Below are 43,801 nucleotides of genomic sequence, written 5' to 3'. Positions count from 1 at the left end.
CTTATCTTCTCGCTTCCTTCAGACCCTGCCGTTGGCCAGCAACGCCCTTGCGAGTCGGATTATCTTCCCCTCAGTCGGGGCGATTCAGGTTTCTTTCAACCTGACGGGTTTGCCAGCTTCGCTGGGCAAACAAAAAACGGGCCATTTGGCCCGTTTTGCTTGTAAGGACAGTGTCGTTATCAGCTAACACTACTTATACTGGCTTTTGATTTCATCGAGCGCCCCGCTTGCAATCGCTTTATCTACCCCAGCTTGCAATTTCTCTACATAGCTATCAGGGGTGCTTTTGCTCAGGCTATAATACAATTGCGCTTCACTCAGCACATACACCACTTCAAACTGACTTGTGTCCACATTGTTTTGACTCATGATGAAGGAGCTGACGTTTTCTTCATACGCCCACATATCTACGCGGCCCGCTGCGAGCTGTTTAGCCAGCAAGTCTGCTTTAGGTGAGAGACGCAATGCGTTATCGCTAACGCCTAGGCTGCGCAACAAATGCTCACCGACATCGTCACGTACCACCCCAACTTTGTAGTTGGCAAAGTCGCTGCCGCTGTTAATGGTGATCCCTTTACTTTTCGGTGCCCACACGACAATTTTGGTATCTGTGATGGGACCTACCCACTTAAACTTATCTTCGCGCTCTTCCGTTCGGGTGGTTGAAAACAGTACCGTGTTTGGCTCAGACAATGCGGTAGCATAGCCGCGCGCCCAAGGTTGGATCTTAACTTGATCACGAGTAATCGGCTCACCCGCTGCTTCGGTAGCCGCTTCGAGGAAATCCACGGCAATCCCTTTCAACTGCCCGTTCTCTTCATAGTTAAAAGGGGGGTAAACCTCTGTGATATAATTTAAGTCGCTTAGGTTGGCAGCAACTGTCGTAGTTGAAAACACCAGTAAACTGGCGGCGATGAGTGACTTCATTGGACTACCTCTTTGTTGTTCATTCCATAAAAACAGACGCCCAGCCAATATTATTATTCGGGTAACCCGTACTTATATGTGACGCCATTTCTTGGTTGCCACAACATGGTGTTCATGCGGTTGTGGTTTAACCACATACAAGCACCGTGCTAACCGTTATCACTGGTGAGTATAGTCAGCGAAAAATCACCCTGCGTAATTTTAAACACGGCTGTGAGCTATTCCCCAAGTTTGTTTTCTGACAATTCAACACCTTGATGCATATAGCGATATCTCATGCTTGCGCGTTAGTACGAATGTTTACACTCAGCACACGCAAAAACATGATGGTTGACGCCCACATCTACGCAAAAAAGTTGAATTGGGTCACCATTAATGACTAAACTTTACCCCTTGTTTCATATAATTGCTCAATTAGGCCGCATTAATAATGCGTACTTTAACGATTAAGGTTATCGAGTGAGCAATAAAGTCAGTCATATTCCAGCCTGGACAATGCCGAGTCTGATAATCCATGAATAATCAAAAGCGACCTCTTTACATTCCCTATGCGGGGCCTGCGTTACTCGAAACTCCGCTTCTCAACAAAGGCAGTGCGTTTAGCGTCGAAGAACGTAAGTTTTTTAACCTCGAGGGCTTGCTACCCGATGCCATTGAAACCATTGAAGAGCAGACCGAGCGCGCCTACCAGCAGTACCAACGCTTTGAAAACGATATCGATAAGCACATTTACTTGCGCAATATTCAAGATACCAACGAGACATTATTTTATCGCTTAGTGTCGAACCACATCACCGAAATGATGCCAATCATTTATACGCCAACGGTCGGTGCTGCCTGTGAGAACTTCTCTAATATTTATCGTCGAGGCCGTGGGCTTTTTATCTCTTATCCAAACCGCGATCGGATTGATGATGTTTTAAACAACGCATCACGCCACAACGTGAAAGTGATTGTCGTTACCGACGGTGAGCGAATTCTTGGTCTTGGCGACCAAGGCATCGGCGGCATGGGCATTCCAATCGGAAAGCTGTCTTTGTACACCGCGTGTGGGGGCATTAGCCCAGCGTATACGCTTCCAATCGTGCTCGATGTAGGCACCAACAATCCACAACGTCTGTCAGATCCTATGTACATGGGGTGGCGCCATACTCGGATCAGCGGTCAAGATTACGACGACTTTATTGAAGAATTCATCCAAGCGGTGCAGCGTCGCTGGCCGGATGCACTCATTCAGTTTGAAGACTTCGCACAGAAAAATGCGATGCCTATTCTTGAGCGATACAAAGACAAAGTGTGCTGTTTTAACGACGATATCCAAGGGACGGCCGCCGTCACCGTGGGTTCGTTAATTGCTGCCTGTAAAGCCGCTGGCACTAAGCTCTCCGAGCAGCGTATCACCTTCCTTGGAGCAGGTTCTGCCGGCTGTGGCATTGCTGAAGCCATCATTGCCCAAATGGTGTCGGAAGGGATTTCCGATCAAGAAGCGCGTGCGCGTGTCTTTATGGTTGATCGCTGGGGCTTACTCATTGATGCCATGCCAAACCTACTCGACTTCCAGCAAAAACTGGTTCAAAAGAGCAGCGCATTAAAAGATTGGCAATTAGAAGACAATAATATCTCACTATTGGATGTGGTACGTAATGCCCAGCCAACCGTGCTCATTGGTGTCTCTGGGGCGCCGGGCCTCTTTACCGAAGAGGTTATTAAGGCCATGCATGATAATTGTAAACGGCCGATTATCTTCCCCCTATCAAACCCAACCAGCCGGGTTGAAGCCACTCCCTTTGACATTCTTCGCTGGACAGACGGGCAAGCACTGGTTGCGACAGGTAGTCCGTTTGAACCCGTGCGCCTAGACAATGGTAAAACCTTCCCAATCGCGCAATGTAACAACAGCTATATCTTCCCGGGTATCGGCCTTGGTGTCCTTGCAGTGGACGCCACTCGCGTGACCGATGGCATGTTAATGGCTTCTTCACGTGCACTTGCTGAATGTTCGCCATTAGCGAAGCGCGGCACCGGAGCCTTACTTCCTTCACTGGAAGATATCACTTATGTGTCAAAGCAAATTGCTTTTGCGGTTGCGAAACAGGCCATTGAAGAAGGCGTTGCCGCCGAGCTGTCTGATGAGGCATTGAAAAAACGCATTGATGATAGCTTCTGGGAACCCAGATACCGTGAGTATAAACGCACGTCGTTTTAACCAGCGGTTGACACAAAAAGCTCCTTTCGAGGAGCTTTTTTTGCTAGGATTCCATTCACTTGAGGCGCCAACCTTGACGCCTTATCCGCATGGCATTTCTGAAAGGGACAGTAAGTAGTATGGCGATCCGGCGCCTCGCACGATTGGTGTTTATCGCAGTGATTTTCGCACTGGTTACTATGGTAGCTAGTGACTTAGCGATCACACTCAATGCGCGTGACCGCGTTTACACCGACGTTGACGACCTGCCCAAACGTCAAGTGGCATTAGTGCTTGGTACCAGCAAGTATATTGGTAAAACCCCGAATCCTTACTATACCCACCGCATCGAGGCCGCAGAGGCACTGTATAAAGCGAACAAGGTGAGTCATTTACTCTTAAGCGGCGATAATGCGCACCGCTCCTATAATGAACCTTGGACCATGAAGCGCGACCTACTGAAAGCCGGGATCGCAGACAACGCCATTCACCTCGATTATGCTGGTTTTCGTACACTCGACTCCGTGGTTCGAGCCAAAACGGTGTTTAGCTTGGCCCGCTTTACCGTCGTCAGCCAGCAGTTTCACTGTGAGCGAGCCTTATTTCTTGCTGACGTGAACAATATTGATGCGATTTGCTATGCCGTAGCAAGCCCACAAGGCTGGGCTGGCATAAAGATCCGTTTGCGTGAAGTGCTCGCACGCACTAAAGCCGTGTTAGATAGCTTTATCCTTAATGTGAAACCCAAGTTTACCGGTCCGAAAGAGCCAATTGATGGTGTCACCGCTACCGAATCGTAAATGGGTACAAATCCACCCTTTCTTTCTCTTTCCTCTCACAAATTTCACATCTTTTTAATCAAGCGTTCAAAAAGTAGCGTGCAATCGATTAACACCCTCTTCAATAAGGCGTATATTAGCGCCGTCTGACACAGCAGGTTCTGTGCAGTGTTTAAAACATAATAATACGTGCCGCATTGCACGATGACGTTATAACAAAAAGGAAGCCCTATGGATGTGCAATCTTTGACCTCCCAATCCTCCGGGTTGGATAGAAAAGCGTGGATCCTATTTGCCGATATCGCACTCTTTTTCGCGCTGTACTACAGCCTACCCTTTGACCCTCAAGTGACCACAGGTCTTAGCCTTCTCGTCTTTATCGCGGTGCTCTGGCTAACTGAAGCTATCCATGTCAGCATCACTGCCATTCTCGTTCCCATTCTGGCGGTCGTCTTAGGGGTATTTGAAACCCCAGCAGCGATGGCGAATTTTGCTAACCCTATCATTTTCCTATTCTTGGGTGGCTTTGCCCTTGCCGCGGCATTGCAATCACAAGGGCTGGATCAAGCCATCGCCAATAAGGTACTGACGGTCGCGAAAGGAAAAATGTCCGTTGCCGTGATGATGCTGTTTGGGGTCACCGCGGCCTTGTCAATGTGGATAAGCAACACCGCTACCACGGCGATGATGCTGCCGCTTGTACTCGGCATTTTACGTAAAGTCAGTAACCAAAAAGATCATGGAACCTACGTGTTTGTGTTACTGGGGATTGCTTATTGCGCGAGTATCGGCGGGATTGCGACCATCGTCGGCAGCCCACCCAATGCGATTGCCGCAGCAGAAGCGGGACTGAATTTTGTTGGTTGGATGAAAATCGGATTGCCTATCACCTTGGTATTGCTGCCGATCGCCGTCTTGGTGCTCTATGTGTTGACCAAGCCTAATTTAAGCCATGCATTTGAGACAGAGAAGCGTCACTTCGAATGGACGCTGCCTCGCTTAGTCACCATGGGGATTTTTGCACTCACCGTCGCGGCATGGATCTTTAGCAAACCACTGAACAGCCTACTAGGCGGCCTCAGTAAGTTTGACTCCATCGTCGCGTTGTCTGCCATTGTGCTGCTGGGTGCTACCCGTGTCGTGAAATGGAAAGAGATCGAAAAGACTGCTGATTGGGGCGTTTTGCTCCTTTTCGGCGGCGGGATTTGTCTAAGCAACGTACTCAAAGCCACAGGGACAAGCCTATTTTTGGCTAACCACCTAAGCAGCGCCCTTACCGGCTCTGGCATCTTCTTCACCATGTTAGGTGTCGTCGCCTTTGTGATTTTCCTGACGGAATTTGCCAGCAATACCGCCAGTGCTGCCTTACTCGTCCCTGTGTTTGCCACTATTGCAGAAGCGTTAGGTGTTTCCCCTGTGGCGCTATCTGCACTGATTGCGATTGCGGCATCCTGTGCCTTTATGCTGCCGGTCGCGACACCGCCAAACGCCATTGTTTTTGGTTCCGGTCATATCGAACAGCGTGACATGATGCGTATTGGTTTGTACCTAAACATTATTTGTATCATGGTTTTAGCCGTCTTTACTTGGTTATTCTGGTAACCCTGTTCAATCACACTACCTAGCATATGCGCTAGGTAGTGTTTTTCTCCTCTACTCTCACCCCGAAATTGTTTCAATAGAGTTTCAGGTTTACACTATTGCGACGCTTCATTAACCGTAACTAACTATGGCATTTGCAGAAATTACAGGCTGGGGAAAGTGTCTTCCTCCGGCCGTGCTGACCAATGATGACCTCAGCACAATTATTGAAACAAACGATGAGTGGATCCGCTCCCGCACCGGTATTGAGTCACGCCGAGTCAGTCATGTTGAAACTTCAGATCTTGCCACCGTGGCCGCTCAACGTGCGCTGGCCGCTGCCGGGATTGAGGCAGCGCAGCTTGATCTACTGATTGTTGCAACCTGCTCACCGGATACCTTAATTCCTAACATTGCCTCCAAAGTCCAAGGTAATCTTGGTGCAGTGCGGGCGGCGGCATTTGATATGAATGCGGCCTGCACCGGCTTTCTCTATGGCCTAGAAACCGCAACCAAGATGCTTCAAGCCGGCCATTATCAGCATGCGCTGATCATCGGGGCTGAACACTTAACGTGGTACCTCGACTGGAGCAAACGTGATACTGCGGTGTTGTTCGGTGATGGCGCTGGCGCGGTGGTTATTAGTCAAACCGATCAAGAAGTAGGCCTTCTCGACGCCCAGCTCGGATGCGACTCAGCAGGACGCGATGTGTTGGCAATTCCTGCTTTTGGCACCGCGATGGACAGATTTGATCCGCAAAATGGTCACTTCGCGTTTGACTTTATCGGCCGCGACATTTTTAAACGGGCTGTAAAAGGAATGGGGGCTGCCGCGAACCAAGTGTTATCGCGTAATCAGCTCAGCGCTGAACAAATTGACGTGGTGGTTCCTCACCAAGCCAATAAACGCATTATTGAAGCACTTTGTGACCACGCAGGCATTGGCCTAGATAAAGCATTTGTGAATATTCAGCACTATGGCAACACCTCGGCAGCAACCATTCCTATCGCACTCTGCGAAGCGGTGGAACAAGGTGTAGTGAAACCCCATAGCCAATTACTGACCGCCGCGTTTGGTGCTGGTTTAACTTGGGGAGCGGGATTGATTCGTTGGGGTGAACGCACCACGCCACTGCAACAATCGGATGCGGAATTACCCGCCACAGATAAAACCGCGCTCGAGCTACTTGCCTACGCGGTTGATCAATGTCAGAACCGCCAAGCCTAGCCCCAACGCTTGGTGCATCCGCACTCGCTAAAAAAAGCCGACAATCAAGTCGGCTTTTTGCTGCGTATTTTATCAGGCGTTGCTTAGTGAGCGAGATGCAAAAACGCCGCACCGCGTACGCCACCAGAATCACCGTGCTGTGCTTTCATCAGCATCGGTGGTTTTGCCGCGGACAAAAGGTGATGAGGAAGACGCTTGGGCAATTCGTGATAAATTTCATCAAAGTTAGACAAACCACCGCCTAGTACCACCATATCGGGATCAAACGCGGTTAACAGCCCACCAAAGCACATCGCCAACACATCAAAAAAGCGGTCAACAAACGCAACGGCATTCGTTTCGCCTAACCGGTATTGCTCGATAATCTCCACTGCAGATAGCGGCGCGTAATAATGAGCATAAAGTTGTTCAAACCCGCGTCCTGACAAGTAGTTATCGAGACAACCTTGATTACCACACCCACAGGCGAACATGGGTGGTTTATCTCCCAAGCGTAGCCAGGCATCAATAGGCATGCGCATATGACCCACTTCACCGGCCATTTGGTTTTTACCGTTGACCACCTTACCGTTAATCACCAAGCCACCACCAAACCCGGTACCCAGAATCAAACCAAGCACGGTTTTCGCTTCTTTGGCTTGCTCATCCCACGCTTCCGATAGCGCGAAGCAATTGGCGTCATTACTCACCCGCACCTCGCGACCGACGCGCGCTTCTAAATCCGCTCGCAAGTACATACCGTTTGCTGCTGGCACATTCACGGTTAACACCGTGCCGTCTGCCGCTTCTGATCCGGGAATGCCAATACCCACTGTCCCCTTTTCGCCGAACGTCGCGTCGTACTTTTCGACCAGCATGGCAAGGGTATCAATCAGGGCTGCGTAATCCTTAGTCGGTGTCGCATAGCGCTCAGTTGCTACACGATTGAGTTGTTTATCGAAGGCGCCAAATTCAATTTTGGTTCCGCCCACATCAAAGCCGTAATACATGGCCCAGCCACCTTTGTGTGTCGTTATTTATACAAATTATTATTCAGCAAACGGTCATAAATGTCCGTGAGCCGCAACATATTTCGTTACTTTAGAACAAGATATTTTATCCCGCGTAAGATGTTTGGTCACGCATCGTCATAAACTGGGTTAACGCATCTCCCTCAGGTAAGGTTTTTTGTCGCTTCCCAGCAATATAACGTTCGCGAAAGACATCAAACCACTGGCTTAAATGCACCGCGGCTCGGTGGTCACCCGCGTTTTCGAGCACGTGCACTGCCACTTCTGCGGTCGCTAATTGGTTCTCTCCGTGTGCGTCACGGACTTGATAGCGTGATAATGCCTCAGGTTGAATACTCAAAACCGGAAAACGATCAAGCCAAGGGCTTTTTCTAAAGATTTTCTTCGCTTCTCGCCATGTGCCATCAATGATCACAAATAACGGACGTTTACCGCTAGGATGAGGCTTTGGGGAAGAAACAACGCGAGACGGCTCAGCATATTGGGCAGGAAACACAATATAAGGCTGGTAAGCGGGATTGGCTAATCGCGTCAGCATCTCAGGATCTGGCTCAGTACGCGACCAAATATACGCCGAGGTATCAGGGATACAGTCAGCAATGAGTCGCCCCGTGTTACTCGGCTTGAGAACTTCATCATCATACATGATCAACATAAACGCGGCGTTAGTCTCACACTGGCGACGGTATTCACACACACAATAGTGGCGAACTAGCATGCATTGGGTACAACGTTGAACACCTGCACCTCGGGCAAGATAAGGTCGTGTGGCGCGAGCAAGACGCCTCTCGTATAAGCGGTGAATGGCATGGGAAGGGGTTGCGTCAGACATAAGGCAAGCAGGCAATAACGGTAAAGGCACCTATTATACGCAAAGTAAAATGAGATGCAGTGCGGAAAGAGGTTGTGCTGACAGGAAAAGAGCCCAGTCAACACTGAGCTCTGTGGCATGTAGTGATCTTTTTTTTAGCGCAGTTCAACCATAGCGCCATCAAACAAATTTTTGACGAGTGCAATGTACTCTTCCAAAAAGCCCACTTGTTCTGCCGTAACAGGTTGCTCCCAGCGTCCCGCGAGTACTTCTTCCATGTCTTCTACCACACGGTCAGCTTCTTTCAGGATGGTAAAGCGCAACGCTGACGAAAGGCCAGGATTCTGCTCGCATATAGTCATAATATTGGATGCGACCAAATCATGGACGATATCGGCAATCGTATCATCGCCAATGGCTTCGCCCGGTTGCTCAAACACAGAGAGATTAAACGCAAAATGCTCGATCAGTGCTTGATACCCGTCTGAGTCTACTACCATGATTACTTGTCCTTAGACTGTTCTAATGTCGCTATTGTATCGCGATCGTCAAGTGTATGCGCCTTTTGCGCACGAAATTAGAAAGCTAGTCACGCTTCTTCGTACACCGCTTAACGCTATGTATACTATAAGATAGCATTGTGTATAGCACGCCATGCGACCACGTCGAACCGACACGTCGTCAAATTCGTGAGCTAGGCAAGCATACAACCACAATCCGTGTTGAGGCACAAGCTCATACAAAGGACTGAACGCCAGTGCAACTATCAGCAGTATAGCTGGGGGTTGGCAAAGATGCAGAGGCCTCAATGGCAACAAGCCGGGATGATCCCGTCGCTATTCACGCACAAGGATGTAGGAAACACGCATGACAGCTAACCGTGCCCGCCCATTTAGTAAAAGTATTGTCAGCAAAATCGGGCTGATCATGACCTTTATCACCCTGATGGTGCTCGGCCTCTCTGTATCCAGTTACGTGATGCAAGAGCGCGTTAATCGGGATGTTGAGCAAGCCACGAACCAAGAAATCCCCAGTGCCATTATTACCATGACCTTGCTGCGGGCGGCGGGTGAAATGAATGCCAGCATGCTCAAATATGTCATGGGGCGTCATGAATCATTGGCCGTGTTTCTTGAAAACCAACAAGAATTCGAGAACCAACTAGACAAGCTGGCACGGATCAAACCAAGTGGCCACCAGCGGCTTGCGGAAATTCGTCATCTGTATGAAAGATTTCAACGTAAAGCTCATCAGAAAGTACTAACCGAGTTTGACCCCGTTGCTGAGCAATGGGCTCGCAAGCAAGTATTACGTTTATCGATTGATGTGGTCCGCCCGATCGATAGCCTCGTCGCCGAATTAAAAGCCGCTCAAGAGCTGACGCAACCCGACAACGTCGCGATTTTACAATACCTTGATGAGCTCGTGGATGAAAACGGCGACATGCTCACCGAGCTCAACCAATACCTCGATGGCCAAGAAACCAGTCGTCGCGACTTCACTGACGACATGGCAACATTCGAGCGCTACCTATCACTGGCGAAGTTCGAGCTCAATGATCCCTTGTCTCTGAACAAACTGGAATTAATTTCTCAGCACTTTACCAGCCTGAAGCGCAGTGGCATTGCCATTTTCAATAACTATCAACCTCGCGCCAAAATAGAAGCTATGAAGGCGGTGCGAACGCTCAGTGATCAGGAATATCAAGCGCTAGAAAATGCGCTTTCTGGCTTTGCACGCGAAACGGGTATGGTTGTCAGCAGCTCAATGGTTGATTTGCAAGATATTCTTCATTCCAATCAGCTTAATCTTGGTTATTTGCTGCTATTTATTTTGTTTGTGAGCGGTGCCATGTATGTGTATATCTACCGCACATTCACACAACCTATCGTCAACCTGGCCGATACCATGCAAAGCTTGGTGAAAGGCGATATGACGCCCCCGCTCAGTGACTACCAAGAACGCACCGATGAGGTTGGTAAAATCGCGCATGGTTTAGTGATATTCCGTGCGCATATCATCTCTCGCAACCAAGCACGAGAACAGCTGATGCGAGAAAAAGAGCGCGCAGAAAGTGCCTCGCGCGCGAAGGCTCAATTTCTCGCCACCATGAGCCATGAAATTCGTACGCCAATGAATGGCGTCATCGGTATGATTGATATGTTACGCCGTTCACCGCTCTCACCGTCGCAACACAGTCTGATTGCAACAGTGCGAGAATCGGCATTATCGCTGTTGTCGATTATTAACGATATTCTTGATTTTTCTCGCACGGAGGCGGGCAAGCTCCAGTTTGAGCGCGTCACCTTTTCGCTCTCGGAGACGGTCGAACAAGTCATGGACACGGTGAGCCACCATGCCAACAAGCGAAACGTGACGCTGTCACTATTTATCGATCCGCGCCTTCCTGATCAGCTGATTGGGGACCCCAACCGCCTTAAACAAGTTCTGTATAACTTGGTTGGTAATGCGGTGAAGTTTTCCGGCGGAAAGTCGACCCTGACAGGGAAAGTCGATGTCTGGATCATGCCTCAGCCTGCCTCTTCACCGGATAAAACCAAGCTCGATATCGAAATCACCGACAATGGAATTGGTATTAGCCAAGAGAAACTCGAAACCATTTTTCAGCCATTCAATCAGGCTGAATCATCCACCACCCGCGAGTACGGGGGTTCCGGTCTCGGACTGGCGATTTGCAAGAATATTGTTGACCTGCTCGGCGGCGTGATCCGCGTGCACAGTGAGGAAGGGAAAGGCACACAGTTTCGTGTCGAGCTGGAGTACACGATCAATCCCCTGTCAGAAAAAACTAAACCCGCCATTGCCACAGAATCGAGCGCGCCACTGTGGGTTTTTATTGATTTACCCGCCGGAGCGTTGCGCACCGCCATTACCGCTTATTTAAAACACTTAGATATCAAACACCGAGTGACACACAATAAAACGCTCACACCGCTTGATGCGCATCCCAGCTCAACTCAAACGGATAACACCCACTTCGTTATCATCACCCAAGACCCAGAAACGGTATTAAATGATAGCCAACTTCACCAATATACTTTCGCCCATGTGATTGCACTGCGACATACCCTCTCCTTGGCTCGTCACCAAGATAAGCGTGTAGTGGAACTGTTCGCCTCACCATTGACCTATCGTCGACTGGTGCACGGTCTTCGTGTCTGCTTAGGGCTAGAAAGCCCCGATGTCAGTATGCTCGGTGAATATAGTGACGAACTATCACTGTCAGCCCCACTCAAAACCGGACGGGGTCGAATTTTAGTCGTCGAAGATAACCCCACTAACCAGCAAGTGCTGATCCAGCAGCTTAGTTATCTCGGATTCGATGTACTGATGGCAGAAGATGGTGAACATGCCCTGAGTGTTTACCAACAGCATGAGGTGGATTTGGTGCTCACCGATTGCCACATGCCCAAAATGGATGGTTACGATCTCACCGCGGCACTAAGAAAACGACAGCAAGGCGGTCAACGCATTCCAATCATAGCCATTACCGCCAACGCCCTAAGCGGTGAAGACACCCGCTGTTTTCAAGCAGGGATGGACGATTACATCACCAAACCCATTGAGCTCGACGCGCTCAACGAGACCTTACAAAAGTGGTTGAACGACGACAATGCGCTTGCCGCTTTCACCTCAGGCGTCCCTGTCTTAGACGATATGCACACCATGCCCGAGGCAGAACAAACAGCCGAGCATCTCGTCCTAGACGCCAGCGTGATCACGCGACTGTATGCTGGGCAACAGGATGCTTACCAAGACATCATCGCCGTTTTTAAAACACGCAGCCTGCCCTGCCTACATGAGCTTGTACAACACACACCACCGTTTCACGACTGGGCAGCATTAAAAGACGCCGCGCACAAACAAAAATCCGCGGCAGGCAGTATCGGGGCGCAAGAAACGTATCACTATTGCATAGCGGCAGAAAAAGCGGCGGCCGCACACGATAGCGCTGGATTGGATACAGCGCTTCGCCAACTCAATCAAGCACTACCTCGCCTCGAGGCAGCCATTGCGCAAATTCTGGACGGGTCGAAATAGCGGTATCAGCGGCGGATGACGAGGGATAACGTGATCCCATATCCGGATATCGGTAAAAGCGGTGTACAAATTGCGCAATCCAGTGCCACACTGAGTAAGAGACAGTTAAACAACTACGGTAGTGAATAATGAGAAAAACCAAGGTCGTCACCTCCGAGGACATATTACTTAAGCTTTGTCAGTCAGCCACCGCTGTGTTGACCAAGGCCACCAATTCGCCGGTTCATCACGCCGCGATGGTACAAAAAATTGCCAAAACCAGTTTAAAGCCTGATTTAGGCTGCTTTGTTTTATTTGATGGCGGCTTCTCTGGCCTTGTCGTCATCAACTTCTCCTCTGCTGCGGCAATGGAGATCTACAACAACTATATGCAGCACATGGGGATCCCCGCCGAAGAGCTTGCAAGTTTGCACACATCCGATGAAGTCGGTGACGTACTTGGCGAGTTGATGAACCAAATCATTGGTGACTTCACAGGGAAAATTAAACGCTCGATTCAAACCTCTATCACTCAGAATCAGCCGAAGATGATGGCGGTGAACAAAAACCTCACGGTATCCGTGGATAGCAACATTGATAAGCCACAAGCGCGCCGTGTGAGCTTTACCACCGAAAACAACCACATTTTCTACCTAGAGCTGGCGATGGAGCGGACTGAATTCATCCAGTTACAAGACTTTGAAGAAGGTGAAGAGGTCAATCCAGACGCGATTCTCGAAGAAGAAACCGTCCGTCAGCTGGAGAAGAAACCCACCGAGAAAAAAGGGACGGGTGGCGGTAATAACGACCTACTCGACGAACTAGGGATCTAATCGCTCCCCTTTGAACCTTGGCCCCCCAACCATTAACGTCGCCATAGTTAGTGGTTGGGAAGACTCACTCTCGCCTTGTAAGGCCTGCAACTAATTTTACTTAATAAAATAAATGCGCCTCTTATTGCGCAACCTCAATGTATTAACTTTCTTTTTGCATCCTATCGCAATCTTCGTTTGATTAACGTCACACAGAAAGAATGAATCTCAATCAAAATCTCGCCATTTTTTAATCGTTTACCTCATTAAATACGTCAGTTATTTTTAGTAGGTGAATAATTCTGCATCGTATAGACTGCGCCACAAAATCATAAGGCTGGCAAAAGATCAGTCAAAACCCTACTGGGCACCCTGCCCACTCCATTATCATTCGTGAAAAAAGGTCGATTCATGAGTCCTGAACACTACCTACTCGATTGGCAAACTAGCCAAAACCACTCTGAAACCATGTATCCGCTGCTCAGCCAGCTTTATCGCCAAAAAGGGGTCGAAATCCAACTGTTTGGCCGTCAACTGATCAACGCCAGTACCATTGATATTATCAAAGCGCACCGAGTCGCCCGCCGTTACACCGGAGGCACCTTAGCACCCAGTCAAACCTTGCCTTTAATTGAAGTGATGGCGGAAATGGATCTCGCGCCAAGTAAAATCGATGTCGGCCAACTGGCTTGGACGTACTGGCAATCTAATGACAACCAAGACGGCATCGCTGATTTTCTGCACAGTCAATTAGGCCATTTAGTGGGAACGGGCAACAGTGTTGAGCCTAAAGATGTCGTTTTATATGGCTTTGGCCGCATTGGGCGTTTGTTAGCACGACTGTTAGTGGAGAAAAGCGGTCCCGGCTATCCATTACGTTTACGCGCTATTGTTGTGCGTGGTGGACGCGAAGGCGATCTAGAAAAACGTGCCAGTTTATTACGTCGTGACTCGGTTCATGGCCCATTCAACGGCAGTATCACCGTTGACGAAGACCGCAGTGCGTTAATCGCAAATGGCAACTTTATTCAGGTGATCTACGCCAACAGCCCAGCGGATGTGGATTATACCCAGTACGGCATTCATAATGCATTAGTGGTCGACAACACGGGAATGTGGCGCGACGAAGAAGGGTTGAGCCAACACCTGAAAAGCAAGGGCGCCCAAAAGGTCTTGCTCACCGCACCGGGCAAAGGCGATATCAAAAACGTGGTATTCGGCGTCAACGATAACGTTATCCACGACGATGATAAGATTATCTCAGCGGCCAGCTGTACTACCAATGCGATCACGCCAGTGCTTAAAGCCATGCACGACAAATTTGGCATTGATGGTGGCCATATCGAGACGGTGCACTCATTCACCAACGACCAAAACCTGATTGATAACTATCACAAAGGGGATCGCCGTGGTCGCTCAGCATCCTTGAATATGGTGCTCACCTCGACCGGTGCCGCCAGTGCGGTCGCGAAAGCGTTGCCTGCGTTAAAAGGTAAGCTCACGGGGAATTCTGTACGCGTTCCTACTCCAAACGTTTCGATGGCAATTGCCAATTTGAATTTGGATAACGCAACAAGCAAAGATGAGATCAATGCTTACCTTCAAGATGTTGCCTTGTATTCGCCGCTATCCGGCCAAATCGACTTTACCCAATCTACTGAGCTGGTTTCTAGCGATCTGATCGGTTCTCGCTTTGCGGGTGTGGTTGATAGCCAAGCAACTATCGCGGATGGAAACCGTTGCGTCCTGTATATCTGGTACGACAATGAATTTGGCTATAGCTGCCAAGTGGTTCATTGCATGGAGAAAATGATGGGCGTTCGCTATCCATTGGTCCCTGAACCCGCAAGCCTGTAATCAGGTGTAGAGCATAAAAAAAGGCCCGAATGGGCCTTTTTTGCTAAGCAGAGAGCAAACTATGACTGCTTTGCAGCCGTCAGCGGCGATGGCTGACTGACAGGTTTGATCAACGCGTAAACAATCCCTGTGACTAACGTACCCGCGGCGATGGCAGCCAAGTACATAAACACGGGGGTGATTGCATTGGGAATAAGCAGTACAAATAATCCACCATGAGGCGCCATTAATTTTGCGCCAATCAGCATCGAAATTGCACCAGTCAACGCGCCCCCAGCAATACACGCCGGAATAACTCGCATTGGGTCTTTAGCCGCAAAAGGGATCGCCCCCTCAGAGATAAAGCACAGCCCCAGCACAAACGAGGCTTTACCCGCTTCTTGCTCAGCATCGTTAAACTTACGTTTCGCCAGAAATGTTGCCAGTCCCATACCCAGCGCCGGCACCATACCTGCGGCCATGATCGCTGCCATTGGCATATAGGTACCACTGTCGATCAAACCCACACCAAAGGTGTATGCGGCTTTGTTCACAGGACCACCCAAGTCGAAGCACATCATCGCACCCAGCAATACACCCAAGATCACTGCGTTGGTTGAGTTCATTCCTTGCAAGAAGGTGGTTAAGCTATCCATCGCCACCGAAATAGGGCCACCCACCACATAGATCATGACCAAGCCCGTGAATAAGCTTGCCACCAATGGGATCACTAAAATGGGCTTGAGGGCTTCCATGGTTGCAGGCAGTTGCACTTTATCAGCAACAAACTTGGCACTGTAACCGGCGATAAAGCCCGCCAGAATCCCGCCAAGAAACCCTGCGCCTGTTGAGGCTGCGAGCATACCGCCAATAAGGCCGGGAGCAAGACCGGGACGATCCGCGATAGAAAAAGCAATAAAACCGGCGAGGACAGGCACCATCAGGGCAAACGCACTGCCACCGCCAATTTGCATTAATGCGGCAGCCAATGTGCCTTCTTCTTTAAATGCTTCAATGCCGAACACAAATGACAGTGCAATGGCCAAACCGCCCGCGACCACGAGTGGCAACATGTGCGACACCCCAGTCATCAAGTGTTTATACACCCCCGTCCGCTCACCTTGGCTAGCAGTCGCTTGTCCGTTGGTGTGCTTTTTAGCGGCGTGGTAGACCTCAGCATTGGCGACCGCATCATCAAGGCTTTGAGCGGCTTTTTTCAACGCGACGCCTGTGCTGGTTCGATATAATCGCTTCCCATCAAAGCGACTTAAATCAACCTCAATGTCTGCGGCAATAAACACCACATCCGCATCAGCGATTTCTTGGTCAGTCAGCGCATTTTTTGCCCCCACCGAGCCCCGTGTTTCAATTTTAACGCTGTAGCCTTTTGCTTTGGCGGCCTCTTCAATCGCCTCTGCCGCCATAAATGTATGGGCAACCCCGGTCGGACATGCGGTGATGCCGACAATACGCATGGATTGATTCGCCTCAGGCTCCTCTGACGCTTGATAAACCTCAGCGTGAGATGACACCGCATCGAGAACCGCTTGCGCATTGTCCATCACATCACTTAATGATGCCTGATAAACCGGCTTACCGTTAAAACGTGCCGTCTGCGCCGGTGAACCGACGAGCAAAATACGCTCCGCGTCAGCGATCGCTTCAGACGAGACCGGTGTTGGCGCCTTAATGCTCGATTGACATTCGATGGTTGCTTGCCAGCCTCGCTCACCGACTGCTTTTTCAAGCAATCCTGCTGCGATAACTGTGTTAGCGACGCCACTTGGGCACGCCGTCACAATGACCAGTTTCATACCTTTTACCCCACTCTTGGATTGTTTATTCGGCGTGTGCGGACATAGTGACCGGTGACACGCTAATTTTTTCTATCATTTGATAAACACGGTCGAGATCAGAGACACCGACACCCACTTGGGTGACCGCCAGCGCAGATAGCGCGACCGCTCGACGAAGTACCGTCGCTTTTTCTTCACCGGCTTGGCATCCCCATACCAAACCGGCAACCAGTGAATCTCCCGCGCCAACGGTACTGACGACCTCTTGCGCAGGTGCAACGGCCTGCAGCCAACCTTGATGGTTGCGCCACAGCACACCATCTACGCCACGAGAAATCACCACATTGGCAATCCCTTGTTGGAATAGTTGTTCACCACGCGCTAACAAGGTATCGAGTTCATTACTGATTGGCGCGTTCAAGCACTGAGCAAGCTCAGCTTCATTGGGTTTCACAAGCCAAGGCTTGGCGGACACCGCAGCACGCAGCGCATGTTGGCTGGTATCTACAACCACCTGCTTACCGGCCTCGGTGAGAGCCTGAACCCAGTCACTGAGCTGATCAGCATTGACGCCTGGCGGTAAGCTACCGGCCAGTACAATCCAGTCATGCCCATCAGCTAATTCCAATAAGGTATGCGTAAGCGCCTCAATATCGCGCCCTTCCACTGCCATTCCCGGAAAGTTGAGATCCGTGACACGACCGTCTTTTTCTACCAGTTTGACATTTGTTCGACTCACGCCCGGTACGCGTAAAAAGCGATCGCAAATGCCATGCTCAACAAATAAGTGCGCAAAGGGGTCTTGATTTTCCTCACCCAAAAAGCCAGATACCGTCACTTGGGCGCCCAAATCAGCCAACACCCGCGCCACATTCACGCCTTTTCCTGCAGGATGTAGGTTGTACTTTTGCACTAAGTTGACATCGCCAGCTTGCAAGATACCAAGCGCTCCCGTCATATCGAGAGCAGGATTAAAGGTCACGGTTAAGATTGTACTCATGCGTGTTCTCCTAAGCCTTGACGAATAGCTTCACCCAAGGCGGCTATCGCCTCCTGCGCATCACTCCCTTGGGCGGTAAACTGAAGCTGATGGCCATGCTTTACTCCCAGGGCAATGACTTTCATCAAGCTCTTCGCGTTGACGGCAGCCGATTGGGTGGACGCATTGGCCACTTGAATATCCGCGCTGAATTTTTTAGCGGTGTTCACCAACATGGCACCAGGTCGCGCATGTAGGCCATGTGCATTGGTAATGGTAAATAGCCCAGATTCACCCTCAATCTTCGCCGCGGGTGCTGGTGGCTGCACAGTCTCTACGTCAGCGGCATCCGGATGCATAACCGCCGACACAAGCGCGTCAGGTGATTGGTTGATAAGGCTGTTCAATTTACCCTCTGCTTTGAGTTGGGTCAGCTTGGCGAGCAGGGCCATATGCGCGTCATTCTTCGCCGCAAAACACCACAAAGCATGGGCGACATGCTCACCCATATTCAATGGCTCAGAAGGCATGACTAACGACACCCCAGTGTGAGACACGCCATTTGCAATGCCCAACACCCAATGCCCCTCGCCCAAATGAACAGGCGTTGCGGCAATCAGATGACTAACGCCTGAGGTATCTAGGCATCCGCTATTTTTCAAAAGTCCCGCGCCAGCTGCTTGCAGTGTGGTGATATCTCGCGCTGGGAAACCACTTAAAATCATATCTGGGGTAAACGTAAAACCCTGATTATTGTCCTTCGTGCCACCATTGAGGAGTGCCAATATAGCGTCTGCGCTCTCAATACGTTTCAACTGCGCTTCAATACCGTCTTGTGATAACACGTGGGTCAATTGGCGTAGGATTGTCAGGTGCTCATCTGACTTCGCCGCAATACCGATGGCAAGATAAGCGGTTTCACCGTCTCCCCAGTCCACGCCCTGTGGGAAGTGACACATTTGCACGCCCGTTTGTTTCACTTGATCACGGGTGTCTGTAGTGCCATGCGGGATCGCAATACCATTGCCTAAATAGGTGCTCGTTTGCGCTTCTCGCGCCAACATACCCGCTTGATAACCGGGCGCGACCAATCCTTTGTCAATCAGTCGCGTGGCCATAGCTTTGATCGCCTCTTCTTTCGAGGCGGCAGACTGCTGTAAATAGATATCTTGTGCTGTTAGTGCGAGCATGAGGTTAATCCTCTTCGTTTGTGCGCCTTGCGCACGCAATATATTGGGCTCATTACAATCACCGCATCGCAGCAACTGCATGGTAAATCGTAGAAGGTGAGCCAGACGGATGCCTGCATCATCGACCCACATTCTGTTCAATCCTTGAAGACGCGAGATGGTTCGTATCACTCAACTCACGCCAAGCTGAATCGTTTCAGCTTTTGGTTGCAGTCAGACCTCAAGCGTGTTGCCTTCGGGTCTATTTATCGCAACGTTGAATCCGGTCTAACGCTTTGCCGTCCTGTGTTTGGCAAATATGTGATAAAAGTAGTGTCATACAGAACAGCTGAAACCTTTCAGCTTTAAGGCTGAATCGTTTTAGCATATAATGCAAACATAATCTCGATCGGATGTGTGCAAACTTTGATCACATTCACAAAGCCATCAATAACGATTGGCCTGATACTGGATCCTTTCTATGAAGCTCGATGAGATAGCACGCCTTGCCGGCGTGTCACGCACCACGGCCAGCTACGTGATTAACGGAAAAGCCGATCGTTATCGGATCAGCGCTAAGACCCGGGAACGGGTGATGGCGGTTGTTGACCAACATAACTATCAACCCAACCGTGCCGCAACCGCCCTACGAGCAGGAACAACACGCACCCTCGGATTGGTGGTTCCTGATCTTGCCAACAGCAGTTATGCCCTCTTGGCCAAATTGCTAGAGCGCAAAGCCCATGACCAAGGCTACCAAGTGATTATCACCGGCTCGGATGATGATCCTCAGCGCGAGCAAACCGTTGCCACTACATTGATTTCTCGAAAGATTGATGCGTTGATCGTCGCTTCGTGTTTGCCAGCGGACAATGCTTTCTATCCTGATGTGCAGCGAAAAGGCACACCTGTGGTGGCTATCGACCGACAACTAGATGCGACCCAGTTCGCCAATGTACTGAGTGATGATGCCAAAGGTGCGTATCAATTAACCGAGACACTTATTGCGCCTAGCGATGTGTATCAGGCGGGATTGATTGGTGCCGTCCCCTCTTTAGCCATCTCGCAAGAGCGTGAAAAAGGCTTTCGTAACGCATTGAAGGTCGGCAATGTGGACGGACAAGTGCGCTATGGCAACGCCTTTAGCCGCAGCGAAGGTCAACGGTTAATGACTGAATGGATAGACGCTGGCGATTTACCCGATGCCGTGCTTACTACCTCATTTACCCTATGTGAGGGTGTATTGGATGCAATCCGGCAAACAGGCATTGCGCCCACCGCCTTATACTTTGCCACATTCGGGGACAGTCGCATCTTGGACTTTTTACCCTTTGGGGTGCAGTCGCTTCCACAACAGTTTGATGCGATTAGCGATGCCGCGTTAAACCTCGCTATTTCAGCTGCTGAAGGCGACAACCAACCCGGCGTGATCACCGTCGATCGTCAACCGATTTGGCGCCCGCATCAAACCCAAGCTTGGATCGGTTTAAACTAATCATGCTCAGTAACCCGTGGCTTCCATAAAGCCACGGCCGCTCACGCTCCCTTCGACACGTACGGGTCCTTCCCAGTATGGGATGCTTAGCGCCATCCAACTATCTGGGTTTAGAGGCTGCGTGGTCACGTTGATCCCTTCATCGGGAATACGTATTTGCCAACCGACGGGCAGTGTTCGTTTATCGGAAAGTGTGGCGTGATTGACCGGCACCATGCGTATTGCATGTTTATCAAGTGATCGCACCTTGCCATCGGCCGAGGTCAAAGAGCCGAATACAAAGGGCTTTGGACCGCGGATCTGAGTCACCATCAGCGCGCGCCCATCGTCGAGATTCAAACCAAACCAATCCCATCCGGATTGGTCGTCGGCCATGGCACCGCTCGACCATTCTTTATCAAACCACCCTTTCCCTGTCACAGAAAAAGACTTGCCGTCGAGCGTCAAGGTGCCTGTAATGCGTAATTGGGGCACCGAGAAATAATAAGAGGCCGACGGTGCACTTTCATGACGAATGCTATACCCCTGCTCGCCCTGCTTCACTCTCAGACCACTGTCTTCAACCTGCAGAGCAAAGCCCACCTCGGTATTCTGTGCCTCAAATTGTGCTTCAACTGTTGCCGGAAAAGGATCGGCCTGACCTTGCCATTGCCAATCATCCAGCCACGCCTGAAATGGTGACAACGTCACGCCGGCTTGACCAATGCCACCGCGGGCAAACCGTTCCGCTTCCCACTGCTGGTCAGCGCGTGTTATCGCGACATGTGCCATATAGAGTTGTGGGCTTGACCAGCCAAGCGCCTGCTCGGCTCGAATCGCGCGGCGAAACAGAGTCCATTGCACGCCGTAGGTTTGGCCTTGGCTATCTTCCAGTGTGGCGGTTAAATACCACCACTCCGTGGCAAAGCCCGGATGGGCAGCCATATCTTTCGGGTATTCGGGATGATAGTCGGGGGTCACGGCTTGAAAACCAGACTGCTGGGCAAACACATCAAAGCCTGTCGATGCGCTGCTTTGGGGCGCAGGCTGGCGTCCCCACCAAATCAGACTTCCCAACGCGATGGCTACAATCATCACCAGCATGGAGCCAAACAGTTTGCGACTTAGTTTCATTTCACTCACTCCTTAACTCCTGCCGCTACTGCGCGTCACGCAAAGAGACGGCCGCAGTACGCTTCATCATGCGATAGACGGGCCAAGCACCAGCCACCATTAATGCAAGCATTGATAGCCCGATAGTGGTGGCATAGGTGAACGGGAAAAAGCTCATGGTCATCGTCCAACCAAAGGAAGCTTTGAGCACCACATGGATTAGCATCCCCGCCAGCAGTAGCCCTAACGGAATTGCGATCACAGCGCTGGCAACCCCGAGGATCACCAACTGCCCGCCTCCGAGCGCAATCAACTCGCGCCCCGACAAACCTAAACAACGCAACAAACTGTACTGACGCTGGCGAGACAATTCGGTGGCCAACGTAGAGAAAAACAGACCACTGATGGCAACAATCAGCATCAATACACACAGACTTTCGGTCACCGTAAACGTACGGTCGAAAATGCGCATCGCGTACTGCATGATATCGGCTTGGTTTTGAACTTGGCCGTTACTGAGTGAGAATGTCCGACGAATCTGGGCAATAAACAGGTCGCTTTCAACGCCTTGATCGAGGACAACCGCCATCGATGGCCTGCCAGCAGTTAACCAGCCTCCCACGTCACCGCGCGCAGAAACCACTAACTGACCGTAGGGGTTCCCGTAATCATAATAGACACCCGCAACTTGCCATCGCTCTCCCATCGGGGCGGGTAAGTTCACCATTTCACCCGCTTCCACACCGAATTTTGCAGCCAGCGACTCACTGAGTAATACGGCTCGTTGCTGATGGAGCTGCGACCAGTAATCCGGTTGGGCGTTCTTGATTGCCAATGCTTGTTTCTCGAGAGGGCGATTTCCAACCGAAAGGACTTCTAGTCGGCCTTGCGGCGCATCAAGCTCACGACGGTACGTTGTCCAAAACTGAGAGACATTGTCTTGCTTAACCAGCCAAGATTCCATGCGGGGCAATAGCTCATTACTAGGACGAACATACACATCCGCCGCGAGTCGCTGCTGTAGCCATGTTTCGGTGCTGGCTCGAAAGCTGCCCACCATGGTTTCCATGCCAATATGTGCCGACACCGCCAACATAAAGGCCATTGCCGCCACACCGCGATAGCTTAAACTGGCCGCCGCATCAGTAAAAAACCAACGCCAACGTGCGCCTTGGTGCCATTGCGCCAATAGATGAAATAAGCCGCCACACAAATAGGGTAAGACCAACGCGGCACTTAGCATCGTTAGCGCAATTAACGTGAAGCCTTGCCACTGGCTGCTAGGCCAATACGACGCGCCCCACGCAGCTACCGCAAGCAACAACGCCAATACCGCTTGTACCGAAAACTCACGGTGTGTTCCGCGTAATAAGGTCATCCGCTGCGATAAGCGACCCGAAGGCGTTTTTATTAAGCGGATGAGTGGCCAAGCCGACGCCATTGCAGCACCTAGCAAGGCTAACAGTACACTGTATAATCCCCACTGCCATTGCCAGTGCATGATCAAGTCAACTTCAGCACCATATAGGTCAGACAATGTCGTGGCGACCGCTGGAAGCAGTTGTTTAGCCAGCAATAACCCGAGCACATTCCCGCTGACCACACCCAGTATGACCCAGCCGACTAACTCAATTGCCATCACCAGTGACAACTGTCGACCGTCTACGCCTAATTGCCGTAAGCCGCCGACCAGTGGCTGACGCTGCGTCATTGAAAGAGAAATGGCTTGATAGAAAATAAACAACCCCACCACGAACGCGAGCAATCCCATCGCCAATAAATTGAGGTGAAATGCGTTGGTAAGTGGTCCTAACTGGGTGGTTTGGGTTTTCGCAAGTGTTAAAGCGGGGGGTAATAATTGGCGGATCTGCTCGCGCTCGGCCTGACTCAGTGCGCCACATAAGACTTCACTAATGCCGGCATGAGGAGACAAGGCACGCAATAGCGCCATATCCGCCACTAAGTAGGTGCCCATACTGAGCGCATCGTTATCGACAATACGCAACGGGCCAATCGCCGGATAATCTAGCAAGGGGATCATTTGTCCCGATTGCCACCCCTTGTGCGACGCCATCGCTTCCCCGACGTAAACGGGATAAGGTGGAGACATCGCATCGACGGGAGAAATGCCCTCACCGCCATCACCTTCGCTGAGCATGGGTAACATCGCGATCGTATCGACGCCCATCAGGTTGAGATTATCAAGTGACGGCGTCACAACTTGTAAACGCTCTATCGGCACACATTGGGTAAATCCCGCCCGACGTAAATCGATATAAAACGCTTGCGGTACGCGCTGCGTGCGTTGGGTATGATGGATGCTAAACGGATAGGGATTACTAAATAGCTTGGCCCCTTCTCGGTAGCTTTTTTGCGCGTGTTGGTTGATCGATAATACGCCCACCAACAAGGCGATACCTAAGGTAAGCCCCAGCCAAACGAGTAATATTTGAAAAGGATGGCGGCGATAATGCCCCCATAACGCATTAGCGACGGGCCCGAACACTGAGCACGCCCCCTTGCAGCATGACGCTACCTTGTAAGTAATTGGCAACAGTTTCACTGTGCGTAACCACCAACAGGCCCGCTTCTTGTTGGCGCGTTAATGTGGTAAGTAGCCGCATGACGGCATCCGCATTACGCTCATCGAGGCTTCCCGTTGGTTCATCAGCCAATAACAGCTTGGGTTCCATATATAGCGCGCGCGCAATCGCGGTGCGCTGTTGTTGCCCCCCCGAGGCTTCTTCGGGGTAACGATTCAACAACGGCATCAAATCAAGTTGGGAGACAATCTGACGCCACAGCGCTGCATCGTCTTTCAAGCCTTTAAGTTGACGGCAAAAACGGATGTTATCGGCAATGGTCAGGGTTGGAAGTAGGTTAAATTGCTGAAAAATAAGGCCGATATTCTGACGGCGAAATTGGGTACGCGCGCGCTCATTCATTTTATGAAGTGGTTTATCATCAAACCAGATTTCACCACTGTCGGCTTTGTCCAAGCCGGCAATCAGGTTAAGTAGCGTGCTTTTGCCCGACCCACTTTCCCCCATCAAGGCCAATTGATGGGTGGGAGAAATAGACAAAGCGGCACCTTGCAGCACGGGATGAAAATCACTTCCATCCTGATAGCCCTTACACAGCGCCTTAATTGCTAACATGCCAATCCGTACCCTTTAACGTCTAAATAGCAGCGATAAACGAGAAGTAAGTCACACTGTCTGAACGAATTCGCAATGTACCCCAATTAACACGCTGAGAAAAGGGCTAAAAACTGTGGGCAGCTTCCCATTATTATTTGATAACAAAATCAATTGCTGTCGCTAACCAAATGGTTCAGCCACACACCGGATTTAACACGGATGAGCGAGCCGACCCACTTTACCACCTCTTCGGTCGCCAATAAGGCGTAAACCCAATAGACCGGCCACTCAAACACGACTGCGGCTGCCAGCACCACAGGAATACCGATCAACCACTGGGCAACAAAATCTTGCCCTAAGCAGTAACGCACGTCACCACCCGCACGCAACACCCCGACGATCATTGCCATCGGAATGGTTTTTACCACGATAAGCGCGCACATTGCCCAATAAAAGTATGCGGTAATTTGCGCCGTTTCTCCGGTCAAGGCAGGGAAAAACCCTAGCACCCAAGGTTGAATAACTAACATCACCAGCGCAATGAATACGCCAGCAATAAAATTAAACACGCCCACTTGCCAAGCTTGTTGGTACGCAGTCTCGGTTTGCTTGGCGCCGAGATTATTCCCCACCAACACGGCGGCGGCATTGGCCGTGCCGATCAAAAACGACAAAGATAAGGATTCAACCGGCGTGATGACCGCGATGGCGGCAAGTCCGGCCTCATTCACATGTCCAATAATCGCGTGATAAACGAACAACCCGGACGACCACATTAAAAAGTTAAAGGCGGTGGGCAAGGACAATGCCAAGAAGCGCTTGACGGCTTTCAGTGTGAGGGACGAGACCCATTCCGCGCGCGAAAAGGCAACAAGATGTTGGCGCTGGTATAAGTACAGGTATAAAGCCAGCATTTCTACAATACCACTCAATGCGGTCGCGACTGCGGCACCTTTGGAGCCCATCTGAGGCGCCCCCCAGTGGCCAAAAATAAACACCCAGTTCAAGAGGATGTTAACGCTAATCCCCACGCCACTGAAAAACGTGCTGATCCCAGGCTTGTGCATGGCGCGCAAGCCAGCAGCTAACCCTGACACACTCGCTAGGCAAAAGAACGACAGTCCCGCGATTTGCAGATAATCTTTTCCTAACGCAATGACAGTAGGGTTGTCGCTGGCAACACTAATAATCGAATCTGCGTAGAGCCAAAAAATGAGTGCACTGAGTGCAGCAGTGGCATTGGTCAAGGTCACTGTGAGTGCAATTTTCTCGCGAAAGCCCTGCATATTGCCCGCACCCCAATACTGGGCAACCAGCATGGATCCGCCTGTCATCGCGCCAAAAATCAACAACGTTGAGACAAACATCGCTTTACCAGCGATACCAATCGCCGCAACATCAGCTTCACTCAACTGCCCCACCATCAAAATATCCACCAAGCTGCGGCTGGAAAACATCATGGTTTGCAGCGCAATGGGAATCGCAATTAACAGTAAACGCTTGAGAAAAACAGCATCAAAGAAAGGACGGGACAATGCAGACACAGGCGACTCCACGCAACAACGAGAATGGCCTTAGTGTACTTGCCTTTATATGAAGAAAAAACCGCCAACGGGCGGTTTGTATCGATTATTTTTAGGTTGTCTGTGCGGGCATCACCATCAAACTATCTGCTTGGTTTTGCGGCCAAATTAGATACTCTGCATGGTATTTAACAATTGACTTATAGGCAGTCACTTTCGTCGGAGCTAATCCTGCTTGATGCGCCCAATCAATAAAGATGTTTTCTGGACCTCGTACGTACACACTCAACGGCTTCACCAATACGCCCTCTGAGTCAAAAGCCGCTTGAGTCGCATCGGGACACACTGCCAATGAATGTTGCCCCTCCGAGATCACTCTCACTTTGCGGTCAATGGTAGCGTCAGTATGCACCATCCACTGCGCCGCTTTTGCCGCATCGATTAGCTGGCATAGCTGGGTATGCATCACGTTGTTAGCCGGCGCATTCACCGGGAACCAAGCTTGGTAAACCGATTGAATTTGACGAAATTCCGCTTCTAACGCCGCTTTGGTGCCCGCACTACGGGCACGCTGCACCCAACGTTGTAAATCGGCTTTCACACTATGATGAAAGCGCTGTTTTTTGGCCGCTTGTGCCACCCAACGTCCTAAAAACGCTTCTCGAGCAGCGGGAGCATCAACGAGTTTTCGCGCCGCAATAGCGGCTTCAATGTCTGCAAACGCGGTATTCACTACCGCCTGGATATGGGTCACGTAACTCATGGTTCTTTTCGCGCGAGTAACCAATAGAAAGCGGCAGAGAGTATCGCACAAATCGCGATAGCGCCAATCATCCCCCACGGCGTGCCATCAGAGACGACCGCTACCCCAGCCCCGACTAACGAGCCAATACCAAAGCGCATCGTCCCTGCCAACGACGATGCCGTACCGGCCATTTGGGGATAACAAGACAGTAAACAAGCCATGCTGTTACTGCCGATGGTCGAGATCACACCGACGTAGGTCATCACTGGGATCACGGTTCCCCAAAGACCAAGGTCTAACCACTGACAGACTGCGATCGCGATACCGGCAACCAGCTGAATCGCCAAGCCGAAACGCAACATCCAGTGAGAGCCCATTTTGCGCACCAGCCGACCATTCAAAAAGGTCATGATGATCAAGCAAACAATGTTAAGGCCAAACAGATAACCAAATGCCTTGGCACTGACGCCGTAATAGTCGATATAGACAAACGAGCCGGCGGTAAGAAACGAGAACATGCCAGCAAAAGAGAAGCCAGAGCAAAAGATCATACCGACCGCAAACGGCGTTTTCAGCATACGCGCATAGTTACGCAGCGAAGCACCGATACGCAGCGGCGGACGATGATTTTGGGGCAAGGTCTCGGGAATTTTCACCACAATACAGACCATCACAAAACACGCCCAGCCGGCCAATACCCAAAAAATCGCACGCCAATCGAACCACGTCAGCAAATAGCCGCCAATCATGGGAGCAGCAAGCGGTGCAATGGTCATCACCAAGGTGATAAATGACATGGTGCGTGCAAACTCTTCACGCTCGAACATATCACGCACCAAGGCTTGAATGATCACGGCGGCCGCGGCTCCAGCAAAGCCTTGGGTAGAGCGAGCCAGCATCAATACGTTGATGTCTTCGGCGAGCGCACTGACGACAGCGCAGATAAAAAACAGCATCACCCCGCCAAGCATTACCGGCTTGCGTCCATAGCTGTCGGAGATTGGTCCGTGAAAGAGCTGACCAATCGCAAATCCGGCCGTATATGCCACTAGGGTCGACTTCACTGCACTATTGGGTGCCCCCAAATCGCCAGCAATGGCTGGCATAGCAGGCAAGTACATATCGATGGCAAGTGGTGTCAGCGCCGCGATCGCGCCCAAAATGATAATCAAAAGCCAACTGAGTTGTGTCGGTGACGCCGTGACAGCCGATGATTGCGACATAACACTCCTTAACGTGAAAGACAGAGCAATAGGAAATAACGTGAAGTAGATCGAATTGTAACAGTTTATTGTTTCTGTGCGGGAAAGAATGTCTTTCTTTTTGTTGTTATTGCATAGCGCAATAAGCAACGGTATCCAGCGTATAATCTGGGCGCGAGCTATGTATCTCGCAACAAAAAACCGATTATTGACGGGAATATAAAGGAGTCTGGCTGACAGACTCCTGAAAAAGACACCCCATTTTTCATCACTGTGCGGATAGCGGAATGCCTAAGGCGTGCTTTTATTTGATAAACATGGCCACTTCATCAGCGGTCAATGGACGATATTCGCCCGGCTCAAGGGATTCGTCCAAGCATAACGGCCCAACAGACTCACGGTGCAATGCCTCAACACGGTTACCCACCGCAGCAAACATGCGCTTCACCTGATGGTACTTCCCTTCTTGAATAGTCAGCAGCACCTCGCACTCATCCACTTTTTCGAGCGTCGCTGGTAAGGTCTCTTCTTTTTCACCGCGTAACATAACCCCCTGCTCAAACTGAGCGGCGACATCATCGGTAAGTGGATCCGCTAGCCATACTCGATAGGTTTTATCGCATTTATGCTTGGGTGAAGTGATACGGTGTGACCACTGCCCATCGTCGGTTAACAACAACAAGCCTGTTGTGTCAGCGTCTAATCGGCCAGCGATATGCAGTTTTTCCGCATTCACTTCTTCTAAAAGCACAAATACCGTGGGGTTGAATGCATCTTCATGGGAACACACCACACCCGCGGGTTTGTGCATCATAAAGTAACGCGGCCCGGACAGCATCAGTCGCTGGCCTTCAAACTCAACCTCAGCATCGTCGGTGATTTTAACCGCGCCAGATTTGATTACCTCACCGTTGACGGTAATCACTTCACTTTTCAGAACGCGTGCGGCTTGCTTTCGCGTCACCCCTAAGGTCTCACATAAAAACTTATCTAATCGCATGTGACTGCTCGTTACACCTGTATTTGCGGCGATTATACGTCACATAGGCAGTAAGACACAGATCAAGTTTCAATGGATTGACCTGCATACTGAACGGCCGTGACATAAACTTGTCTCATGCTATCGCCAATCCACAAATTAGATGCAAGGCCTCACGCAGGCTTTTTATCGAGACGACGAGTCCGTCACATCGTGCCAATGCAACACGTTGTGGCGATTGAGCCTATTCAATGACTGGGTATGATACTGGCGTCTCTCGACTAATCAGTGATAAATAAGGTAACACTATGATTGTTTCTCTTCGCCAGCCGGACGCTAATGCTTTTGAAACGCTAATCGCCATGTCGCGGGCACAGCACGAGCATGAAGCGCTTCCCTTCGATCGCGAGCCTGTAGAAACGGCGTTTAAAACGCTACTCTCACAGCCAGAGCGTGGGGCTGTATTTCTGATTGATGTTGAGCATAATGGCGAGTGCGAGACCATTGGCTACTTGGTCTTGGTGTACAGCTTTAGCGTTGAAAATGGTGGCAGCGTGGGCGTGATTGATCAGTTTTTTATCGCACAAAACTGGCGGCGCCAAGGTGTCGGTTCCCAAGTGATCCCCTTAGTTGAAGCAACCGCCAAGCAGCATGACTGTGTCGCGGTGATCCTCGAGGTCAACATTGGTAATAAAGGTGCCCGCTTGTTTTATGAGCAATTTGATTACCAACCTCGCCGTCAGCACTGCATAATGTCAAAGCGCCTGTAAAGTCCTGTACCTCGCTCCATAAGTCAGTAAAATTAAACGGCCTCAAAAGGGCCGTTTTTTGTGGAAAAAATTCATCGTCAATCACCGCGAACCTCCAACACCTTTGGTGGTTTCCCCCACACAGAGAGTAACGTTGATTACTGATTATTATGTATACCCTTCGTCCGTATCAGTCTGACGCCGTCAAAGGTGTGCTTCATTATTTTCGTCGTCACAGCACGCCTGCCGTCGCCGTACTCCCCACCGGTGCTGGCAAAAGCTTGGTGATCGCAGAGCTTGCTCGCATCGCGAAAGGGCGCGTTCTCGTACTCGCCCATGTGAAAGAGCTCGTGGAACAAAATCATGCTAAGTATGAAGGATATGGGCTAACCGGAGGCATCTTCTCCGCAGGGCTGGGACGCAAAGAATCACACGAAAAAGTGGTGTTTGCCTCGGTACAATCGGTGGTACGCAACTTGGAAGCATTCGCGGATCAGTTTTCGCTGCTAGTTATCGACGAGTGCCACCGCGTGCCTGACAATCAAGATAGCAGTTATCGCCGTGTGATTAGCCATTTACAAAACGTGAATGCCGGATTAAAAGTGTTGGGACTCACCGCAACCCCCTATCGACTGGGCCAAGGCTGGATTTATCAGTATCACACCAGTGGAAAAGTCCGCACCACCGAAGCGCGCTTTTTTCGTGACTGTGTCTTCGAGCTGCCGATTAGCCATTTGCTCGATGAAGGATTTTTAACCCCCGCTCATGTGCTGGATGCACCCCTTCTCAGTTACGACTTTTCGCAAGTCTCTCGCACCGCCAACGGTTACTATCGTGAAGCCGATTTAGAGAAGGTCGTGGCCAATGCACCACGCGCGACGCCGCAAATCATTGAGCAAGTAATGTCCTATGCCAAGCAGCGTCAGGGCGTCATGATTTTTGCCGCAACCGTCAGCCACGCGAAGGAAGTGCTCGCCCTACTGCCGCCACACGAATCCGCCTTGATTATTGGTGATACACCCGGCCCTGAACGCGATGCGCTGATCCAAGCCTTTAAGCAAAAACAGCTCAAATTCTTGGTCAATGTCTCTGTTCTAACCACGGGGTTTGATGCCCCTCACGTCGATTTGATTGCCATTTTACGTCCAACCGAATCAGTGAGTTTGTATCAACAAATTGCTGGCCGTGGCTTGCGCCTTTCGCCCGGGAAAAAAGACTGTTTAATCCTCGATTATGCCGGTAACGTCTACGACTTGTATCAACCCGAAATCGGCATGCCAAAACCAGACAGCGACAGTGAACTCGTTACCGTCCCTTGTCCTGCGTGTGGATTTAATAACAGCTTTTGGGGGAAACTCGACGACAATGGCTTTTTGATTGAGCATTATGGCCGTCAATGCCAAGGGTACTTTGAAGACGACGACGGCGAACGCGAAATATGTGGTTACCGTTTTCGCGCCAAATTCTGCGATGAATGCGGTGCCGATAACGATATCGCCGCGCGGCGCTGCCATCAGTGTGACAAGCCATTGGTCGATCCGGATAAAAAGCTCCGTGAAGCACTTAAACTCAAAGACGCACTGGTGATGGCCTGTGTGGATCTGTCACTCACTGCAGGAAAAAACCGTTATCAAAAACCACAGTTGAAAGTGACCTATCACACCAGTGAGGGAACAGATCTTCATGAAATATGGCCGCTTGCAACTAAGAAACAAAAGCAGGATGTGCTAGCACGCTTTGTCCGCCCTCATTTGGTCGATAGACACCGTCCCTTTACCGATACGGCCGCAACCAAAATTGCAGCGGCACAACACAGGTTTCGGGCACCGGACTTTATCGTCGCGCGCAAGCAAGGACGTTTTTGGCACTTACGCCAAAAGATTTTTGATGTTGATGACTTTCTTTCTCAAGATCGCCTTGATGCACTGCTTGCCCAAAGTCGCGGTCAACAATTCGCTGACGCCGACCTTTAACGCATCGTGATTGCGCCATCATGCGCGTTATGGCTTGTTTTACCCCCCAAGCAGTGCTACTATCCGCGCTCGTTTTTGGGTACTGAGTTAGGTCGCTACGCTCAGTACTGTATTTTCACTCTAAAAGAGAGTTATTGATTATGATGAAATTCGAAGCTGAAGTACGCGCAGAGAAAGGTAAAGGTGCGAGCCGCCGCCTGCGTCATCAGAAGAAATTCCCTGCTATCGTTTACGGTGGTAACCAAGAGCCTGTATCTATCGCACTTGACCACCCAGTTGTTGTTAACCAAATGGACAAGCCTGAGTTCTACGAAGGCATCATCCTGGTTATCGATGGCCAAGAAGTTAAAGTGAAGCCACAAGACATCCAACGTCACCCGTTCAAGCCAAAAGTTGAACACATGGACTTCATCCGCATCTAACTCCTCTGCGAATAATGATGTGATAAAAGGCGCCTTCGGGCGTCTTTTTTTTATTCCGAGCATTCGGTTGCATAGCGCAAAAATAAGGCTTACATGTCACGAAAATGTCATAAATGGAGACCAAGATCAAAAAAGGAAGAATAAACGTGATAACAGCATTCCAATTTGACTATTAAGTTGATTAACTTAGCCTCCCTTTTAATACACATGTTATATCCCACCATGAAAAAAAGCATTTTTGTTGTTGCATTTATGTCCTTGGCGTTAATGTTGACGGGCTGCTCAGCGACCAATACTCTCGTTAAAAAACGTAACCTTGATGTACAAACCAAAATGAGTAACACCGTCTTTTTAGACCCAGTGGCTCCTTCAAAACGCACCGTGTTCTTACAAATCCGCAACACCTCCGACAAGCCTAATCTCGATATTAAGTCTGATATTAAAGCGAACATTGAAAGCCGCGGATATAAAGTCCTCGATAATCCAGATAAAGCTCACTACATGATCCAAGCGAATATTCTGCAAGTCGGTAAAGCGGATCTGCGTGATAGCGAAAACTTCCTATCTCAGGGCTTTGGAAGTGCCGTTGGTGGCGCCCTTGTTGGTGCTCAATTTGGCGGTGGTTCCGGTCGAGGAGCAACATCTCTCGCAGGTGCGGCAATTGGCTTGGTTGCGAATGCGTTGGTCGAGGACGTTTATTATTCAATGATTACTGACCTACAAATCTCAGAGCGCGCCTCTGCGGGTGTCGTTGTGACTGAAGCGCTTGACTCTCAACTCGCGCAAGGTACGAACAGTAAGAAGGTCGTAACATCAACCCAAGAAACACAATGGAAACGATATCAAACACGTGTTCTTTCCACTGCCAATAAAGTTAACCTAGAGTTTGCTGAGGCTGAGCCTGTGTTGAAGCAAGGCTTAGTACAATCAATTAGTGGACTTCTATAAGGTAACTAAGCGCGCTTCACCGAGGCGCGCTTTTATCCTAATCAACATATTTCTATATAGTACACACCACCGCGCTTTTATCTCGTCATCTTTTTGACAAATACGACAACAAATAGCGCCATCGTAAAGCTGCCGAGAAACGCTTCAAAGGCGGCAATAAAACGCGCCACGCCGTGCGGCGATATATCACCGTAACCGAGGGTGGTAAAGGTGACAACACTAAAATACACGGCGTTCAATAGTTCATAAAAGTACTGCTGCCAGCCAGTCACATCTGGATAGATGGGATTGCTTTGTGTGGTGCCAAAGGCAAAATACGCCAGCGCACACGACACAATCACCAGAACAGAAAATACCACCACGCGCAGTGGATCTTCACCATAGCCGCAAAAGAGATCGACAATCTTGGAAAGCCAACGTCGAAAACTCAACTTGGGCATTTGGTAGCGCCGAAACCGCATCTCTTTTTTAAAAAAATACCCAGCGACTTCAAATAACCCCTGCTTTTCGCATTGCTTACGCACGTTTCGGCAGACTTCTTCGGACTCTTGAAATAGCGATTTTCGCCTTGCCGGATCACGCTCTTTGTAGGCCAATCGTTCTTGCTTGAGCTCTTTTCCCCAGTCCACATTCTCAAGCCCTGCACGAGCCAGATCTGCGCCTAACAAGTTGCTGCCATCTAGCCGCGCACAGTTTAAATTCGCGCGTAGCAAGTTGGCTTTCATTAATGAGGCGCCACGTAAATCCAATCCAAAGCAATGCGCTTCAGCCATGTTCGCTCGATAAAAATCCGCGCCTTGGCACGAGTAGCCTTCGCGACTTCCTCGGTTCACTAAATCAATGTCAGTTAGGTCGGTTCGGGCAAGTTGAAAGCCATCAAGCGGTTTTCCTGATGCCGCCCATTTTTCCACGTCTGCTTTTACGTCATGACCACACTTATCAATGTCCGGATCATGCCAATAGCATCGCCCGGACTGTCCGGCTGGCTGATCGCAACACCAGCCTTTGCTGCTTTTAAATGAACAAGTTTCACTGCGCATGCCCTCACCCTCCTTACCTAAGTTTAGAAACACTCGGTAATGGCGCCACTCGTGGCCAGTGAAAAAATCAAAGCGAGAAAGAGAAGGTGCGCTGAATGCTTACTGGGTGGGGTCCTCATCATCAAACAACGAGGGTTGTGACGGGATCGGTTGGGTATCTAGAGCAGCATCGCGCATCTGTTTGCGCTTGGCACGCATGATACGCTCATAACGCTGATGGCAGAGACGAACAACATTGCGTTTTTGTTCATTGGTTAATTCAAACCAATGAAAGCGTTCTTCGCGACTGCGAAAACACCCCTTGCAATAGCCTTTGTTGTTCACTTCGCAGATGCCTTTGCATGGACTTGGCACCTCGAAGAAATCCAGTTGTTCCACATCTACCTCCCTGCTCGTCTATTCATTCAAGCGGGCACTGGGCAGAAATGCAAGTTTGGTTAAAACAAGCCTAATTGTGGCAAGGCTAAGGTATCAAACTCTTTACCAATAAACGGCAAAATACCATCGGCAATGGGCTTAAGTTGCTTATCAATATAATGCTGATAATCAATCGGGCTACGCCGATAAGCAAGGGGTTCGGGGCCATTAACGGTGATCACGTATTCAATCCAGCCACCGCGTTGATACTGCTGAGCGCGCCCACGCTGATGATTTTCGCTATCAGCTAAGCGTGCCGCGCGCACATGGGGCGGCACATTCTTTTGATATTCCGATAACGGACGACGAAGCCGCTTACGGTATACTAGGTGCTCATCGTGCTCGCCTTTGCTAGTACTGGTCACCAGCTCACGAATAAACTCGTCCACCTCTTCGCCATCGAAGACGCGTTGATAGAGCTGTTGCTGAAATTGCTGTGCAAGCGGTGTCCAATCGGTTCTCACCGTTTCCAAGCCTTTAAACACGATCTCAGCGCGACCCGATTCTCTATCCACAACGCGACCTGCATATCGCTTTTTACTACCGGTCTCTTGGCCTCGAATGGTGGGCATCAAAAAACGCTGGTAATGGGTTTCATACTCAATCTCTAGCGTCGATTCAAGAGCATAAGTGTCTTGTAGGTGCTGACGCCACCAGCTATTAACATGTTCAACCAGCGCTTGACCAATAGCATCGGCGTCTTCACTCGCCTTATCACCGCCCAAGGACACAAAGGTCGAGTCTGTATCGCCATAGATCACTTCATAGCCTTGTGCCTCAATCAGTTCACGAGTGGTTTTCATAATCTCATGCCCCCGCATCGTAATCGACGACGCTAGTCGGTGATCAAAGAAACGACACCCTGACGATCCTAGCACCCCATAAAACGAGTTCATGATGATTTTTATCGCTTGTGAGAAGGCTTTTTCTCCCGCTTTTTTAGCGCGATCGCGCGCTTGCCATAAATCATCAATCAATGCCGGCAAGTAATGCTTTTCTCGGTGAAACACACCACCGCGAAAGCCGGGCACAATATCGTGCTCCTCGCCTGTTTGTTGTGACTTTAAGCCTTCAACCAGCCCTAGCGGATCAATCAAAAACGTACGAATAATAGACGGGTACAGCGACTTAAAATCCAACACCAACACCGAGTGATAAAGGCCGGGTTTAGAGTCCATTACATAGCCGCCAGGGCTTGCAATCCAACCGTCGCTGGCCAAATTAGGCGCCACATACCCCGAGCGATGTAAGCGCGGGAGATACAAGTTGGTAAACGCAGCAACAGAGCCTCCAACCCGATCTAGCTCGACACCGGTGAGACGCGAGCGCTCAATCATAAAATCAAGCAAATGCGTATGGGCAAAGATGCGATTAACCAATCGGCAGTCTTGCAAGTTATAGGTGGCGAGCGCGACTTTATCGTGATGAAACATGCGATTGATGGACGCCATACGATCATGCGGATCGTCGATGGCCTTTCCCTCACCAAGCAGCGTTTGCGCGACCGACTCAAGCGCCCAAGAGCGAAAACCATAGGTCGCTGTTTTCAGCGCATCAATCCCATCAATGACCACACGTCCCGCCAAACTAATAAAGCCAGACTTATTGGCATTTCCTTCTCGCCAATAGGCACTCTCACCGCCGCGGCCAATACGGAGTGACTTTTGGTGACGCTGCGCACGCTTGACCAGCAAACGGAAATCAAAATCAATCACGTTCCATCCCACCACTACATCGGGATCATAGGTGCTAAACCAGCGCTCAAGCGCCGATAACAAGGCGACTTCGTCGCTAACCCATTCTATCCATGCGGGGGCGTCGGGTTGTGGCGCCCCGACCATAATCACGCGGCTATCCATGTCACTGTCTAAACCAATCGAGTACAGCTGACCTTTTTCTGAGCATTCAATATCCAGTGATACATGGCGCAATTGTGGCGTATACGCCTGCGCCTTTGCTTTACCTTGGTTCACTTCGAGGTAACCTGCTCGCTGACGCGCATTGCCGGTAAACAGCAAGCTGCCACAAATATAGCGCTCCATTAGATAGCGATCCGCAAGACGCAAATCCCCTTCATAGAGTGGAATGGCGGCGCCACTTAATACACGTTGCCCTTCTTGGGCGCGTTTGACGGTACTGAAGTAACAGGCGACCAAAGGAATATGTTGAAAGGTCGCCAACGGGACGGTTTTGCAGTAAGCGTGCGGGTCGACAGAAGGAAGCAGTGCTTGTGCACGTTGTTGCTCTTCTTGGGGGATAAAAAAGACGCTTTGTTGATTCTCAATACAGAGTTTAACCGGACCATCAGGTGTAGAGAGCCACAGCACGATGGTACTCGATTCGCCTCGATCACGTTGTTGGCGCGTAATAACGAACCCTTTTTGAACATACGGTTGAGACGTCGTCGATAAAGCCACTATTTAGCATCTAACCCAAGAAATCATACTAAGAGTGTAACAAACCGACAAAAGCACTGTATAGATAAACAGTTTAATTTATTGCTCATCACGCCAAATATTAACCGCGTACCTGTTCACGCGGCGTCGCTCCCATCAAGATGACGCCGATAAAGGCCACACAAGCCGCACTGGCTAAACGCATGTTCATCATCTGACCATCGTCCAACCACACTACGCCAACTAAGGCGAGCACCGCCAGCACCGATAACGTGTGCTTCCACAGCAGAGAAACCTGTGTAGAAAGCCACTGCCAAGGATAAATTACCCCGAGCACCGTCAGGGCTCCAGCAATCATCGCTACTACGGCGCCAGATATCGTCACGGTTAAACCGGGCAACGCGAAAATCAGCAGTGCAATTGCCAGTAAGACACTCAACCGAAAACTGATGCAGAGTTGTTTAGGGTACGCTTCAGTGTGTTCAGACAGCGTCTGCCAATAGTCACGCCACGCCAATCCAGCGACAAGTGCCAATCCCAACCCTAAACTACTGGGGGCGTACATACCGGGAGCAAATAAATACCCCACGCCAGCAAACAAAAGCATCATGCCGCCCCAGTGCAATCCTTTACGTTCTGCCGTCGCCATCAGGCCGTGCACACCTTGGACGCCGGCCATTACCATCAGTGCCAGCGTGCCTAAATCAAGATATCGGCATGCAAATAAGGCGGATGTGACGGCAAGCAACAAGCTCGCGGCCATACGCCACACATCAGTCGGCTGCGAAAAAAGTGAATCAGGCAATCGCGACGCAGCGCGTTTTGGCGGCGCAGGATACATATAGGTTGCATTGGAACAGACGCCCGCTTTGTTGCTCGAGAGATAACGCGCCGTCAACCATGCCATGATTGCGCCGCCAGCCAACCACAACGCGACAAAACTCGCTGAATCCAGACCACCCGCCATGCTCCACAGCACAAGGTAGCCATTGGCCGTGATCACCATTAACACCAGCAACGACAGACTCATTTGCTTGACCATGCCCATGAATGGGGCTCCTTATAACCACTTACTTCTGCATAGACCGCGTCATCGCGATATTTCTTTCAATCCCATACTTTATGCAGAACCGAACAATAAGCCTTCTGATCCATCAACACGGCTTTGTTGTTATTGACGGACGCGATACAATACGCGTTTGTTCGTTCTCGGGAAGTATGCATGTCAGATCCGAAAAGCAAAGCGCTCAAAAAAATCGCCAAATGCCTTGAGTTAAGTAACTCAGCGAACGTCAATGAGGCAGCGCAGGCGATTAAGATGGCTGAGCGCCTGATGCGAAAACATGGCCTCGACCAAGACGATATCGACTTTATCAGCATGGGGAAAACGCGCTCTGAAACCCTGCTGCCTACATCGGTAAGTGAACCGATCCTGAAGATCATTCGCGGTATCAATGGTCGATTTGGCGTGGAGTGTGTGCTGATCAACTACAAAGGCTTAAAGCAAGCAGAATTTATTGGTGATGCCGATCGCGCGATATTCGCCGCATTCGCCTTTGATGTGGTGTATCGCGAGATGAATGAGCATATCGGCCAATTCCGCAACAGTTTTGCCGGTTCGGGCACCAGCACCCAAGAAGTGTCACGCCGTGTGCAATCTTTTACCATCGGCTGGCTAGAAGGGGCGCTGGAGAAACTGCCTCAACTCGATGCGCGTGACAGCGATGATAAGATCAAAAGCTACATCGACAAAGAGTTCGAAAACATTGATCGAGAAACCTTCAAGCAACAGCTAAAAGCCGCCATGGCCGCCATCACCGACGATTATGAGAAAGGCATGAAAAAAGGACGCCAAGTATCTGTGAGTCGCCCTGTGGGCGGGCAAGGCGAACGAAAACGTCTCACTAGTCAGACAAAATCACGCTAGCTCCCTTCGAATTGTCCGACAACGGTCAAGCCTGGCGCATACTTAAGACAGTTGCGTCAGGTTGGGTCAAATCTCGGTTAAATCTCTTTTTTCCTATTGAGTTACCCACTATCCAGATCTAGCCTAGGGGTGAAGGTCGTTCCAAAAATGGCCGGATAACAACGCATAGTTAATGCGAACAATAATACCTTATCATCCTTATTTAGGAGACAGTGGCATGAAAAAAGTCGTGACAAGCCTAGGCCTACTTTTAGCCGTTGCACCAGCGGCTTATGCACAACAAGATAGCGGTCTATACCTCGGTGGCCGTGTAGGTCCTTCATTCCTTGAAGACAGCTGTGTCTCTGACGCCAACTGCGGCGACTCAGAGCTAGCGGCAGGCGTAGTTACCGGTTATAACTTCAATAACTGGTTTGCGCTAGAAGGTACCTATGACTACCTTGGCCGTTTTGATACCTCATTTGACCAGTCAGGCACAACGCTCAGCGCGGCGGGCGATCTTACTGCGTTAACACTGGCCCCTAAATTTGCCTACCATCTCAAACCGGATACCGCGTTATACGGTAAAGTCGGTGGCGCATGGTGGAACTGGAACAGCAGCGCCGGTGATCGCGATGACGTGTCACTGATGGGCGCGATCGGTGTGGATCACCAAGCGACCGATAACATCAACGTACGTCTTGAATACCAACACATTAATGATATGGACGACGGCTACTTCTCAAGTGTTGACAATAACCTTGTGACCGTGGGTATGACCTACCACTTCGGCCGCACCAGCAGCGAGCCGATGCCTGAGCCTATGGTTGAAGAGCCAGTCATGGCTGAGCCGGAGCCAGAACCACAAATGGTTGCGGAACCACAAACCATCGTCTTGTCAGAAGCGGGCGAAACCGAGTTGTTTGGCTTTGATGAAGCAACCCTTTCTCCACAAGCGGCTGCCTCATTACAACCATTGATCAACCGCCTACTCCAGCACGAAGAAGCGACCGCGACCATTATCGGTCACACCGACAGCAAAGGCCCAGCGGCCTACAACCAAAAACTGTCTGAGCGTCGCGCACAAGCGGTAGCAGATGTATTCGTTGATGCGGGCATCGATGCCGAGCGTTTAACCGTGATGGGTAAAGGTGAGTCCACGCCAATTGCTAGTAATGACACTGTGGACGGCCGCGCGAAAAACCGTCGCGTTGAAGTCACCTCACCTGAGTTTGTCTACGTCGAAGTACAATAAGTCCCTTGGTAACAAGGTGAACAACCCCTAATCAACAAAGCCACCGTTCATGCGGTGGCTTTGTTTTATTCAATCTAAACAAAATGACGTTGCACGTGGCTCGCTAGTAAGTCTAATTACACCGCTTCGGCGGGATGCTGGCCGAGATGGGTTTTCATCAAATCATCAATCATCACCCGATCTTCATCGCTCACGCCGGCGACGCGTGGATAACGCGGCTGTGCCCGATCATTACAATACGCCGCATCCCACCCCTGAGTGGTGTGTAAAAATTCAGCCGCAAAATCAGACGAATAGCGTAAGCAGCCTGCCATGACCGTATCTATGTACGACTGCGCGATCGGTTTATGCACATCAGGCGCGACACGATCCTCTGCCACATACACATACACGGGCCCTTCAAGCGCAATCCCTTTGGGCAGTGCAATACGAGACGCGTCTAGCGAAAGACGTCGATACCCTGCCTCACGGCGATCAAAGTCAGGCAAAGCATCTGGCGCGATCTTTACTAAGACGCCATTGCACGCACCGTCTCCTTCCAATACCACTAACGGAGAGATCAATGCTTCACTGACATTGCTCCAATAGCGTTGCAACCCCGATACGGTTACCGGACACGCCCACCCTGACTCTCCGGTCAACGCGCGCGAAGCAGGATTCATTAAACTGCCATAGCCAAACAAGTACATTCCCCAAATAACTCCTTATCAGGTCCACCTTACAGAACGCCAGCATGTGCCTTGCTTTTCTCACCCAAGTTGCCAAAATATCGGCAACGTTGTAAACAAGGAAAGTGATTATGGAACAACTAGATAAGCTGGAAGCTCACTTCAAACGTCTGTCGCATTTTCAGCACCTTGCCGCAATCTGTGGCTGGGATCAAGCCACCATGATGCCCAGCGGAGGCAGTCAAGCCCGTGCCGACGCTATGGCGGAATTGGCACTCTATACCCATCAGCAACTCACTACGCATGAACTGCATGACTGGTTTAGCGCGCTGGATGAGCAGCAAGACCGACTCAATGACGCCCAACGCGCCAGCCTCCGAGAAATGAAGCGTCAGTGGCAACATGCCAGTGTACTCCCAGACACCCTAGTGAAAGCCAAATCTTTGGCCGGTGCAAAATGTGAACACGCCTGGCGACAGCAGCGTCAAAATAACGACTGGGACGGCTTCGCCAAAAACCTTAAAGAAGTAGTGGCACTCGCGCGCGAAGAAGCCCACATCCGAGCCGATCAGAAAAACTGCTCGCCCTATGACGCTTTGCTGGATCTTTACGAGCCAGACATGACCGCTGACCGCATCGATGAAGTGTTTGGCGAGCTTAAAACATGGCTACCAGACACCATTCAAGCGGTAGTGGATAAACAAAGCCAGCAAACCACACGGTTGCCCGATGCTCCGTTTGCAGAGGCTCAGCAAAAAGCCTTGGGCGAGAAAATGATGGCGCTGCTGGGTTTTGACTTCGAGCATGGTCGATTAGACGTCAGCACTCATCCATTTTGTGGAGGCGTGCCAACCGATGTACGCATTACCACCCGCTATGACGAGCAAGACTTTACCTCGGCGTTAATGGGCGTGATCCACGAAACGGGGCACGCGCGCTATGAGCAAGGTCTACCCAAACATCTTGCCGGCTTGCCGGTTGGCAAAGCGCGATCAATGGGTGTGCATGAGAGCCAAAGCCTGTTCTGTGAAATGCAGCTTGCCCGCAGTGAGGCATTCGCCACCTTGATTTGTCAGCATGCCAAACAAGCCTTTAACCGCCAAGACGACCCGGCTTTCCATGTAGACAACTTCCACCGTGTGCTCACACGTGTCTCACCCGGCTATATCCGTGTTGATGCCGACGAAGTCACCTATCCTGCACACATCATGTTGCGCTACGACATTGAGCGCGATCTTATCAGTGGCAAAATGGACGTCGATCATATCCCTGACCGCTGGGATCATGCCATGCAGCAATACCTTGGCCTCAGCACCGCTGGCAACTATAAAAACGGCTGTATGCAAGATATCCACTGGACTGATGGCAGCTTTGGCTACTTCCCGACCTATACCTTAGGTGCACTATATGCCGCGCAATTGATGCAAACGATGCGTCAGCAAATGGATGTGGACGGCATTATCGCCAGCGGCAATGTCTCACCGATTTTTGATTGGTTGTCTCAACATATCTGGCAACGCGCCAGCACCACCTCAACCGACAACTTACTCAAAGATGCCACCGGCGAAAGCCTCAACCCCACCCATTTCCGCGAGTATATTCAAGGGCGGTATTTGTAAACTCACAGCAGCTCCAAGGCCAGCAATGCTGGCCTTGGAAGCTCTTATTACTGACGGGAGACAAAATGGCCAACTATGAATCTCTTAAAGCGCGGCAGCGCAAAGAGCGCGAGCATTATCCTGAAAATCTATCCATTCGCGTACACCGAGCCCTTAGCTGGCTAAAACAAGCCGAGCAAACGGATGATACCGATAGTCAATTTATTTTCTTGTGGATTGCATTTAACGCCGCTTATGCGCAAGAGTTTGCGCAAAAACGTCAGTTTACCGAGAAAAACCTCTATCAAGGCTTTCTAGAAAAACTGATTCACCTCGATAAAGAAGCACGTTTAACCCATTTAGTATGGCAAGAGTTCTCAGGCCCGATCCGGGTGATTCTCGATAATGATTATATCCTGCAAGCCTATTGGGAATATCAAGCTGGATATATCACTGAAGAGAGCTGGCAAGCTGCACGTAAAAGCGCCAAAGCCCGCGCGCACAAAGCCTTGGCAAACAGTGATACCGCAACAGTATTAGCCGCTGTTTTTAGCCGTTTGTATACGTTACGCAATCAATTACTCCACGGCGGCGCCACCCACGGCAGCCAAGCCAACCGCGCCCAGCTAAAAGACTGCGTAAGTATGATGCAAAAAATAGTGCCTTTGATCATCGAAATAATGATGGACGGCAACACCGCCACCTGGGGCGATCCTGTGTATCCGTTGGTGTGAGAGTGGACACTGACTGGCTGCAATACGTTGCTCCAGATTAGCAAGGTACATACGCTAAGATATGTACCTTTCATCAGCGTTAAAACACGGGGTTGGGTACAAAGTGCATTTGCACAGCCTCGAAAAAGGACCATAAATACGCTTAATGAAACGTCTTTTTAGTGGCGTTGTTTCCTAAATCATTGAACTTATCACTCTAGCGGCATCGGATCAGATCATCAACGCCTCAAAACCGGTCACAGATGATCAGCAAAGCCGTCTTATGCTATTAGAAGCAATAGAGATCAGTTGACTGATTAATGGGGCAAGCATGATAACAAGAAGACGTGGCAGAAGGAGAGTATGTATCAGTGGAGAACAATAGG

The 43,801-nt window shown here is 50.3% G+C and carries 36 protein-coding genes; 17 read left to right on the top strand and 19 right to left on the bottom strand.

Going from position 1 to position 43,801, the window contains the following annotated elements:
• The coding region (locus BGK46_RS17745) for a hypothetical protein (protein ID WP_217492731.1) at positions 1–187 on the top strand (187 nt) is incomplete at its 5' end.
• 2 nt (positions 188–189) lie between these two features.
• Here the strand turns inward: BGK46_RS17745 and BGK46_RS08660 are convergent.
• Positions 190–927 (bottom strand): substrate-binding periplasmic protein, encoded by a 738-nt coding sequence (locus BGK46_RS08660; RefSeq protein ID WP_069588540.1) that lies wholly within the window; start codon positions 925–927, stop codon positions 190–192.
• 514 nt (positions 928–1,441) lie between these two features.
• Here BGK46_RS08660 and BGK46_RS08655 point away from each other — a divergent pair.
• The 4 genes from BGK46_RS08655 to BGK46_RS08640 all read left to right on the top strand — a co-directional run bounded on the left by BGK46_RS08655 (position 1,442) and on the right by BGK46_RS08640 (position 6,700).
• Positions 1,442–3,133, top strand: a complete 1,692-nt coding sequence (locus BGK46_RS08655) for an NAD-dependent malic enzyme (RefSeq protein WP_069588539.1) — start codon at positions 1,442–1,444, stop codon at positions 3,131–3,133.
• A 119-nt stretch (positions 3,134–3,252) separates the two neighbouring features.
• Positions 3,253–3,912 (top strand): SanA/YdcF family protein, encoded by a 660-nt coding sequence (locus BGK46_RS08650; RefSeq protein WP_069588537.1) that lies wholly within the window; start codon positions 3,253–3,255, stop codon positions 3,910–3,912.
• 210 nt (positions 3,913–4,122) lie between these two features.
• Entirely contained in the window at positions 4,123–5,493 is a 1,371-nt protein-coding gene (locus BGK46_RS08645) for an SLC13 family permease (protein ID WP_069588535.1), read from the top strand.
• A 127-nt stretch (positions 5,494–5,620) separates the two neighbouring features.
• Entirely contained in the window at positions 5,621–6,700 is a 1,080-nt protein-coding gene (locus BGK46_RS08640) for a ketoacyl-ACP synthase III (RefSeq protein WP_069588533.1), read from the top strand.
• A gap of 83 nt (positions 6,701–6,783) precedes the next feature.
• Here BGK46_RS08640 and nagK read toward each other — a convergent pair whose 3' ends face one another.
• From nagK to BGK46_RS08625, 3 genes are all read right to left on the bottom strand, one after another.
• A complete protein-coding gene (gene nagK / locus BGK46_RS08635; RefSeq protein WP_069588531.1) occupies positions 6,784–7,689 on the bottom strand; it encodes an N-acetylglucosamine kinase in 906 nt (301 codons plus the stop codon).
• A gap of 106 nt (positions 7,690–7,795) precedes the next feature.
• Entirely contained in the window at positions 7,796–8,542 is a 747-nt protein-coding gene (locus tag BGK46_RS08630) for a tRNA-uridine aminocarboxypropyltransferase (RefSeq protein WP_069588529.1), read from the bottom strand.
• A gap of 134 nt (positions 8,543–8,676) precedes the next feature.
• On the bottom strand, positions 8,677–9,021 hold the full coding sequence (locus tag BGK46_RS08625) for a DUF3802 family protein (RefSeq protein WP_069588527.1): 345 nt from the start codon (positions 9,019–9,021) through the stop codon (positions 8,677–8,679).
• Between the two features lie 367 nt (positions 9,022–9,388).
• Between BGK46_RS08625 and BGK46_RS08620 the strand changes: the two genes are divergently transcribed.
• The 3 genes from BGK46_RS08620 to BGK46_RS08610 all read left to right on the top strand — a co-directional run bounded on the left by BGK46_RS08620 (position 9,389) and on the right by BGK46_RS08610 (position 15,231).
• Entirely contained in the window at positions 9,389–12,583 is a 3,195-nt protein-coding gene (locus BGK46_RS08620; protein WP_069588525.1) for a hybrid sensor histidine kinase/response regulator, read from the top strand.
• Between the two features lie 128 nt (positions 12,584–12,711).
• Positions 12,712–13,395 (top strand): DUF3334 family protein, encoded by a 684-nt coding sequence (locus tag BGK46_RS08615; protein ID WP_069588523.1) that lies wholly within the window; start codon positions 12,712–12,714, stop codon positions 13,393–13,395.
• Positions 13,396–13,785: 390 nt separating this feature from the next.
• A complete protein-coding gene (locus BGK46_RS08610) occupies positions 13,786–15,231 on the top strand; it encodes a glyceraldehyde-3-phosphate dehydrogenase (protein ID WP_069588521.1) in 1,446 nt (481 codons plus the stop codon).
• A gap of 59 nt (positions 15,232–15,290) precedes the next feature.
• On the opposite strand, the gene fruA is transcribed toward BGK46_RS08610, so the two are convergent.
• From fruA to fruB, 3 genes are read right to left on the bottom strand one after another with little or no spacing between them, the layout of a single operon-like run.
• Positions 15,291–17,024: a PTS fructose transporter subunit IIBC gene (gene fruA / locus BGK46_RS08605; protein ID WP_069588519.1), complete on the bottom strand. Its 1,734-nt coding sequence runs from the start codon at positions 17,022–17,024 to the stop codon at positions 15,291–15,293.
• 25 nt (positions 17,025–17,049) lie between these two features.
• Positions 17,050–18,006 carry a 1-phosphofructokinase gene (gene pfkB / locus BGK46_RS08600; RefSeq protein ID WP_069588517.1) on the bottom strand — a complete coding sequence of 319 codons (957 nt, stop codon included), beginning with the start codon at positions 18,004–18,006 and terminating at the stop codon, positions 17,050–17,052.
• The gene (gene fruB, locus BGK46_RS08595) at positions 18,003–19,175 is read right to left on the bottom strand and encodes a fused PTS fructose transporter subunit IIA/HPr protein (RefSeq protein WP_069588545.1); all 1,173 of its coding nucleotides are present in this window, start codon (positions 19,173–19,175) and stop codon (positions 18,003–18,005) included. Before fruB ends, pfkB begins: the two co-directional genes overlap by 4 nt.
• A 460-nt stretch (positions 19,176–19,635) precedes the next feature.
• Between fruB and cra the strand changes: the two genes are divergently transcribed.
• Entirely contained in the window at positions 19,636–20,649 is a 1,014-nt protein-coding gene (gene cra, locus BGK46_RS08590) for a catabolite repressor/activator (protein ID WP_069588515.1), read from the top strand.
• Positions 20,650–20,655: 6 nt separating this feature from the next.
• Here the strand turns inward: cra and BGK46_RS08585 are convergent, their stop codons facing one another.
• The 7 genes from BGK46_RS08585 to rsuA form a co-directional block, all read right to left on the bottom strand.
• A complete protein-coding gene (locus tag BGK46_RS08585) occupies positions 20,656–21,762 on the bottom strand; it encodes a lipocalin-like domain-containing protein (RefSeq protein ID WP_069588513.1) in 1,107 nt (368 codons plus the stop codon).
• A gap of 25 nt (positions 21,763–21,787) precedes the next feature.
• Positions 21,788–24,247 (bottom strand): ABC transporter permease, encoded by a 2,460-nt coding sequence (locus BGK46_RS08580; RefSeq protein ID WP_069588511.1) that lies wholly within the window; start codon positions 24,245–24,247, stop codon positions 21,788–21,790.
• On the bottom strand, positions 24,228–24,899 hold the full coding sequence (locus BGK46_RS08575) for an ABC transporter ATP-binding protein (RefSeq protein ID WP_069588509.1): 672 nt from the start codon (positions 24,897–24,899) through the stop codon (positions 24,228–24,230). The genes BGK46_RS08580 and BGK46_RS08575 overlap by 20 nt, the downstream gene beginning before the upstream one ends.
• Positions 24,900–25,048: 149 nt before the next feature.
• Positions 25,049–26,425 (bottom strand): MATE family efflux transporter, encoded by a 1,377-nt coding sequence (locus BGK46_RS08570; RefSeq protein WP_256388322.1) that lies wholly within the window; start codon positions 26,423–26,425, stop codon positions 25,049–25,051.
• A gap of 91 nt (positions 26,426–26,516) precedes the next feature.
• Positions 26,517–27,167 carry a DUF2913 family protein gene (locus BGK46_RS08565; protein ID WP_069588505.1) on the bottom strand — a complete coding sequence of 217 codons (651 nt, stop codon included), beginning with the start codon at positions 27,165–27,167 and terminating at the stop codon, positions 26,517–26,519.
• Entirely contained in the window at positions 27,164–28,402 is a 1,239-nt protein-coding gene (locus tag BGK46_RS08560; RefSeq protein ID WP_371440474.1) for a Bcr/CflA family multidrug efflux MFS transporter, read from the bottom strand. Before BGK46_RS08560 ends, BGK46_RS08565 begins: the two co-directional genes overlap by 4 nt.
• Before the next feature lie 253 nt (positions 28,403–28,655).
• A complete protein-coding gene (rsuA, locus tag BGK46_RS08555) occupies positions 28,656–29,351 on the bottom strand; it encodes a 16S rRNA pseudouridine(516) synthase RsuA (RefSeq protein WP_069588502.1) in 696 nt (231 codons plus the stop codon).
• Between the two features lie 287 nt (positions 29,352–29,638).
• On the opposite strand from rsuA, the gene BGK46_RS08550 reads away from it, so the two are divergent.
• The 4 genes from BGK46_RS08550 to BGK46_RS08535 all read left to right on the top strand — a co-directional run bounded on the left by BGK46_RS08550 (position 29,639) and on the right by BGK46_RS08535 (position 33,422).
• On the top strand, positions 29,639–30,100 hold the full coding sequence (locus BGK46_RS08550; RefSeq protein ID WP_069588500.1) for a GNAT family N-acetyltransferase: 462 nt from the start codon (positions 29,639–29,641) through the stop codon (positions 30,098–30,100).
• Positions 30,101–30,249: 149 nt separating this feature from the next.
• Positions 30,250–32,052 (top strand): DEAD/DEAH box helicase, encoded by a 1,803-nt coding sequence (locus BGK46_RS08545; RefSeq protein WP_069588498.1) that lies wholly within the window; start codon positions 30,250–30,252, stop codon positions 32,050–32,052.
• Positions 32,053–32,195: 143 nt separating this feature from the next.
• On the top strand, positions 32,196–32,474 hold the full coding sequence (gene rplY / locus BGK46_RS08540; RefSeq protein ID WP_069588543.1) for a 50S ribosomal protein L25: 279 nt from the start codon (positions 32,196–32,198) through the stop codon (positions 32,472–32,474).
• 222 nt (positions 32,475–32,696) lie between these two features.
• Complete coding sequence (locus BGK46_RS08535) at positions 32,697–33,422, top strand: complement resistance protein TraT (protein ID WP_069588541.1); 726 nt, start codon at positions 32,697–32,699, stop codon at positions 33,420–33,422.
• 77 nt (positions 33,423–33,499) lie between these two features.
• On the opposite strand, the gene BGK46_RS08530 is transcribed toward BGK46_RS08535, so the two are convergent.
• The 4 genes from BGK46_RS08530 to BGK46_RS08515 form a co-directional block, all read right to left on the bottom strand.
• A complete protein-coding gene (locus BGK46_RS08530) occupies positions 33,500–34,462 on the bottom strand; it encodes an ion channel (protein ID WP_069588496.1) in 963 nt (320 codons plus the stop codon).
• A 99-nt stretch (positions 34,463–34,561) separates the two neighbouring features.
• Positions 34,562–34,840: a DUF1289 domain-containing protein gene (locus tag BGK46_RS08525; RefSeq protein ID WP_069588494.1), complete on the bottom strand. Its 279-nt coding sequence runs from the start codon at positions 34,838–34,840 to the stop codon at positions 34,562–34,564.
• 59 nt (positions 34,841–34,899) lie between these two features.
• Positions 34,900–37,299, bottom strand: coding sequence for a DNA polymerase II (locus tag BGK46_RS08520; RefSeq protein WP_371440473.1), 2,400 nt, complete (start codon positions 37,297–37,299; stop codon positions 34,900–34,902).
• 97 nt (positions 37,300–37,396) lie between these two features.
• On the bottom strand, positions 37,397–38,323 hold the full coding sequence (locus tag BGK46_RS08515; RefSeq protein ID WP_069588490.1) for a hypothetical protein: 927 nt from the start codon (positions 38,321–38,323) through the stop codon (positions 37,397–37,399).
• Positions 38,324–38,497: 174 nt separating this feature from the next.
• Between BGK46_RS08515 and BGK46_RS08510 the strand changes: the two genes are divergently transcribed.
• The gene (locus tag BGK46_RS08510; RefSeq protein WP_069588488.1) at positions 38,498–39,202 is read left to right on the top strand and encodes a DUF2786 domain-containing protein; all 705 of its coding nucleotides are present in this window, start codon (positions 38,498–38,500) and stop codon (positions 39,200–39,202) included.
• 217 nt (positions 39,203–39,419) lie between these two features.
• The gene (locus tag BGK46_RS08505) at positions 39,420–40,436 is read left to right on the top strand and encodes an OmpA family protein (protein ID WP_069588486.1); all 1,017 of its coding nucleotides are present in this window, start codon (positions 39,420–39,422) and stop codon (positions 40,434–40,436) included.
• Between the two features lie 116 nt (positions 40,437–40,552).
• On the opposite strand, the gene BGK46_RS08500 is transcribed toward BGK46_RS08505, so the two are convergent.
• Complete coding sequence (locus BGK46_RS08500; RefSeq protein ID WP_069588484.1) at positions 40,553–41,125, bottom strand: gamma-glutamylcyclotransferase family protein; 573 nt, start codon at positions 41,123–41,125, stop codon at positions 40,553–40,555.
• A gap of 110 nt (positions 41,126–41,235) precedes the next feature.
• Between BGK46_RS08500 and BGK46_RS08495 the strand changes: the two genes are divergently transcribed.
• Both BGK46_RS08495 and BGK46_RS08490 read left to right on the top strand, forming a co-directional pair.
• Entirely contained in the window at positions 41,236–42,723 is a 1,488-nt protein-coding gene (locus tag BGK46_RS08495) for a carboxypeptidase M32 (RefSeq protein ID WP_069588482.1), read from the top strand.
• Between the two features lie 65 nt (positions 42,724–42,788).
• Complete coding sequence (locus BGK46_RS08490; protein ID WP_069588480.1) at positions 42,789–43,436, top strand: HEPN domain-containing protein; 648 nt, start codon at positions 42,789–42,791, stop codon at positions 43,434–43,436.
• Positions 43,437–43,801: the final 365 nt, after the last annotated feature.

It is taken from the genome of Salinivibrio sp. SS2, from assembly GCF_001722075.1.
In the GTDB taxonomy this organism is placed as follows: Bacteria; Pseudomonadota; Gammaproteobacteria; order Enterobacterales; family Vibrionaceae; genus Salinivibrio; species Salinivibrio proteolyticus.
This window is presented reverse-complemented; position numbering and strand designations above follow the sequence as displayed.

Excerpts from the sequence above, each read along its gene's own strand:
- BGK46_RS08650 (WP_069588537.1), top strand. The coding sequence starts at position 3,253 with ATGGCGATCCGGCGCCTCGCACGATTGGTGTTTATCGCAGTGATTTTC.
- BGK46_RS08510 (WP_069588488.1), top strand. The coding sequence starts at position 38,498 with ATGTCAGATCCGAAAAGCAAAGCGCTCAAAAAAATCGCCAAATGCCTT.
- BGK46_RS08640 (WP_069588533.1), top strand. The coding sequence starts at position 5,621 with ATGGCATTTGCAGAAATTACAGGCTGGGGAAAGTGTCTTCCTCCGGCC.
- rsuA (WP_069588502.1), bottom strand. The coding sequence starts at position 29,351 with ATGCGATTAGATAAGTTTTTATGTGAGACCTTAGGGGTGACGCGAAAG.
- BGK46_RS08545 (WP_069588498.1), top strand. The coding sequence starts at position 30,250 with ATGTATACCCTTCGTCCGTATCAGTCTGACGCCGTCAAAGGTGTGCTT.
- BGK46_RS08615 (WP_069588523.1), top strand. The coding sequence starts at position 12,712 with ATGAGAAAAACCAAGGTCGTCACCTCCGAGGACATATTACTTAAGCTT.
- BGK46_RS08495 (WP_069588482.1), top strand. The coding sequence starts at position 41,236 with ATGGAACAACTAGATAAGCTGGAAGCTCACTTCAAACGTCTGTCGCAT.
- BGK46_RS08515 (WP_069588490.1), bottom strand. The coding sequence starts at position 38,323 with ATGGGCATGGTCAAGCAAATGAGTCTGTCGTTGCTGGTGTTAATGGTG.
- BGK46_RS08645 (WP_069588535.1), top strand. The coding sequence starts at position 4,123 with ATGGATGTGCAATCTTTGACCTCCCAATCCTCCGGGTTGGATAGAAAA.
- BGK46_RS08530 (WP_069588496.1), bottom strand. The coding sequence starts at position 34,462 with ATGCGCAGTGAAACTTGTTCATTTAAAAGCAGCAAAGGCTGGTGTTGC.
- BGK46_RS08625 (WP_069588527.1), bottom strand. The coding sequence starts at position 9,021 with ATGGTAGTAGACTCAGACGGGTATCAAGCACTGATCGAGCATTTTGCG.
- BGK46_RS08490 (WP_069588480.1), top strand. The coding sequence starts at position 42,789 with ATGGCCAACTATGAATCTCTTAAAGCGCGGCAGCGCAAAGAGCGCGAG.
- BGK46_RS08500 (WP_069588484.1), bottom strand. The coding sequence starts at position 41,125 with ATGTACTTGTTTGGCTATGGCAGTTTAATGAATCCTGCTTCGCGCGCG.
- BGK46_RS08575 (WP_069588509.1), bottom strand. The coding sequence starts at position 24,899 with ATGTTAGCAATTAAGGCGCTGTGTAAGGGCTATCAGGATGGAAGTGAT.
- BGK46_RS08620 (WP_069588525.1), top strand. The coding sequence starts at position 9,389 with ATGACAGCTAACCGTGCCCGCCCATTTAGTAAAAGTATTGTCAGCAAA.
- pfkB (WP_069588517.1), bottom strand. The coding sequence starts at position 18,006 with ATGAGTACAATCTTAACCGTGACCTTTAATCCTGCTCTCGATATGACG.
- nagK (WP_069588531.1), bottom strand. The coding sequence starts at position 7,689 with ATGTATTACGGCTTTGATGTGGGCGGAACCAAAATTGAATTTGGCGCC.
- cra (WP_069588515.1), top strand. The coding sequence starts at position 19,636 with ATGAAGCTCGATGAGATAGCACGCCTTGCCGGCGTGTCACGCACCACG.
- BGK46_RS08630 (WP_069588529.1), bottom strand. The coding sequence starts at position 8,542 with ATGTCTGACGCAACCCCTTCCCATGCCATTCACCGCTTATACGAGAGG.
- fruA (WP_069588519.1), bottom strand. The coding sequence starts at position 17,024 with ATGAAACTGGTCATTGTGACGGCGTGCCCAAGTGGCGTCGCTAACACA.
- fruB (WP_069588545.1), bottom strand. The coding sequence starts at position 19,175 with ATGCTCGCACTAACAGCACAAGATATCTATTTACAGCAGTCTGCCGCC.
- BGK46_RS08585 (WP_069588513.1), bottom strand. The coding sequence starts at position 21,762 with ATGAAACTAAGTCGCAAACTGTTTGGCTCCATGCTGGTGATGATTGTA.
- BGK46_RS08655 (WP_069588539.1), top strand. The coding sequence starts at position 1,442 with ATGAATAATCAAAAGCGACCTCTTTACATTCCCTATGCGGGGCCTGCG.
- BGK46_RS08565 (WP_069588505.1), bottom strand. The coding sequence starts at position 27,167 with ATGAGTTACGTGACCCATATCCAGGCGGTAGTGAATACCGCGTTTGCA.
- rplY (WP_069588543.1), top strand. The coding sequence starts at position 32,196 with ATGAAATTCGAAGCTGAAGTACGCGCAGAGAAAGGTAAAGGTGCGAGC.
- BGK46_RS08550 (WP_069588500.1), top strand. The coding sequence starts at position 29,639 with ATGATTGTTTCTCTTCGCCAGCCGGACGCTAATGCTTTTGAAACGCTA.
- BGK46_RS08610 (WP_069588521.1), top strand. The coding sequence starts at position 13,786 with ATGAGTCCTGAACACTACCTACTCGATTGGCAAACTAGCCAAAACCAC.
- BGK46_RS08660 (WP_069588540.1), bottom strand. The coding sequence starts at position 927 with ATGAAGTCACTCATCGCCGCCAGTTTACTGGTGTTTTCAACTACGACA.
- BGK46_RS08505 (WP_069588486.1), top strand. The coding sequence starts at position 39,420 with ATGAAAAAAGTCGTGACAAGCCTAGGCCTACTTTTAGCCGTTGCACCA.
- BGK46_RS08535 (WP_069588541.1), top strand. The coding sequence starts at position 32,697 with ATGAAAAAAAGCATTTTTGTTGTTGCATTTATGTCCTTGGCGTTAATG.